Annotated in this window: 45 protein-coding genes (1 of these 45 running past the window's edge); 9 read left to right on the top strand and 36 right to left on the bottom strand. The window is 46.2% G+C overall.

Annotation, left to right across the window (positions count from 1 at the left end):
• The 9 genes from ACX0G9_RS19665 to ACX0G9_RS19625 form a co-directional block, all read right to left on the bottom strand.
• Nucleotides 1-566, bottom strand: partial view of a hypothetical protein gene (locus ACX0G9_RS19665; protein WP_459066662.1) — the 5' portion only. 61 nt of this gene lie to the left of the window's left edge; only the first 566 of its 627 coding nucleotides appear in the window; the start codon lies at nucleotides 564-566; the stop codon falls past the left edge of the window.
• 85 nt (nucleotides 567-651) lie between these two features.
• On the bottom strand, nucleotides 652-2,940 hold the full coding sequence (locus ACX0G9_RS19660; RefSeq protein ID WP_459066661.1) for a TonB-dependent receptor: 2,289 nt from the start codon (nucleotides 2,938-2,940) through the stop codon (nucleotides 652-654).
• 790 nt (nucleotides 2,941-3,730) lie between these two features.
• Nucleotides 3,731-5,308, bottom strand: coding sequence for a F0F1 ATP synthase subunit alpha (atpA, locus tag ACX0G9_RS19655; RefSeq protein ID WP_459066660.1), 1,578 nt, complete (start codon nucleotides 5,306-5,308; stop codon nucleotides 3,731-3,733).
• A 27-nt stretch (nucleotides 5,309-5,335) separates the two neighbouring features.
• Nucleotides 5,336-5,899, bottom strand: a complete 564-nt coding sequence (gene atpH / locus ACX0G9_RS19650) for an ATP synthase F1 subunit delta (protein ID WP_459066659.1) — start codon at nucleotides 5,897-5,899, stop codon at nucleotides 5,336-5,338.
• Nucleotides 5,900-5,902: 3 nt separating this feature from the next.
• Nucleotides 5,903-6,397 (bottom strand): F0F1 ATP synthase subunit B, encoded by a 495-nt coding sequence (gene atpF, locus ACX0G9_RS19645; RefSeq protein ID WP_459066658.1) that lies wholly within the window; start codon nucleotides 6,395-6,397, stop codon nucleotides 5,903-5,905.
• A 129-nt stretch (nucleotides 6,398-6,526) separates the two neighbouring features.
• Nucleotides 6,527-6,772, bottom strand: coding sequence for an ATP synthase F0 subunit C (atpE, locus tag ACX0G9_RS19640; RefSeq protein ID WP_459066657.1), 246 nt, complete (start codon nucleotides 6,770-6,772; stop codon nucleotides 6,527-6,529).
• A gap of 66 nt (nucleotides 6,773-6,838) precedes the next feature.
• On the bottom strand, nucleotides 6,839-8,023 hold the full coding sequence (atpB, locus tag ACX0G9_RS19635; RefSeq protein ID WP_459066656.1) for a F0F1 ATP synthase subunit A: 1,185 nt from the start codon (nucleotides 8,021-8,023) through the stop codon (nucleotides 6,839-6,841).
• Between the two features lie 58 nt (nucleotides 8,024-8,081).
• Nucleotides 8,082-9,911, bottom strand: coding sequence for an ABC transporter ATP-binding protein (locus ACX0G9_RS19630; RefSeq protein ID WP_459066655.1), 1,830 nt, complete (start codon nucleotides 9,909-9,911; stop codon nucleotides 8,082-8,084).
• Between the two features lie 36 nt (nucleotides 9,912-9,947).
• The gene (locus tag ACX0G9_RS19625) at nucleotides 9,948-12,191 is read right to left on the bottom strand and encodes a hypothetical protein (protein WP_459066654.1); all 2,244 of its coding nucleotides are present in this window, start codon (nucleotides 12,189-12,191) and stop codon (nucleotides 9,948-9,950) included.
• Nucleotides 12,192-12,430: 239 nt separating this feature from the next.
• Between ACX0G9_RS19625 and ACX0G9_RS19620 the strand changes: the two genes are divergently transcribed.
• From ACX0G9_RS19620 to ACX0G9_RS19610, 3 genes are read left to right on the top strand one after another with little or no spacing between them, the layout of a single operon-like run.
• Nucleotides 12,431-13,111: a response regulator gene (locus tag ACX0G9_RS19620; protein WP_459066653.1), complete on the top strand. Its 681-nt coding sequence runs from the start codon at nucleotides 12,431-12,433 to the stop codon at nucleotides 13,109-13,111.
• 45 nt (nucleotides 13,112-13,156) lie between these two features.
• Nucleotides 13,157-14,206 (top strand): sensor histidine kinase, encoded by a 1,050-nt coding sequence (locus ACX0G9_RS19615; RefSeq protein ID WP_459066652.1) that lies wholly within the window; start codon nucleotides 13,157-13,159, stop codon nucleotides 14,204-14,206.
• Nucleotides 14,207-14,249: 43 nt separating this feature from the next.
• The gene (locus tag ACX0G9_RS19610; protein ID WP_459066651.1) at nucleotides 14,250-15,098 is read left to right on the top strand and encodes a 2OG-Fe(II) oxygenase; all 849 of its coding nucleotides are present in this window, start codon (nucleotides 14,250-14,252) and stop codon (nucleotides 15,096-15,098) included.
• Nucleotides 15,099-15,120: 22 nt separating this feature from the next.
• Here ACX0G9_RS19610 and ACX0G9_RS19605 read toward each other — a convergent pair whose 3' ends face one another.
• From ACX0G9_RS19605 to ACX0G9_RS19530, 16 genes are all read right to left on the bottom strand, one after another.
• Nucleotides 15,121-16,794: an ArnT family glycosyltransferase gene (locus ACX0G9_RS19605; protein WP_459066650.1), complete on the bottom strand. Its 1,674-nt coding sequence runs from the start codon at nucleotides 16,792-16,794 to the stop codon at nucleotides 15,121-15,123.
• Between the two features lie 34 nt (nucleotides 16,795-16,828).
• Nucleotides 16,829-17,578 (bottom strand): glycosyltransferase family 2 protein, encoded by a 750-nt coding sequence (locus ACX0G9_RS19600; RefSeq protein ID WP_459066649.1) that lies wholly within the window; start codon nucleotides 17,576-17,578, stop codon nucleotides 16,829-16,831.
• Nucleotides 17,579-17,784: 206 nt separating this feature from the next.
• Nucleotides 17,785-18,426 (bottom strand): phosphatase PAP2 family protein, encoded by a 642-nt coding sequence (locus ACX0G9_RS19595; protein ID WP_459066648.1) that lies wholly within the window; start codon nucleotides 18,424-18,426, stop codon nucleotides 17,785-17,787.
• A 124-nt stretch (nucleotides 18,427-18,550) separates the two neighbouring features.
• Entirely contained in the window at nucleotides 18,551-19,681 is a 1,131-nt protein-coding gene (locus ACX0G9_RS19590; protein ID WP_459066647.1) for a TIGR03364 family FAD-dependent oxidoreductase, read from the bottom strand.
• Between the two features lie 11 nt (nucleotides 19,682-19,692).
• The gene (locus ACX0G9_RS19585) at nucleotides 19,693-21,006 is read right to left on the bottom strand and encodes a DUF5690 family protein (protein WP_459066646.1); all 1,314 of its coding nucleotides are present in this window, start codon (nucleotides 21,004-21,006) and stop codon (nucleotides 19,693-19,695) included.
• The gene (locus tag ACX0G9_RS19580; RefSeq protein ID WP_459066645.1) at nucleotides 21,003-21,716 is read right to left on the bottom strand and encodes an HAD family hydrolase; all 714 of its coding nucleotides are present in this window, start codon (nucleotides 21,714-21,716) and stop codon (nucleotides 21,003-21,005) included. Before ACX0G9_RS19580 ends, ACX0G9_RS19585 begins: the two co-directional genes overlap by 4 nt.
• 36 nt (nucleotides 21,717-21,752) lie before the next feature.
• Entirely contained in the window at nucleotides 21,753-22,328 is a 576-nt protein-coding gene (locus tag ACX0G9_RS19575; RefSeq protein WP_459066644.1) for a phosphonate degradation HD-domain oxygenase, read from the bottom strand.
• Between the two features lie 15 nt (nucleotides 22,329-22,343).
• The gene (locus tag ACX0G9_RS19570) at nucleotides 22,344-23,510 is read right to left on the bottom strand and encodes an alkaline phosphatase family protein (protein WP_459066643.1); all 1,167 of its coding nucleotides are present in this window, start codon (nucleotides 23,508-23,510) and stop codon (nucleotides 22,344-22,346) included.
• Between the two features lie 90 nt (nucleotides 23,511-23,600).
• Nucleotides 23,601-25,253: a SusD/RagB family nutrient-binding outer membrane lipoprotein gene (locus ACX0G9_RS19565; RefSeq protein ID WP_459066642.1), complete on the bottom strand. Its 1,653-nt coding sequence runs from the start codon at nucleotides 25,251-25,253 to the stop codon at nucleotides 23,601-23,603.
• A gap of 51 nt (nucleotides 25,254-25,304) precedes the next feature.
• Entirely contained in the window at nucleotides 25,305-28,706 is a 3,402-nt protein-coding gene (locus ACX0G9_RS19560; protein WP_459066641.1) for a SusC/RagA family TonB-linked outer membrane protein, read from the bottom strand.
• Nucleotides 28,707-28,994: 288 nt separating this feature from the next.
• Nucleotides 28,995-29,564: a helix-turn-helix domain-containing protein gene (locus ACX0G9_RS19555; RefSeq protein ID WP_459066640.1), complete on the bottom strand. Its 570-nt coding sequence runs from the start codon at nucleotides 29,562-29,564 to the stop codon at nucleotides 28,995-28,997.
• Nucleotides 29,565-29,614: 50 nt separating this feature from the next.
• The gene (locus ACX0G9_RS19550; RefSeq protein ID WP_459066639.1) at nucleotides 29,615-31,528 is read right to left on the bottom strand and encodes an alkaline phosphatase; all 1,914 of its coding nucleotides are present in this window, start codon (nucleotides 31,526-31,528) and stop codon (nucleotides 29,615-29,617) included.
• Nucleotides 31,529-31,667: 139 nt separating this feature from the next.
• Nucleotides 31,668-33,179, bottom strand: a complete 1,512-nt coding sequence (locus ACX0G9_RS19545) for a RagB/SusD family nutrient uptake outer membrane protein (RefSeq protein ID WP_459066638.1) — start codon at nucleotides 33,177-33,179, stop codon at nucleotides 31,668-31,670.
• Between the two features lie 19 nt (nucleotides 33,180-33,198).
• Complete coding sequence (locus ACX0G9_RS19540) at nucleotides 33,199-36,684, bottom strand: SusC/RagA family TonB-linked outer membrane protein (protein ID WP_459066637.1); 3,486 nt, start codon at nucleotides 36,682-36,684, stop codon at nucleotides 33,199-33,201.
• 24 nt (nucleotides 36,685-36,708) lie between these two features.
• The gene (locus ACX0G9_RS19535) at nucleotides 36,709-37,707 is read right to left on the bottom strand and encodes a FecR family protein (RefSeq protein ID WP_459066636.1); all 999 of its coding nucleotides are present in this window, start codon (nucleotides 37,705-37,707) and stop codon (nucleotides 36,709-36,711) included.
• An 87-nt stretch (nucleotides 37,708-37,794) separates the two neighbouring features.
• Entirely contained in the window at nucleotides 37,795-38,400 is a 606-nt protein-coding gene (locus ACX0G9_RS19530) for an RNA polymerase sigma factor (protein WP_459066635.1), read from the bottom strand.
• A 300-nt stretch (nucleotides 38,401-38,700) separates the two neighbouring features.
• Between ACX0G9_RS19530 and ACX0G9_RS19525 the strand changes: the two genes are divergently transcribed.
• Nucleotides 38,701-39,540 carry a UDP-2,3-diacylglucosamine diphosphatase gene (locus ACX0G9_RS19525; RefSeq protein WP_459066634.1) on the top strand — a complete coding sequence of 280 codons (840 nt, stop codon included), beginning with the start codon at nucleotides 38,701-38,703 and terminating at the stop codon, nucleotides 39,538-39,540.
• A gap of 30 nt (nucleotides 39,541-39,570) precedes the next feature.
• Nucleotides 39,571-40,608 carry a glycosyltransferase family protein gene (locus ACX0G9_RS19520; RefSeq protein ID WP_459066633.1) on the top strand — a complete coding sequence of 346 codons (1,038 nt, stop codon included), beginning with the start codon at nucleotides 39,571-39,573 and terminating at the stop codon, nucleotides 40,606-40,608.
• A gap of 486 nt (nucleotides 40,609-41,094) precedes the next feature.
• Here the strand turns inward: ACX0G9_RS19520 and phoU are convergent, their stop codons facing one another.
• The 6 genes from phoU to ACX0G9_RS19490 all read right to left on the bottom strand — a co-directional run bounded on the left by phoU (nucleotide 41,095) and on the right by ACX0G9_RS19490 (nucleotide 47,001).
• Entirely contained in the window at nucleotides 41,095-41,760 is a 666-nt protein-coding gene (phoU, locus tag ACX0G9_RS19515; RefSeq protein ID WP_459066632.1) for a phosphate signaling complex protein PhoU, read from the bottom strand.
• A 73-nt stretch (nucleotides 41,761-41,833) separates the two neighbouring features.
• Nucleotides 41,834-42,592 (bottom strand): phosphate ABC transporter ATP-binding protein PstB, encoded by a 759-nt coding sequence (pstB, locus tag ACX0G9_RS19510; protein WP_459066631.1) that lies wholly within the window; start codon nucleotides 42,590-42,592, stop codon nucleotides 41,834-41,836.
• Nucleotides 42,574-43,422: a phosphate ABC transporter permease PstA gene (gene pstA, locus ACX0G9_RS19505; protein ID WP_459066630.1), complete on the bottom strand. Its 849-nt coding sequence runs from the start codon at nucleotides 43,420-43,422 to the stop codon at nucleotides 42,574-42,576. Before pstA ends, pstB begins: the two co-directional genes overlap by 19 nt.
• Before the next feature lie 75 nt (nucleotides 43,423-43,497).
• Nucleotides 43,498-44,487: a phosphate ABC transporter permease subunit PstC gene (pstC, locus tag ACX0G9_RS19500; protein WP_459066629.1), complete on the bottom strand. Its 990-nt coding sequence runs from the start codon at nucleotides 44,485-44,487 to the stop codon at nucleotides 43,498-43,500.
• Nucleotides 44,488-44,522: 35 nt separating this feature from the next.
• On the bottom strand, nucleotides 44,523-45,653 hold the full coding sequence (pstS, locus tag ACX0G9_RS19495; protein WP_459066628.1) for a phosphate ABC transporter substrate-binding protein PstS: 1,131 nt from the start codon (nucleotides 45,651-45,653) through the stop codon (nucleotides 44,523-44,525).
• An 82-nt stretch (nucleotides 45,654-45,735) separates the two neighbouring features.
• Entirely contained in the window at nucleotides 45,736-47,001 is a 1,266-nt protein-coding gene (locus tag ACX0G9_RS19490; protein ID WP_459066627.1) for a hypothetical protein, read from the bottom strand.
• Nucleotides 47,002-47,434: 433 nt separating this feature from the next.
• On the opposite strand from ACX0G9_RS19490, the gene ACX0G9_RS19485 reads away from it, so the two are divergent.
• Nucleotides 47,435-48,085, top strand: coding sequence for a DUF47 domain-containing protein (locus ACX0G9_RS19485; protein WP_459066626.1), 651 nt, complete (start codon nucleotides 47,435-47,437; stop codon nucleotides 48,083-48,085).
• Nucleotides 48,086-48,135: 50 nt separating this feature from the next.
• A complete protein-coding gene (locus ACX0G9_RS19480) occupies nucleotides 48,136-49,152 on the top strand; it encodes an inorganic phosphate transporter (protein WP_459066625.1) in 1,017 nt (338 codons plus the stop codon).
• Nucleotides 49,153-49,167: 15 nt separating this feature from the next.
• Here the strand turns inward: ACX0G9_RS19480 and ACX0G9_RS19475 are convergent, their stop codons facing one another.
• The 5 genes from ACX0G9_RS19475 to ACX0G9_RS19455 all read right to left on the bottom strand — a co-directional run bounded on the left by ACX0G9_RS19475 (nucleotide 49,168) and on the right by ACX0G9_RS19455 (nucleotide 55,966).
• A complete protein-coding gene (locus ACX0G9_RS19475; protein WP_459066624.1) occupies nucleotides 49,168-50,277 on the bottom strand; it encodes an efflux RND transporter periplasmic adaptor subunit in 1,110 nt (369 codons plus the stop codon).
• 24 nt (nucleotides 50,278-50,301) lie between these two features.
• The gene (locus ACX0G9_RS19470) at nucleotides 50,302-53,541 is read right to left on the bottom strand and encodes an efflux RND transporter permease subunit (protein ID WP_459066623.1); all 3,240 of its coding nucleotides are present in this window, start codon (nucleotides 53,539-53,541) and stop codon (nucleotides 50,302-50,304) included.
• A 7-nt stretch (nucleotides 53,542-53,548) separates the two neighbouring features.
• Complete coding sequence (locus ACX0G9_RS19465; RefSeq protein WP_459066622.1) at nucleotides 53,549-55,006, bottom strand: TolC family protein; 1,458 nt, start codon at nucleotides 55,004-55,006, stop codon at nucleotides 53,549-53,551.
• Between the two features lie 89 nt (nucleotides 55,007-55,095).
• Nucleotides 55,096-55,473: a hypothetical protein gene (locus ACX0G9_RS19460; protein WP_459066621.1), complete on the bottom strand. Its 378-nt coding sequence runs from the start codon at nucleotides 55,471-55,473 to the stop codon at nucleotides 55,096-55,098.
• A gap of 190 nt (nucleotides 55,474-55,663) precedes the next feature.
• Nucleotides 55,664-55,966, bottom strand: a complete 303-nt coding sequence (locus tag ACX0G9_RS19455) for a hypothetical protein (protein WP_459066620.1) — start codon at nucleotides 55,964-55,966, stop codon at nucleotides 55,664-55,666.
• Nucleotides 55,967-56,188: 222 nt separating this feature from the next.
• On the opposite strand from ACX0G9_RS19455, the gene ACX0G9_RS19450 reads away from it, so the two are divergent.
• Nucleotides 56,189-56,689, top strand: coding sequence for a DinB family protein (locus ACX0G9_RS19450; RefSeq protein ID WP_459066619.1), 501 nt, complete (start codon nucleotides 56,189-56,191; stop codon nucleotides 56,687-56,689).
• A gap of 88 nt (nucleotides 56,690-56,777) precedes the next feature.
• Nucleotides 56,778-57,671: nitrilase family protein (locus ACX0G9_RS19445; protein ID WP_459066618.1), on the top strand; the 894-nt coding region annotated here is incomplete at its 3' end.

Here is a 57,671-nt window from a genome sequence, read left to right as displayed (position 1 = left end):
TGAGGTTGTGAGGATTTGAAAAGGGATAAAGATTTTTCAAAGGAGACTTTCGCCTTATCTTTTCCTCCGCCAAATTGAGCAGGCGTATTAAAAAGGCTCATCCCCTGCAGGTAATAAAGACGTGGATTATTGGGATCCGCTTTCAGACCACTCTGGAGAGCAGTGGAAGCATCCTTTCCATTGGTCATCCAGCGGGACTTCGGGTCAACCAGCATTTGCTGGGTGGCAGACATGTTTTCCACGGCATAGGTTTCCGCATTTTTTTCGATAGCTTCAGCTTTAGCCAGATAGGCATTGATCTTTACGGCATTGGCATCCTTATCTTTTGATTCGTGATTCCAGCCAACCCAGGTCTGGGCCAGCGCTGCATAATAGTAAGGGAGCCATTTCGTCTTTTCCGTATCTCCTATACGTTCGAAGGTGCCGGCCAGGCTTTGAAGTTCATCGATACTCTTGGCAGAATCCAGCAGCTTGATATTCTTCTGCATCATCTGGGTGTATTTGTCTGTTTGGGCTCCGGCCTCCAGGGTAACAAGGAGAATCAGTGCGAGGATCATTTTTTGCATGGTGATGGTTTTGTTAGTTATTAATTAGAAATATTTATTACTCATTTTATTGTTTCCCCAATAGGAGGTTAAAGGGTTAGGGGGTCTATAAATTATTATTGATCGCATCCTGGGACCGGTCTACTCCCCAGCTTAAGAAACAGCCGATAAAATAAAACCGGTTGGCCGGTGGAACGATCGCTTGTTTGTACTGACCGCTATAAGAATAATTGTATCCATATACCGGATTATATCCTAATACATTGCTGGCGCTGGCAAACAGAACGATAAAGGTTTTGGCTTTCGGATTTCCGACAGAAGGCACCCATTCCGCGCTAAAGTTCAGACTATGATAATCCCTTGTCGTACCCTGGTCGGCCAGGTTATATTTTTTATCGGCATTGTTCAGCATAAAGTTATAATAGGGTCTTCCTGTCGCATAGGTATAAGTCATATTGACGCCGGATTTGATCTTGGTAAAAAAACGTTTCATGACAAAGGATGCCGTATGGGTTGCCGCAAACGAGGGTTTCAGCTGACTGGTATAATTGAGATAATTACGTTTGGTATCCAGGTAAGAGTAACTGATCCAGTAATCGAAATCCTTAATGGATTTTTTATCTCTCCAGAAAAACTCTATCCCTTTTGCATAGCCGCTGCCGGAATTATCGAAATAATTATAAAAATAATTGACAGGGACAGTCTTGATCAGGTCTTCGTATTTTTTGTAATAGGCTTCCACGCGGAAGATCCTGTCCCTGGACATCTTCTGATAGTTGATAATATAATGGGTAGCCTTGGTAAATCCAACCTGGGTGGTATAAAAGAGCTGGCTATTCTCGGGTTTCTGATAGAAGATCCCATAGGCCAGGGAGATTTGGGCTTCACGGCCGGTTTTGTAAGCCAGGGAGACCCTGGGAGCCAGATCGGACTTATTGATCAGGGAGGAATGTTCAAAACGCATTCCTAATTTGGCAGCCAGTTCATTGGTCAAAAAGATATCGGACTCAACGAAGGCTGCCGTATAATGTTCGGTCAATTTTTGCACGATTCCGCTGAAAGGCACTTTAATCGATGTGTCGGCAGTATACTTTTGGGTAGTATACCCATACCAATGCTCTCCCCCGAAACGGATGGAACTTATCCCTCCCAGTTTTTTATTGAAAACAATTTTGGCTTGGGAAAGATCCTGTCTGCTATTGACCGCGAAAGTTTTGTTGTTCATCCAGAAGGCCGAGGTATCGAAGGATTTTAGTCTGTTATCGGCATCCTGGACCTGCTGGCCGAATTCATCCAGGTTGGTGCTATAGCTAAGACCCAGATCCATTCTCCAGCCATTGTTCAGATATTCTCTCCAACTCAGGTTGTTATACCAGTTATGATTGGTCAGGCCGAATGCGTTTTTCATATTCAGGCTGTCGATATCCTGCCGGCGAAGCCCCAGGTTATTATAGGCAAAAGTGGTGTAATATTTAACCATACCGCCATTTTTTGTCTTAAACCGGAAATTGGCGTCTCCGTTATGGAATGCGGGCATTTTGAAATAATCAGGGACCTGCTTGACAGCCTTGAAATACAATCCCACATTCACATAACTGTAGCTAAACCCATAGGAAGATTTTTTATTCTTCGCCAATTGCTGAGTACCCAGTCCTACCAGGATGGGGGAGATAGAGGCATCGATCTCCGATTTTTCAGGCAGATCGATGGATTCCAACAATACGACCGAAGATAAGGCCTGCCCATAAAGTGCAGAATATCCACCTGTGCTGAAAACTGTTCCTTTGAAAAGGAAGGGTGAGAAACGGCCCCGGGTAGCGATATCCGGTACACTGGTAAAATAGGGGTTATTCACCAGGGTCCCATCGATGTATTGTTTAGCCTCGTAACCGGCACCTCCGCGCACGAAAAGCCCTTCCGCCTCACCCACCTGCTGTGCACCGGGTAAGGTTTTCAAGGCTGCCGTGATATCGGCATTGGAACCGGCTGTCGTTGCCACGTCCAGGGAACTTAGAACGGCTCCTCTCCGGGCATCTCCGGCCGTAAAGGACCCTGCGGTAATGGTCACCGCCTTTAATTCATTCAATTGTTCCTTGAGAACGATATGCATGACTACAGGATCTCCCCCCAGCGTTACGGGTTGCTCCGCCGGGTTATACCCGATATTGGAGACATTCAGGGTAAAAGAGCCCTTCTCGTTGCTTTTAAACCGGAAATTCCCTAATGAATCGGAAACAGCTCCATCATAGGAGTCTTTTATAGCGATACTGGCTCCCCGGACGGGGTGGCCTTTATTATCTTTAATCGTACCGGAGATAAGGGTTTGAGCAGATAACCAGCCGCTAATCAGTAGTAGCGGTAAAGTTAAAGCATTCATCATAGCAAAAGGTCTCATTTCTCTAAATTTGACACAAACGTAAAGTAGTTTATATAATAAACCAAATTAAAAGCCAAAATTTGGATGAGCGGTCGGAGACAAAAATACAGCCCCTGGAAGCTAATTATAGGCGGAAAAACAGGAAAAAGCAGGAAATGAAGGCTAGGGAGTAATTCAAATCGATTAGCCAGTCAATCGATGCAGCCATTCAAATCGATAAGGATCAAAAATCAGCTCAGAACAAACAGTTTGAGCAAAGGGGTTTCCAAAGGGGCTTGGCCCCTTTGTCGCGACGCATAGGATTGTTTTTCCCGGGGTGACAAATTTAACTAAAGGCACCCCGGGAAAAACAAAAAGCCAGGCTTGGAAAAGCCCGGCGGTTGTTGATCGTACCCTTTAAAACTAAACTCTTATATAATTTTTTTGTGCAGGTTCAATTTTTACAAAATCTATCACATCACCAATTACGCCCGGGCATAATTTTCCTGATTCCCACTTAGCTTATAGCTACCGGATAGATATAACATATACTTCAGTCGTTAACTTCAGTATGAATATTCGATTTAAAAAAAGGATTGGAATTAAGACGAAAATGAAACGGATCGTTTTTCCGGGGATTGGAGGGTATGTCGTTCTGACAATGTAAAGATTGCCAAAATATTCTGATTGTGCAAGTGTTTGGTGCAATTTTTTTTGAGGGCAAAAGGGGCGGTTTGCGCCTCGCGTACCCCTCGCAAGCAAATGGCGCCGTACCTTTCGGTCAGCGCCATTTACAGCTATTTACACTTACTAATGTACTAATTACGGACTACTTATACTGAGGGATCAATCCGTTTGCGAGATCGACCATCTTCTTAATCCCGTCTTCCGGTAAATTTCCTTTCTTAAACTCTGCCAATACTTCGGGCAGTTTGTTTTCCAGTTCAAGGATGAAGTGCTCTTCGAACTCCTTCACTTTACGGACAGCCACCTGCCTTAATAAACCCTGTGTTCCGAGGTAGATAATAGCCACCTGTTTTTCTACGGGGTAAGGAGAGTACTGTGGTTGTTTCAGGATCTCCACGTTACGGGATCCTTTATCGATAATCAGTTTAGTGGCAGCATCCAGGTCACCACCGAACTTGGAGAACGCTTCCATTTCCCGGTAGAGGGCCTGATCGAGTTTCAGGGTACCAGCCACCTTTTTCATGGACTTGATCTGGGCGTTACCACCTACACGGCTAACGGAGATACCTACGTTAATAGCAGGACGGATACCGGCATTGAACAGGTTACCTTCCAGAAAGATCTGTCCGTCGGTGATCGAGATCACGTTGGTCGGGATATAAGCAGATACGTCACCTGCCTGTGTTTCGATGATAGGAAGAGCAGTCAGCGAACCTCCGCCTTTTACCAGGTGTTTGATGGATTCCGGCAGATCATTCATATTCCTGGCCACACCGTCATCTGCGATAACTTTCGCAGCACGTTCCAGCAAACGGCTATGCAGATAGAATACATCACCGGGATATGCTTCACGACCCGGAGGGCGGCGTAACAGCAGGGATACCTCACGGTAAGCCACAGCTTGTTTGGAAAGATCATCATAAATGATCAGGGCAGGACGTCCGGTATCACGGAAGAACTCTCCGATGGCGGCTCCGGAGAATGGAGCGTAGAACTGCAAAGGAGCAGGATCGGAAGCCGAAGCGGCAACGATCACCGTGTATTCCAGTGCGCCATTCTCGGCCAGGGTCTGCATAACACCCGCAACGGTGGACGCTTTCTGTCCGATCGCTACATAGATACAAAAAACAGGTTTTCCTGCTTTGAAAAATTCTTTCTGATTGATGATCGTATCGATCGCAATGGCCGTTTTACCAGTCTGGCGATCGCCGATGATCAATTCACGTTGTCCTCTTCCGATCGGTATCATGGCATCGATAGCCTTGATACCTGTCTGCAGAGGTTCTTTTACCGGTTCACGGAAGATAACGCCCGGTGCTTTACGCTCCAAAGGCATCTCATACAATTCACCGGTCAGGGGGCCTTTACCGTCGATCGGCTCACCCAACGTATTTACCACGCGGCCCAGCATTCCTTCTCCCACCTTGATGGAAGCGATCTTACCGGTACGGCGTACTTTGGATCCTTCTTTGATATCACCACTATCCCCCATCAATACCACCCCTACATTATCTTCTTCCAGGTTAAGTGCGATCGCCCTTACGCCATTTTCAAATTCCACCAGTTCGCCACTGCCCACGCTGCTCAGACCGTATACACGGGCGATACCATCACCCACCTGCAACACGGTGCCTACTTCTTCAAGATCAGCGGAAACATCGAAGTTGCTCAATTGCTGACGCAATATCGCTGAAATTTCATCTGGTTTGATCTCTGCCATAGTTGTACTTATTTGTTAGTTGTCAGTTTATCTAATCTTGTATATAAAGTCATTATTCTGGAACTGCTTCCTGATATTCTTCAGTTCAAAAGCAATACTGTTATCCACCAGTTGATCGCCAATCTCCAAAACAAATCCGCCGATCAGGGCTTCTTTGGTCTCGGTGATCAGTTCCAGGTTCTTCCTGTTCGTCGAACTGCGGATCTTATCCAGGATCTCGTTCTTCAATTCTTCGCTCACCGGGGAGGCCGTGCTCAGTTTCACGGTAAAAATCCCCTTCCGGTCTTTGTATTGCTGGATGAAGGCCGAAACGATCTCCGGCAGGTAGGCTTCACGGCCTTTGGTCAGTAAAAGTTTATTGAACAGGGCAGTCAGCTCGCTCACTTTTCCAGCAATAATCGCATCGAAGATCCTGCCTTTCTTATCGGCAGAGATCACGGGACTTTGTAACAGGTTGGCAAATTCCCTGTTGGCGCAAACGGTCTTCAGGAACAGCATATCGGTATAAACCGCTTCCAGCTGATCTTTTTCGACCGACAGATCGATCAGGGATTTGGCATATCTCGCCGCTAAACGGGGGTTCGGTTTCATTCTTTAGTTCAGTTTCACTTCGTTCGCTAATTGCCGGATATAATTTTCCTGTTCGGCTTTGTTCGCCAGTTCGCGGCGTAAGATCTTCTCAGACACCTCGATCACGAGATTACCTACCTGGTTCTTCACATCGATGATGGCAGCCATTTTCTGTTGTTCGATGGCAACCTGCGCATCGGAGATAATCTTGCCTGCTTCTATCTTGGCCTGAGCCTTTGCTTCGTTGATGATCTTATCCTTGGTATCCCTTGCTTCTTTCAGCAAAAGAGCCCTTTCTTCACGAGCCTTGGCCAGGAGCGCTTCGTTCTCGCTTTTCATCTGGGCCATTTCGGTTTTCAGTTTCTCAGCGGTAGCCAGGGAATCGGAAATACTGTTCTCCCTGTCTTTCAGGGATTTCAGGATCGGTTTCCAGGCCGTTTTCTTCAGGATGAAGAACAAAATGAGGAACGCGATGAGGTTCCAGAGAAATAAGCCTAAGTCGGGGGTGAGTAAATCCATACAAACTATTTTATCAGATCAATTTCGGTGTTAAAAATACTGCATCCTCGGCCCTGTGCGTCGGATGCAGTACGCTTTTTACGTGCGATGTTCCCGCTAAAACCGTTGACCGGTCTTTTGCGAATCTGCTTATTTGCTGAATACAGCAAGCAGACCTGCTACTGCGGCCAGAAGGGCAACACCCTCAACCAGCGCTGCGGCCAGGATCATGTTAGCACGAATGTCGTTCGAAGCTTCCGGCTGGCGGGCAATGGCTTCTACAGCTCCTTTACCGATCTGTCCGATACCGATACCGGCACCGATTGCGGCAAGTCCTGCGCCTATTGCACCATAACCTGGCTGAATGGCATCCAACATAATTGTCATCAACGTCATGATACTTGTTTTTATAATTAAAAAAGACTTTATTAACCTATTCTTCTGATAACCGATACCTCTTCACTATACCATTACTGCATCGTCATGACCTTCATGCCCTTCCTCATGGTGACTGCTTTCAAAAGCCTGACCGATGAATACTGCCGTGAGATTTGCAAAAATGAAGGCCTGTATAAACGCAACTAATATTTCAATCAGGTAAATAAAGATCGACAGGGCGACAAAAAAGGGAGAAGTTCCCCATCCGAGTGCCGTATTCATGGCGCCGAATATGAAGATCAGGATGATAAAACTCAGGATAATGATGTGTCCGGAGATCATATTGGCAAAAAGACGAATGATCAGGGCGAAGGGTTTGGTAAAGATACCCAGGATCTCCACGGGGATCATAATCGGCTTAACGCCCAGCGGAACCGGAGGATTGATGATATGGCCCCAGTAATGTTTGTTGGTGCTGGCCAGGATCACGATAAAGGAGATAATACCCAATACGGCGGTAAAGGCGATATTCCCGGTAACATTGGCCGTTCCTGGGATCAGGCCGATCAGGTTATTGATAAGAATAAAAAAGAAAACGGTGAGTAAAAAAGGCATGTATTTTTCATAGCGGGTGCCCAGATTGGACTTGCCTACTTCATCCCGTACAAAGATAATGACGGGTTCAACGGCATTCTGGAAACCGGAGGGAGCAGCCTTGATCCCCTGTCCTTTGGAATATTTACCGGCGATCCCGTTCATCAGCAGAACAAGCAGCAAGACGGAGATCAGCACCTGAACGGCATTACGCCCCAGGGAAAGATCATAGACTTTTATACCGGCGTCAGGCTGACCAGCCTCATTCACGGCATAAATTTTACCCAGTTTATAACGGGCATCCGATTTGTGTTCCTCTATATATTCTTCATTCAGCAAGCGGTAACCATCGTGTTCGGCATGACCATGCTCAAAAGCGGAGGACATAAAGGCAGACCAGCCTTTCGAAGGAGCATACAGAATGACGGGTAAAAAAATGGAGACGGGCTTCTTATTGAACGTAAAGAAGTGAAATTCATGGCCATCCGCAACGTGTTCCAGGATGATCTTAGCGGGATCCAATCCTTCTTTTTTCTCAGCGGCGTGATCGGATACAGGGGCTGCCTGCTCTTCTGTTTTTGCGTCTTTGTCCTGGGCAGCCGCACTCATTGAAAAAACGAGGCAACTTAGGCTGAAAGCCGCGACCAATAAAGATTTGAAGCTTCTGAATACCATACCTTCCCTAAAATTTGCCGCAAAGATAAGGGCAGGCTGGCAAAATATGAAAATTAGATTAAAAAAAAGCCTTTCTTTCGGCCGGATCCTGCTTACTGAACTGCATCTCATGCAATTTAGCATAAAAGCCGCCTTTTGCCAATAGCTGTTCATGGGTACCGGTTTCCCGGATTTCCCCTTTATCCAGTACGATGATCTGGCTGGCCTTCCGGATGGTGGACAAACGGTGGGCGATGACAATGGAGCTTCGCCCGGCGATCAGCTTATCGATCGCCTCCTGAATCAGCAGTTCTGATTCCGTATCCACGGAAGAAGTAGCCTCATCGAGGATCAGGATGGACGGATCGTATAACAAGGCCCGGATAAAAGAGAGTAATTGCCTTTGCCCCATGGACAAAGAACTACCCCTTTCCATCACATTGTAATCATAACCTCCCGGGAGACGCATGATAAAATCGTGCATCCCGATCAATTTGGCGGCCTCTATTACCTTTTCCTCCGGAATGTCCTCGTTGCGAAGGGTAATATTGTCTTTTATGGAACCGGAAAATAAAAATACGTCCTGCAGGACCACCCCAATATTCTTTCGAAGATCATCCAGCTTATAATCTTCCACCCTGACATCGTCGATCCGGATCTCCCCCTGCTGAATAGGATAGAGCCGGTTCATCAGGCTGATGACAGAGGTTTTGCCGCTGCCGGTATGACCTACGAGGGCAATCGTTTCCCCCGGATTTACCATAAAGGAAATATTCTTCAGTACATACTTGTCGTCCGTATAGGCAAAATAAACCTTATTAAATTCGATCTTTCCCCTGATCTTGTCTGGAGCATAGTTTCCCTCCGTCCGGGTCGTATCTTCATTATCCATAACCCGGAAGACCCTTTCGCTGGCGACCATTCCCATCTGTAACACGTTGAACTTATCGGCAATGACCCGCAATGGACGGAAAAGAAGATTCAGGTATAAAAAGAAAGCGACGATCTTTCCGGTAAGTTCTGCGGCTTGTTGTTCCGGAAGATGAAGGACTTGTCCCGCACCCCACCATACCAGCAACCCGGTGGATACCGCCAGTACGATCTCGACCAGGGGGAAAAAAACGGAATAGGCAAAAATGGCATTGATATTGGCGTTCCGGTGTTCCTTATTGATCTTTTTGAACTTAACCGACTCCCGGCTTTCCGCTGCAAATGTCTGGACGATCTGCATACCGGTTATATGCTCCTGTACAAAAGCATTCAGCGCCGCCACTGCATTGCGGACCCGGATAAAGGATTTGTTGACGGACTCTTTAAACAGCCAGGTCGCCAGGACCAGAAAAGGAAAAGGAGTCAGGCAGATCAGGGTAAGCCGCCAATCTGCATACAACATAAAAGCCAGGATCGAAATGATAGATAGCAGATCGGCGATAATGGGTATCAACCCGTCCGAGAAAATATCATTTATGGATTCAATATCGTTGATCGTCCGGGTAGTCAGGGTGCCAATGGGCGTCTTGTCGAATTGAGACAGATTTAGCCCCAGTATTTTCCGGTAAACAGCCACCCGAAGGTCTTTTACGACGGTCTGACCCAGCCAGGCGGTTATAAAGGAGAAATAAAAGCGGGCCACCGTCTCGATCAGCAAAAGACCTATCTGTAAAAGGGTGACCCCGATCACCAGTACTTCCATTCTTTGTTTCAGGCTGAGGTCGGACCCTGCCCCTTTGCGGATAAAATCATTGATGGTCACCTGGATCAGGAAAGGCCTTAAGGGAGACAATACGGCCAGCAGGATGGAAAGGGCCACGGAGATATACAATCGTCTTTTGTATGGAGCCGCATATTGAAATACCCTTCTCAACAAACCAAAATCGAATACCGTTTTCTTTTTTTTCTCTTCGGACATAAATGGACAGCAAAGGTATATATTCCTTTAATCCAATCACTCCTCCTCCATCGATTTCCGGTAAGCCTTGATAAAGATGGCTCCAAGATTCTTATAGGGCGGGATATAATCGTCGAATTTTTCTTTCGCCGCAGGGTCATTCCGGAAGCGGGTGCTCAATTCCTTCCACATGGGGAGCCATTCTATGTTTTTTCCGGCCAGCAGGGTATTGTTGATAGCCTGCAAAATGGGTTCATTCACCGTTTTGGTTCCTACCTGTTTGGAGGAAATGATATGGGCATCCTCATTGATCTTAAGGACTTCGCTCAGATTATTATATCCGCCGCATGACCCAAGGACGACTATACGGGCCGTAGCCGGCATTTGCCCGATCGTGGATTTTACATGATAACTATGCCCTCTGTGGATGACGATCGTCGGCTTCAGATGGCGGTCATAGAGATAATCATCCAGAGCCTTCTGTGCCTTGGCATCCGGATCATCGTCGCCCAGCAACGGCTTGTTGGCAAAAATCAGGATAGGTCTTCCTTTCGTGGATGTGATGGTCGCCCATTGCGGGTTCTCGGCGATCTTCCATTCGGATTTGGCCCCTGGTTTCGGCCGGAACAAAGCCATAAAATTCACGAAGGAATTCTGACCGTCCTTGTCCTGGTCTCCATAAAAAAAGACCTGCTGGATCACCCGGCCGCTGTCATCGGCCAATAGATTATAATCCACGGAATAAACCGGAGAAATGCCCAGTTTGGCAGACAGGTCAGTTCGGTTGGTGGTATCGGCGGACTCAAAAAGGGTTTGTAACAGGTTATAAATGATGATCCCCTTTTTATTATTGGCAGCCTGGTTCTTATCATAGTTGGCCTTGACTTCATCGAGGATAAACCTGGCCAGCACCGGATTTTTTTCAAAAATGCTGCTATAGGAATCAGCTACATCCACCGCTTCTTCCTCATTGGCATTTTCCAGATGGATGATGAACGATTTCATGACCGTCCCTGCATTCTGTTTGTTCATCGTACCCAGGAAATGATCCAGCTTGTTGTAGGCGGCAGCCATCTTGATGAATTTCCGGAAATAGTCACCATGCACCTGCATGAGCAGACTATCCCCATATGGATTGGGCATGCGCTGGAAGATCCTGTCGTATACCCCCAGGTAACTGGAAGTGTAGATCTCATCCTCGCTCAGAACGATCAGGTAATACAGCTCGGCCGACGTTAACGGATCGAGAATCTTAAAACGGACAGCGGGGATCTCCACCGTATGGAGGGCATTGATCTCCCTGACGAAGATCTCTTTCCCTTTTTTTGCCAACATTTCCGTTAAGGCATTCATTTCCAGTGGGGTATCTTTCTCCGGCGGCAGGACACGGCCGGCATAATCCAATCTTGTCCTCACCAGCAAACGGTAATAATTCAGCTCATCCCCTTTTACCTTATCGATCTCCTCGAGGGTAATGCGTTTTCGGACCAGGTTATCCAGGAAAGGAAAATACAATTGCCCGCTTTTACTGCCGGCCATCTGTGCCACGGTATGGATCAGGGAATCCTGGCTGTTTCGTATCCGCATACCCAACTCATTATTAGCAGCCGCGAAATCGTATAACTGACGGATATTATGATGACCGGCCACAACGATAAGGCTGTCGGCAAAGGGCAGATCCGGGTGCATCCGCAGATAATTCAGGATCAGGCCGGGATGCATTTCGCAATATCTGCGCGTAAGATAAAGGCGTGATGGCTTTACCCCAACATTCTCCGATGGATACAGGAAACATTCCACCAGGATTTTACCCACTTCGTAACTATTCGAGGTAACGACCGGTTCTATACTTTGGCCGGTTTTGTCCAGTTGCATTGCTTTTTCGAAGGCTGAGATCAGGGCAGGTGATGCTGAAGGGAGGATCTCTTTATTCTCATAGGCCTGAGTAAAACCCCTGAGGAGAAATTCCAGTCCCCGGAGATATTTTTTTTTATTGTTGGTATTAAGGGTAGAATCGAACTCGATCCCGCGCTGCAGGTCATCCACCTGGCGGATCAGGGCATCGGTGATCTGAAGGTTCACATTTTCGTCTTTTGCCAGCCTGATCAGGCTATCATGTTTGCCTCCACCCAGCACCAGGAGCTTTTTCTGTTCCTTATCCACATTGTCGTGCCATAACATACGGTCCTGCGCTACTTTATAGGGATAGGCAACTGGTTGAGCCGTTCCCCGCAGGAAAGCCGTCATCAAAAAGGCCGAAATAGTTACCGAAATGGCGATGGATCGTAAAAATGGATTCATATAATTGGATGTCCCGCTCGTATTTATGCAAAAATACTACCAAAAGAAGGATTAATGCTACGGATAACTATATTAGGAAGAGTAAGGCGGAAATCCAACCGAACAATCCCTAAATTTGAGGAAAATCGGCTAATCCGGACCCGAATCCGTGTTATTTCTATATTATAAAATTGTGAACTCGTCCTGGGAAACCCTCCTAACGCCATATTTCCAGTAGGTTTGCGTAAATTTTCAGGCAAATGGAATCCAAAGGCAAGAAGATACTGATCGCTGATGATGAGCCCGATATATTGGAGATCATACAATACAATCTTACTAAAGAAGGGTATGAAGTTATAACCGCCAAAGATGGAGACGAAGCCATCGGGAAGGCAAAGATCGTCCGACCTGATCTGATCATCCTGGACATCATGATGCCCAAAAAGAACGGGGTGGAAGTTTGTGAAATATTAAGAGCCCAGCCCGCCTTCAAAGAAACCCTGATCATATTCCTGACGGCCCTGAGTGACGAAGGGTCCCATGTCCGGGGACTGGAGACGGGAGCGGATGATTATGTCACCAAACCCATCAGCCCCAAGGTCCTGGTCAGCAGGGTAAATGCCTTATTTCGCCGGGTGAATAAAGAACCGGATGACAGGGTATTAAATATCGAGAATCTGACCATCGACCCTTCCAAATTTGAAGTAACGGTGGATACCAAGGATATAACCCTGGCCAAAAAAGAATTTGAATTGTTGTATCTTTTGGCTTCCCGGCCTGGCCGGGTCTTTTTACGCAATGAGATCCTGAACCAGGTATGGGGGAACGAGGTTATCGTAGGCGATCGCACGATCGATGTCCATATCCGCAAGATCCGTCAGAAACTGGGATTGGATTGTATCACTACCGTAAAAGGCGTAGGTTATAAGTTCAATCTCTGATAAAAAGCCTGATACAAGTAAAAAGCCTGATACAAGGCGCTTTCTATGCCGTCCACCAAGAACCTGACACCCAAGCAGTTATCCGCATTGACCGCCTGCCTGCTGGCCGCCCCCATTTCCGTGGGTATCTATTTCCTGACCGGCAATATGATCGTTGGTGCTGCGTCCCTGTTCCTGATCTTTTCGGGCAGTTATGGATTGATCCTGTTCACGCTGGAAAAATTCATCTACCGGAAGATCAAACTTATCTACAAACTTATCCATCAGACCAAGGCTACTAAAAAAGAAGAGGTCTATTTCAAATATATCCTGCCTCAAAAAAGTATCGATGAAGTGCGGGAAGACGTGGAAAAATGGGGTGAAAAGAGAAATGAAGAGATCGAATTGCTGAAAAAGAACGAAGCCTACCGTAAAGAATTTCTCCAAAACCTGGCCCATGAGTTCAAAACGCCCATTTTTGCCATCCAGGGATATGTGGATACTTTATTAGGAGGGGCAATGGAAGATCCTGTTATTCTGAAAAAATTCCTGGAAAATGCGGCCAAAAATGTAGACCGGCTGGTCAACCTGATGAATGACCTGGATGAGATCTCTACGCTGGAAAGAGGAGAACAACTTTTTTACAAACAGAATTTCATCATTCAGGATCTCATCCGGGAAATATTCGAATCCCTGTCCCTGAAGACCCATAATAAGAATATAAAGACCTCCATAAAAAAGGGTTGCGAATCCCCGGTTATGGTCTTTGCCGACAAGGAGAAGATCCGGATGGTTCTTATCAATCTGGTGGAGAACGCCTCCAAATACGGTAAACCGGGCGGCAGTATTGTCGCCAGTATCTATAAGATCGACGAAAAGAATGTGCTTATCGAGATCAGCGATGACGGCATCGGGATCGAAGAGGAACATTTAATGCGCATTTTCGAGCGGTTCTACCGCACGGATGCGGCCAGGAGCCGCGATAAAGGCGGAACCGGCCTGGGTCTGGCCATCTGCAAACATATCATCGAAGCTCATGGACAATCCATACATGTCCGAAGCACACCTGACGTGGGCACTACCATCGGGTTCACCCTGGAATCAAGGAGGGATTAAGTGGTTTTTCCTACCTTTGCCCCCAAACCTAAAAAATCCAAAATTGCCAACCACGACCCAAATATTTGACTATCAGACCTGGAATAACCATCTTGACGAACTCAGTAAAAAATATCGTGGTGCCAGCCCTTACCCGCATATCGTCCTGGAAAATTTCCTCAATCCTGCTGTGCTGGATAAATGTATAGCCGAATTCAATACCCTGAATGAGACAGACGGATGGATCAATTACAAGCACTATAATGAAGACAAACGGGGCCTCAACAAGCTGGACCTGCTGCCGGAGACCATTAAAGGGACCATCAATGAATTAAATTCCCCGGAATTTCTCCAATGGCTCAGCACGATCACCGGCATCCCCAATCTCCTGAAAGATGACGGGCTGGAAGGCGGAGGCATTCATCAATCCACCCGGGGGGGCTACCTGAATATTCATGCAGATTTTACGGCCCACCCCCATCAGCGCAACTGGCAACGACGGGTAAATGTGCTGGTCTATCTGAACCCGGACTGGAAAGAAGAATGGGGAGGCAAGCTGGAGCTTTGGGACAGGGAAATGAAGGCCTGTGAAGCGGCCGTATTACCCATCTACAACCGTTGCGTAATTTTTAGCACGGATGCAGATTCCTATCATGGCCATCCGCTGCCGATGACTTGTCCGGAAGGAACATTCAGGAGATCGATCGCCCTGTATTATTATACGATAGAAGACAATCCGCTTCGTAAGGCTACCTATTACCAGGCAAGACCCGGAGATGGCAACAACAAGATCCTGGTGAAGCTCGATAATACGCTGATATCCATGTATACGAGCGTTAAGCGGAAACTGGGTATCAACGACAAGGTGATCAGTAATATCCTGCGTTTCTTCTCGGGCGGAAAAAAGAAATAAATCAAAATGAAATAAAGGCTCGTTATTTCGCAGGAGTCTGCGGCACTTCCCTTTTCAGAAAAACAAAACCGTTCTTCCGGTATAATTCTTTGAGTTCGGTATATCCTTTATAATTGTCTATACGGTCAACTTTAGAGACAAAATAGGCAGGTTTGTCGATCGGGCCGGTTAGAAGCCACTGTTCATCATATGAATTCAGGTTGACAGGTTTTTCTTTATGGGAATAAAAAAGCTGGGCATAACTGCCATATCCCAACGTATTGGCATAACAATCCTCTCCCTGTCTTTCGATAAAAAAATCGACGGCAGCCCCCTGGGAATATCGTTCCACCTTCGGAACAATGATGGCCGAGGCGCCAAAAACCACCAGGGCCGTTCCCGTAAAAAAAACGACGGCGGCCTTTGTATAGGCGCGGTGTTTCAGACTGCGCAAACCAACGATTAGTGTGACTACCAGTAAAAGGCCGACTATTCCCTCCAAACCCGTCCAATGTACATCTGCCGCCATATTGCCCTGGGCAAATTTATCCTCTACATAAGGAATCAGTTTTTTAATATTCATCGCGATCAGCGGGGCCGCAAGGAGAACAACCGCGATAATCCCACCCAGAACGCCTGCTAAAATACCTGCATATTTTTTATAGGTGAGTTCTTTACGTTCCCATTTATAAAAGGTATACGCTGCTAAAAAGGTTACCGGGAACCAGGCCAGGGAAGAATAATGTATGATCCTGGACTGAACGATGGTGAATAAAATGGTCACTACCCAAAAAAGAATGAGCATCCATTTCTTAAAATCCTTATCGAACCGGCTGGTATAAGAAGACCGGAAAAAAGAAGGAATGGCAAAAAGAGAAGCAGGAAAACAACCGATGAGAATCACGATATAATGATAGCCGAAAAATCCCGCCTGATCAGCGTCATGAGTGGAGAACAGCCGGTATTGGTATTTCAGGAACTGGGTTATGAACCAGGGTCCGTTTTTCGCCGTCTCATATCCATACCAGGTAAGGGTAACCAGCGAAGCAACCACTAAAAACAAGAGCGCATGCCCCCAGCCGAAATAAAAACGAAAACGATTATAGATCAGGTAAACACCCAGGGTCAGCAGGAACACCATTAAGGCAACCTGTCCTTTCATTAAAATGGCCAGTCCCATAAAAATACCAGACCAGACCACATAGGTGAGTTGGGTCTTTTTTAATCCTTCCTTATCGAATTGATTTCTTTTCCAGTGGTATAAAATAAAATTATAAAGGGAAAGAAAGATAAAAAGATTGAACCAGGGATCGATAATTCCCGATTTGAAATACATATTCGGAAAAAGGGAGCCTCCATACGCAAGCGCCCAGAGAATACCGAATTTTCGGTCATAGATCCTGCTTCCGCAAAGAAAGACCACGATCAGGGTAACGATTCCGCAGATAGCATTGGGGAACCGGGCTGCAAATTCAGTTACACCAAACCATTTCATGGAGGTACTTTGCATCCAGAAGAACATCGGAGGTTTTTCCCAGAAAGGTTTGAAATTGATATAGACCCGGGAATAATCGTCCAGTTTGATCATTTCCCTGGAGCATTCGGCGAAGTTTATTTCATCCCAATCGAATAAATGGACCCTACCCAGGAAAGGAATAAAAATCAGGGCGGAGAGTATTGTTATCAGAAGAACGGTGGTAGTCTTATTTAAACGCATTTCCGGGTTGATTATGCCGCAAATATATAGCTTATTAATTGAGGGGCTTATACATCTTGCAGCTCATAATTCCCCATTTACAAAGCCGGTGAACGATGGAAACTTTTAATACGCCCAACCCATAAACTACGCTGCGGCTGAAATTGATACTGGATGCTTCTTCAAAATAGCGGGTAGGGCAGGTGATCTCTGCGATTTCATAACCCAGGTAAATGATCTGGGAAAGCATTTGATTATCAAAAACAAAATCTTCGGAATTGATATCGTAATTTATCTTTTCCAGCACTTCACGGGAGAAGGCCCGGTAACCGGTATGGTATTCTGCCAGTTTTTGCCGGAGCAATATATTCTCGATAAAAGTAAGGAGACGATTGAAGAAATATTTATATAAGGGCATTCCCCCATGAAGGGCTCCTTTACCCAGTGTACGGGAACCCAATACCACCTGGTAAACATTGTTGGCGATAAGCCAGGCCATGGAAGGGATGAGTTTGGGCGTATACTGGTAATCCGGATGCAGCATAATGACGATATCCGCACCGAGCTCCAGGGCTTTATTATAACAACTTTTCTGGTTGCCGCCATATCCCCTGTTCTTATCATGTTTGATGATATGGGAGATTCCTAATTCATGGGCCACCGCAACGGTTTTATCATTGCTGTTATCATCAACAAGCACTACATCATCTACAATATCAAAGGGGATCTCCCCATAGGTTTTGCGGAGGGTTAGCGCTGCATTATAGGCCGGAAGAACGATCACCAGTTTTTTACCTTCAATCATAAGACATCTTCATTAAAATATCACAAAATTCCCTCATAACGAATTTGTTGGAGGAAAATTGACGGCAAACCTACATTAAAATGGCGAAAACCCCTAACCTACCCCCCAGCCCCCTAAAGGGGGAGTGAAGCAAGTTCCTGTTATTTCTGTATCCTTCGTTCATGTCAATTAATTCTTTTAAAATCTTCAGTAATTTCACTCCCCCTTTAGGGGGCTGGGGGGATCACTCCCCCTTCAGGGGGCTGGGGGGTAAAAAACCAATGGATCAGGACAGATGATGACACGCCGATAAAGGAGCCCACCAGAACGTCTCCCAGGAAATGCTGCCCGAGATAGATCCTGGAATATCCTACTGCTACGGCACCCAGCAAATAGGCAATATTCCATTTTTTATTCTTTTCGAATAAGGCCAGTAACGTAACGAGGGCAAATATAGAAACGCTGTGGCCCGAAGGAAAGCTGCTAAAACCTACATGGGTAACCCCGTCGATGAAATAGGGGTATTGTCCCTGGTCAAAAAATTGTTTGGGGCGGGGCATGGAGAACAGATTTTTCAACACCTGGGCCACCAGCGAGGATACCAGGAAAGCTGTCATCACCTGCCAGGCCTGGGACCAACGGCGGAGGAATAATAAAATAAGAAAAATAATAATGGTGAAAATGCCATCGCCCAAATAAGTAAAATAAACGAAGAAGGTATCGAGGCGGTTATGATGATAAGGGTTAAGGTACAAAAAGGTCGCCGCCTTTCCACTGGTTAGGAGGAACACCAAACCCAGGGTGAAAAAGAACAGAAATCCGGTAAAAAAAAGACTATTGGCAACAATAATGGATCTTAGTTTATTCATATCCGCAGATGGTGCCAGCCTTCATACCGGCATTCTGCAAATTTATGCCATTACGCCATACTAACACCACACATTACCATCCATTATTACCATCCTCTCTACCATCCTTTTTCACAGTCAGGTCCTACAAACCAGCCACTAATTCTTCTGCAAGACCGAAGGACAGGGTCATACCGGCACCGCCAACCCCGTTAATGACATATACATAAGGTTCCGGCGAGAAAAAAAGATCGGCGGCCCCGTCCGTAAGCTTTGTGTAAATGCCATTCCAGCTTTCGGAAAGGGACCAGTCTTTGAATTGGGCAAATTTCCGTAGATAATCCAGGATCATTTTATTGATAAAGTCCTTATCGAAGGGGTCGTGCGTAAGGCCATATTCATGAGAATCACCAATAGTCAGTTCTCCTTTTCCGTTCTGGGAGACCATCACATGAATACCCCATTTCAGGTAGTCCGCCATTTCTGCGGCATAACGTTGTTTTAATTGGGGAAGAGAGGCAGCAGCCTTAAAACTGTTATAATGGATAAGAGACAATCCGCCGCAAAGGGCTGGTCCGACACGCCAGTCACCGGGTTGAGCTACCAGACGCATCATCTGTAATTTACATTTGGTAACGGGCTTGGCGGAAAAATGTTCCGGATAGAGCGTTTCAAAATCCGCTCCGTTACAAATAAAGATCAGATCGGCCTCATGTTCTTCTTCATTGCCAATATATACTGTCTGATCAGAAATATAAGAAACGCATTTCCCCCAATGGAACGCTACGTTTAATTTTTCCGTGAGCCAGCCGGGTACGGCTGCGATGGCTTCCCGGGGGTCGACGATCAATTCGTCGCCGCTATAAAGCCCGCCCAGCAACCCATCTGCAACGACGGCCTCAGAACGGGAAAGAACGGCTGTTTTATCCAACAATTTTACCGGCCTGCCTTCTTTTCGAAACACTTCGTATAATTCCTGCAAAACCTGCCATTCGTCCCCCTCATAGGCAAGATGGAGACTACCTGCCTGTTCATGCCAGCATTTCCCTGTTGAGGCAATTTCTTTCCATACATCCCGGCTGCGAACGGCCCTGTCATACATTTTCCCGGCAGTCTGACCGATCGGCCAGATCATCCCAAAATTCCGGATAGAGGCGCCCACGGCCCTATCAGAGCGTTCAAACAGCTTTACTGAAAACCCCCTCATTGCCAAGGCCCTTGCCGTTGCCAGGCCAACAATTCCTGCGCCTATGACGATAGCCGATCGTGATTTCATAAATTATTTTTTTAACCTTCTTTCAAAGCCGGGTCCTTCCGGTAGATCTTTGCATAGAGGACGGAGCCCCATAATACCAACAGGATCCCTCCCACCGCGGCAACATAGAACATGCCGGTAAAAAAATCGACCCAGCTGTATTTGATCTTTACGAACTCCTTTACCAGCAGTACGACTACCGTTCCCAGGTACCCGAATGCATCGGCAATATAGATTAGGAAACCAACGTTCCCCGGCACTTTATAAGCTGCGAGCATACGTTCGAAATAAAAACAATTGTAAGGAACATAACCCAGGTAGAGTCCTGCGGAAGCACTCACGATCCAGGTCACGGGGGAGATCAGGTGAAGATGAAAACCAATAGTCGATCCTGCAGCCAGCAAAAAACCGCCGATAATGATCACATTATTTAACTGAAAGGCTTTATAATTATTTTTTATCAGAAAAAATCCCCCGATCACTGCCAGGACGATCAGCGAAACGATGGTACCGGTACGGGCAAAAACATCCGCATTATTCTTAAACCCGGTTTCAGCCCATAATTCATTGGCAAAATCCTCGGTGAAGTCACGGAGGATAGTAAGCATGACATAAGCTATTACGACGGGGATCAGGGCATAACCGAATTGTTTTAAAAAGTTTTTACGTTCCTGTTTGCCCATGGGAAGGCGGATCGTCCGGCTTGCGATATCTTCCGCGTTCGGAGCCGGTGTTTGATTTAAGAGCCAGGTACTCACCAATAATGGCCCTACAAAGACTGCACCCGCGGCAAAAGGCATCCACCATTCGGTAACATGCCCATAAAGCATCAACCATTTTCCCACAGTTTTAGCGAGACCCGAAGCGAAAATAAAACTGGTTGCCAGAATAGCACCCATCAATTCGGTGACCCTTCTTCCTTCCAGGAAACCGAATACCAGGCCCCAGACCATCCCCAACGGCAGCCCGTTGATGAACATAAAAATAAAATTATAGGGAGCCGGCACAAGACCAAACAACAACAGGGATACCCAGGAGGTCAGGACCAGTTTGACAATAAACCCAGCCCTTTTATCCGGCTGCATCGAGGCGATAAAACGTATCCCGTAGAATTTGCTGAACATATAACCGAATACCTGCGAGATAACCAGGACCACCTTATAGGAAATACCAAATAGATGGATCCCTTCAAAAGAAGCAGCGGTATAGGGTTTCCTGAAACCGTACATACAGGTATAAACGACAAAAGAAGAAAGGGAAACATATAACACGAATACCCATGCCGGTGATTGCTGCAACCACGCCCGGATCGCCAGGATCCTGTTCGTTGGGTTGACCGTCATCATCCCTCATGCTTTTCGATAATGGGCAGCAATTCCCGGATATCGTCGATTATAAAATCCGGAGAATATTGTTCCAGCTGGGAACGGGTATAAGCTCCGGTGGTAACGCTGACCACAAGGGCGCACCCTGCATTCCGGCCTTCCTTTACATCCACCTCCGTATCTCCTACTTTCAGCACATTTGCGGCGGAATGAATATCAAGATCCGCTATCAATGATTCGATCATATAGGGAGCAGGTCTCCCCTGTGGTACTTCATCGCTGCAAATGACCCGGTCGATCCCTGCCTGTCCGTTATTCCAGTGAAGACGTTCCAGGATTGTATTTGTAATGGCCCGGGTGAACCCTGTGTTCAGAGCAACCTTCAGCCCTTTTGCCTTCAGTTTGGAAAAAACTTCTTCGACATGCGGCAATGGCTGCAGGTCCTTGTCGGTCTGGTAAAAAGCTACCATTTTCCCTATAAAAGCTGAATGGATCTTTTCAATCAGCTCCTGACCTGCTATGGATGCCGTATCGATCTTACCATCGGAGAACTTTTCCAGCAGGATCCGTATAGCGTCGATCTTACGAAAACCCATTACTTTTTTTACGTCCTCATTGGGTATTTCAAAACCGGATTCGCGAAAGGCCGCAATAAAAGAATCCGCCACATTTCCTTTGTCCAGCACCGTAGTGCCCGCTATATCAAAAACGATCAATTGTATGGCGCTCATTTTTCAGAAAGGTGTTTATTATATTTCGTTTTTTTATTACTTGTTCGCCTCAAGATGATGCAGCATCATTTTCCTGTAGTGCTGAAGATCGGGAAGAGGCTTGTTTTCGATCTTTGCCTGTTCGTCCCATTTACGCATGTTGATGATCAGGTCAAAAAGCGGATATTTTTCGAAGGCGGCCGCTTCTTCTTCGGTCATCGGGCCGCCCTGGTATTCGAGTGTTTTTTTGCTGGCTTCTGATAATTGGGCATAATAGGAAGGGTCTTTGATGGTGAGATATCTTTTTGCTTCCACATGCGACTCCACCAGGCGGGCAACTTTTTTTGAAAATCCTTTTTCACGCAGGAAGTCAGCCCCGATCTGTTCATGGTCCTTGATGCCGAAACCATCCATTTCATTATCACCCTTTGCCGCTTCGCTGATATGTCCGATATCATGCAGGAAGGCGGCCAGGATCACTTCTTCATCATGGCCCTGTTCTTCGGCCATTTGGGCGGCCTGAACCATATGTTCCAGCTGTGTTATCTTTTCTCCTGCATATTCCGCTCCGCCATAATTTTCATACATGTCGAAGATCTCATCTGTAATTTTAAGGGCTTGTTCCGTATTCATACTGCTGATTTTATATTAAGGCAAAACTGACCGGACCGGTTCTGCGGATCCCTGATCGGGTTTGAAATCAAAACCCAACAGGGCGGCGATGGTGGGTGCCCACTGTTTCTGATACAGCTGTGTTTTGGTGGTCACTTCCCCTGCCGGCTTTGTGTCCGGTCCGATAACCGCCATCCAGATCTCCTTTGAATCCTCCACTTTTTGGCCATGATCACGCCATTGACTTTTGATCTTATCCCCTCTTCCATGATCGCAAGTGATTATTAAGGTCGTTTTATCCTTATAACGAGGCATGGATTGCAGCTTATTCCAAAGATCGCCGATCATCCCGTCTTCCGCATGGGCGCTGTTCAGGTATTGATCATAAAGACCTGCATGGGCGAAATCATCCGTTTCATCAAACGCAATATATAACACTTTTGGTTCGTATGCATTCAGGTATTCCTTTCCGGCAAAATAAGTAAGAAAGTCCTGTCTTACGCCAATAGGCCTGGGCGCCAGAAATTGCATTTCATTAACAAGCTGCAGGCCTTTGGAAGAAAAACGAAGGGTATCCACATCGGAATTAACATAGATCCCGCTGCGCCCGGCATTCAAAATATAGGGAAAAACATCCCAGGTGCTGAATGCAGCTACTTTTCCGGCATATCCTTTTTGTTTGTTAATAAATTCCAGCACATTGGTATTTTTATTCAGCACCTTATCATTGGAATTTACGGCCGTATCCGGATAGCCGGTAAAGATCTCGTTATAACCCGGGTAAGAGAACTTGTAGGGATTGGCAACATCTACCTGGTTACCCAGGGTTCTGTTTCCATATAATTGACCATTTTTTTGTAAAATTCCCCAGAAGAATGGGAAAAGTTTTTTTCTTCTTTCCTGCGTATCATCGCTCCAGAATCGTTTTTTCAGTCCATCCTTATCCTGGGTATAGGCAGCATTATTCAAAAGAGCGGAATCCGCTCCTCCGAAAATTTCCTGCCAGCGCATTCCATCCAGGGTAAAGATCACGAGGTTCTCAGTCTTCCCGGGTGTCTTTCCCGGTATCTTCCCCGGCATCCTTTTTTGGGTCTTCTCCTGAGTAATTTGCGGCCCCTGCTGTGCAGAAACAACGGAGGATCCCATACCGGTTACCAGGAAGGAAAAGCAAAGACAGGCAATTGTTTTTTTAACAGCTCTCATATTTTAAATATTTAACCGAAATACAGGGCCGGCTCATAAGAACCGGCCCTGTCGGAAAGATCATTTCATGGGTTATTTATAATATGTATTTTATTTAACCAACCAGATATCCGTATTGATATCGTCCTTGCCACCAAACTGGCTTTGCAGGGCAGACGCATAATTGGTGCCATTGGAGGTGATCTCATTGGAAGGGTACTGGAACCTTCTGGGGATCACGCCTCCGTTCCCGGTTCCGGGACCTGCATCAAAAGCCGGTACACCGGTTCTGCGCCACTGGTAATAGGCCTGGTAGCCGGAATTACGGGCATAGGCCAGATATTTCTGCAATAAGATCTGGTTTAATCCCTGCGTATTATTGCCTTTATAGTTAATCGTATCCTGTGCAAAATAGTCTGAAAAATTAAAGGTTAGGGGATAGGTGATCTCGCCGGAAGAACCTTGGAGCGTCACTATATTGGCGCCATCTGTGATCCCGTAAAAGGCGAACTGAGCCTTCACCCCATTCATATACCACAATCCGGCATCCCCTGCAATCCAACCCCTGTTAATTGCTTCCGCAATGGCAAAACAAACTTCAGGATAACTGAGGATATAGGTAGGCTCTGCCGTAAAGCCGGAATAAAAATGATTACGGTTATACAAGGAAAGCCTTTTTTTCTGGATCTGGGCAGCCATAGTACTTAAGTCCTCTCCGGAGGGAGCACCGACATAAGATTTATAGGAAGTATCCGTAAACGTTTTGTCAAAACCTACCAGGGTGGTATCCTTTCCGGCGATGGTCGTATCCTTATCCTGTAATCCACGGGCTGGCTCGCCGAGTACCATACAACGCAGGTCATTTAACCGGCCAAGGGTGGTCTCCAGGGTCGCCGCCAGGTTCAGACGCAGCTGATTATTTCCCAAGTTATTGATATTATCGGGATAATAATTATAGGTGCTGTTATAGACATATTGCAGGTTATCCGTATTTGCCGTAAAGATGGGATATTTGGCCGGGTCGCCGATAATAGTTGCGAACTGCTGGGGAATATTCATATCCGGGTCGGAGGAGGCCTTTTTACTTAATTCGATCAATACCCGCAATTTGTAACTATTCACTACCTTCTGCCATTCGGTCAATGCACCCAGCGTAGACAATGCATTATTAAGTCTTTCTTTATAATAAAAATCACCGGAAAATTCGAAGTAACCTGGTGCTACACTTAATAGGGGTAATTGACCTGCCAGTAAGGTATTGGCAGAATCGAGCCACAGCAAGGACTGTTTGAATATATCCTTCTGGGTATCATATTTAGGCGCAATATTGGTTAATCCCTGTAACGCATCTTTCATGGGCAGATCACCTACCTTTTCGCTCATGCTCACAAAGAAAAATGCCCGGAGGAATAAGCCTAAGGCATGGTAGGGATTATTGTCGGATCCTACGATCCTTCTGGCTTCCGCTTCCATGGCTATCACGTTATTCAGGTCATTGTAATTCAACTTAGCACTCCCGGTCCAATATTCGTTCGTTCCGTAATAGGTATAATTTGAACAGATATACTGGCATTGTTTGTCCTCATTTCCACCGGGAAATACGACAATATCGTTCAGAATAGAACGGAGAATTGTGCCGGGAGGGACCTGGCCAGGCAAGGGCTGGTTCCCGTTCTTTGAATAATTTTCGAAGTTTTTTGAACATCCGGAAGCAAAAACCAGGATGGACAGGGAAAGTATGTGGAGGAATTTTAATGATTTCATTTTCTTGTTTTTAGTACTTGGCGATTTTTTTATTGACCGTCACCGATCCTCTTAGAAAACAACATTTATATTCAGCCCATAACTTCTTGTCGTCGGGGTCTGCAGTGATTGTTCCCGTTGAAACTGATTGGACTGGTTACGTCCCGGAAATTGATCCACATCTATATCATGGAAATCACTGGGAAAGAAATACAGGAGATTCCTGCCCACCAGGGAAATATCGACCTTACTGATAAATGATTTCTGAAAAAGACGCGAAGGCAACGTATAGGTTATCACCACTTCCCGGAGTTTGGCATATGTTTTTTTCACGCTCGTATGCTGTGCATCGTTATAAAAACTGCTTACGTAGTCCTGTACCCAGTTGGTTGTGGAATCATTGGGGGCAAATGTCAGGGATTTAGCATTGTTGATCACCCCGGTAACCGGATCGTATCCGATATTCTTGGCACCACCCGCTACTTGTACCCCGTCGCCGCCCAGGATTGGTCTGCCGCTGGCATCTCTTGCGCCCCGGTCATGTTTATGATCGGCATCGGAACCGAAATAACCGGCATCACCCCAATGCTGCGACTCATACAAACGGGCCTGGCCGATCACGCCTGTTACCGTATTCTCCCCACGACCGCCTTCGGTCAGTTTACGTTTCACATAATCACCAATCGTTCCGCCGAACATTCCATCGAATTGGAAAGAAAAAGTGAAGGATTTATAGGCGAACTTGTTATTGATACCCCAGGCCCAATCCGGATCGCTATGTCCAAACTTCTGTTGCTTGGGCAAATAGATCGGTAGTCCCGATTCATTATGAATGACCTTCCCGTCGGGTGTCTGCGCTTCGACGGTAGCATATAACTGGTCTACGCGATCACCGATCTGGTAGGGATAACCGGTTCCATTCGAAATCTGTTTTACTCCACCTGGGAATTTGGAGTATACCTCTTTATAAGTAGACCAGTTGACGAGTACATCCCAGCGGAAATCTTTTTGTTGAATGACATTTCCTGTCAGGGACAATTCGGCCCCGGTCCTTTTGGTAGTCAGACCATTTGTAGTGATATAATTCAAGCCGCTGGTCTCAGAAACCGGTTGATTGGAGATTTGGGGACCATCCTTATATTGAAAATAAGTGGCGCTCAAGGCCAGGCGGTTCTTCAACGTCCGGATATCAAAACCAAATTCAAAATTACTACGGGAAGAAGCCTGGACTGACTTAACCACCGAATAACCGGGAGCGGTTGCTCCTATCTGGTTATTATAACCATAGGTCGTGGAAAAAAAAGGAGTGGCCAGGTTATAGCTTGGGCCATCATAGGGCGTTAAATAGGTATTCCCATATCCTACCGGGCTGGCGGCACCGAGGGCCTGGAAAGAAGAGCCGATCAAAGCGGTCGTACCACCATCCTTTACATTGGCATAACTTCCTCTGACCTTGAGGAAAGTGATTTCCTTGGGTAAGTTGATATAATCAGAAAGGACTGTACTCAAAGACACCGAAGGGTAGAAATTGGTGTTTTTAAGGTAGGGTGGAATGGCTGAACTCTTATCCACACGACCTGTTGTCGAAATGGTAAAATATTTTTTGTAAGTGAGATCTACCGAGTACAATGCACTTAGCATTAGCAAGTTTGAATTGTAGGAATATGCCCGGGTGGGTAAAAAGGAGTTGGCAAATGAATAAAGACCCGGAACGATCAACTGATTCGTGCTGGTGTAGCTCGATCCGTATTTCATATTACGGGCAGAACCCCCGGCATTGGCACTAATCGAAAATCCGGAATTAGCTAAATTTTCCTTACTATAATTTACCAACAGATCGGTGGTATTTTCCCATAAGTCACGACGGTCTTCCCGATAGTTACCGTGGTTATGCTCGTCACCGTATGGATGAGCAGACCAGGGCAATTTTTCTGTTCTTAAAACATTGTATGTAGTCACATTGGAACGCAATAATACATTCAGATCCTTATTGATTTTATAGGTTAAGCCGAGCCAGCCATACAGATCATTCTTGTAATGACCTCTCAGCCATTCATAACTCATGAAATAGGGATTCTGATAACGTTTGTACTCCACAAAGTTAGATTGAATCCCTTCTTTACCGGGTTTCCAGTAATTTATGATTCCAGGATCCTTTACATTCCAGTCGGCTCCCGTCCAGATATCGATATCATAGATCAGGCTGTTGGGTCCATAGTTTACATCCGGAATATTGGGAGTGAACTGGCGGTTATAATTCAGATTACCTTCTATCTTGAACCTATCCGAGATCTCATAACTTTCGATCAGGTTCAGGTTTACCGTATTTAAACCGGTGTTTGGCGTGATACCATTCTGATAGGAGCTGGAAACGGACATCCGCAGATTGGAACGATCGGTCACGGATGAAAAACTAATATTATTTTTGGTGAGCAAACCCGTTTTCAGGAAGTTATTCAGGTTATTTTTTCCCCGCGAGACCCAAGGGGTAGGCTGGATATGGCTGGTATGTACAGAACCGTCTCCGAACTTATAGGAATACAATTGGGTGGGGTCATATTTACCATCATATTGCGGCAGCATCAGGCCTATATCCAGACGCGGTCCCCAAACATCATAGTCCTCATCGTTGGTTCCATCGACAGAATTTCCGTTTGCATTATAGTCACCGAATGCATAGGCCTGATAATCTCCTCCGCCATATTGATTCTGTACTTTAGGATTGGCAATGAAACCCTTATTTAATTGAACGCTGCTGTTAAATTCAACAGTGAATCCTTTTTGATTCCTCTTCCCTCTTTTGGTAGTGATCAGGATCGCGCCGTTAATACCGCGGCTTCCGTACAATGCTGCAGCAGTAGGTCCTTTCAGGACCGTATAGGTTTCGATGTCGTCCGGGCTGATATTCCAGGTATCCGAATTGATGGGAATCCCATCCACTACATAAAAGTTTAAAGGTGAACCTCTTAATAATACGGTAGGGGAAGCTAATAATTCCTGGGTGACGCCCACATTCAAACCGGCCACCTTACCAACCAGGCCATTCATCGGATTGGGCTCGCGTGCTTTTAGCAGGTCATCTCCTTTCACCTCCTGTACCGAATAACCAAGACGTTTGGTTTCTTTTTTAATACCCAGGGCGGTTACCACAACTTCATTAAGATTCCTGGAATCCGTCAGGACAGTGATTACAAGACCGGTATTTTTTGAACCTACCGGCAATTCCTGGCGCATTACGCCCACTCCTGTGATCAACAGGATATCACCTTCTTTGGCTCGTATCGTAAAACTGCCATCCGTTCCCGTGGACGTTCCTGTCTTAGAACCTTTAATGGCTACCGTAGCGCCGGCAACTGGCGACTGGTCTGCATTTGAAACAACATGGCCGCTGACCATGCCTTGTGCTAGTGTAAAAAGGGGCAGCAGGAAGAAGACTGCTAGGGCCCCCATTGCGCGGATAATGCTCTGGCTCATAATTACAGTATGTTTTTAGTTGTTGAAAGCAGGAATACAGGAATAATTATAGGGCGAAATTATCCGGGCAATGTGACGCCAACGTTAGAGTACTTTTAAGTTAATGTTAATTGTTTATAAATACTAAACTTTAGTTCAGTATTTATAAAACTGCTAAAATCATACTAATCACGTATTTAAGCAGAAAAATGAAGCATGGGAAATGGCAATGGGAAAAACGGATATTAACTGCCATGAACTAATGCATTGGTCGCCGCAGCTTAAATGCAGGGAAAGAGTGAAGGGGAATTAAAAAAAGTAAATGATCAGGATCAGGGCTTCCGTATCCCCGATGTTTTTAAGCCGGTGTTTGGCGCGTCCGTCAAAAAAGAGGGTATCTCCCTCGTGGAGTTGAAAGGTTTCTTTTTCAACCTGGTATTCCACGCTGCCTTTTAATATGTATTTGCATTCGAAGGCATCCGTTTGGATCATTTGTTTACGGCTGGCATTTTTCTTTAATTCCAGCATAACGACATCCGTTGCCTGAGAAGTTATACTCCGTGTAAGAATTCTTTTATAGGAAAATCCTTTTACCGGCTCTTTGGAAAAAAGTTTCTCCTGCCCTTTCCGGATGATAAGGATATGACCATTGGTAAGAGAATCCTGCATGTCCTCGAAAAAGGTCTTGAGATTTTCATCCAGAGAATGGATAATATTAAACAAAACAGGAAGAGAAGGAACGGTACGGTTGTTCTCGATCTGGGAGATGAGCCCTTTGCTTACACCAGCTTTCCCGGCCAATTGTTCCAGTGTAATATTTTTCTGCTGTCTTTTGGTCTTGATCTTATCGCCAAGCAATAAAATAAGTTCTTCGTTCATATAGCATCCCCTGTTTAATCGGAAACCAAGGTAGGGAAAATGCGGGTATTCTACAGCCCATATGCTTTCAGGATCTTCGAAAAGATCGCTGTATTTTCATAAACACCTCTGAACAGCCCGGACCGGGGCCCATAAGCAAAAACAGGGACCGGAATGGCGGAATGATCGTTGGTGGAAAACTGACCGCTTACATATCCCTTGGTATAATCGCCATCCAGCAAACTGAGACCGCCCGTTTCATGGTCGGCCGTAACAATAACCAGGGTTTCGCCATCCTTATCGGCAAACTCAAGCGCCCTGCGAACTACCTGGTCGAAATCCATTACCTCGGAAGCCACATAGGGCAAACTGTTTTTGTGGCCCCCATAATCGACCTGTGCCCCTTCGGTCATGATAAAAAAGCCTTCCTTATTGCGGGAAAGTATGTCTACCGTTTTGGAGAAAGCCCGTTGAAGCCAGTCGCCCCGGCCGTCTAACATAGACAATCCCGCTTGTTTTTCGATCACGATCCATTTTGTGCCTTCCCCCCCGGCCTTTACGCTGTCTATAGAAGAAACGATGCTATATTCCGGCTGCAATTCACCCAGGATCTCCGGGCTGAATGCCGATAAGGGTTTAGCCGGCCTAACCGCTTTGGACGGCCGCACTGTTTTCTTCAGGATGGCGACACCGCTCTGGTTATCGTCCCCCGAGCCCATCAGTAGCTGAACCGGGGCATTCTTCAATTCCCTGATTATCGCGATGGAACTATCCCGCTCACGCTGATGCGCATAAAAATCGGCGGGAGTAGCATCGGTAATATCCCCGCAGGTCACCAACCCGGTCCTGATCTTCTTTTTGGCGAGCAGGGCAGGAAGCAAGGTCAGGGGCGCCCCGGTATGGTCCACGCCAACGGCCCGGTTATTTGTCTTTTCTCCCGAAGAAAAGGCAGTGGAACCGGGAGCGGAATCTGTAACATAATTATCAAAAGAGCTTGTCTTGGACAAACCTATATTCTTTATTCCAAAAATATTCAGGGCGCCCCCACTGGCTGTATAACCCGTATATAATTGAGCAAGACCAGTTCCATCACCGATCAGCAGGATGACATTTTTCACCGGCCGGTCCAGGCCATCTGTCTTGTACGTAGGCTGATAGACCATCCCTGCCAGGCCCGGGTCGCCGGTAAAGGTATGAGTAGCCAGCCCTTTTAAGAAACCGCCCAATTCCTGGATATGGTCGGTATTGATGTAATCGACCTGCAGATGCATCAGCTGCGACCAGGCATTGATAAAGTCCGGCGCATCCCAGAAACGGACCGGTTTATGCAGCTGATGAGACTTGGCAATCGCCGCCACTACCTTTTCCCGTTCATCAGCCGGGATGATCCCCTTCCCGTTCCATAGGGTATATTGTTTAAGATCATCACTCAGCATGGCTATCCGGGCCAGGGCATCCGGACGGTAATCAAACGATAAGACTCCATCGAACCAGATAAACGGCGGATAGGAAGGAAAGAGAGATGGATCGGGTCTGTTCCCCGTGATCACCCATTTAACAGAAGGGTTGCCGCTAATTGCGGGATATCTTTTCAGCAGGGCGACCAGCGAATCGACGGTGAAGATAGAATCCGTCTTGATATCGATGAGCATTTGCAGGGTCCGGGAGGCATCGGTAAAAGGATGGCCATTATTTTTTTCAAGACCGGTCAGAAGCGGCTTTAGGTAAAACTCTTCCAGGGTACGTCCCGCCTTAATTTCGGAGGTATCGTGCCCGATAAGCAGCCTGCCGTTCCTCAGCCAGATATCCGCTTCGATGGAGGCAAATCCTTCATTATAGGCCATCCAGAAGGGAGTACGCTGCTCATAATCGTTATGGGAATGCGTATTGGCAATCGAATACTTTATCAGTTGGGCTGTGACCTTTTCGACCAAAACAAGATTTGTTACGAAAACAAAAAAAATAAAAACGAATAGTTTATTCATAAACATAAAAAAATTTGATCCGGCTTTTCGGTCGGCGGACACCGGACAACTGGCTGGCGGCCAAATAACAAGCCGGTTACAAATATAACCGGCTTGCAAAAATAATACGCGTTAATTAATTGTTGTTTTCTTTATTCCTCTACCAGCCCGGATTTTGTTTAATGAGGCCGCCGCTGTTATCGATCTCCACCTGGGGAACGGGCCAAACATCGTTCACATTCGGGTCGAAGTTCCTGCCAGGCCAGATCACGCTTCCGTTATACCCGTGAAGAGCAAGGGAAAAAGCCGCCTTTGCATCACCCCAACGAACCAGGTCACGGAAACGATCTGCCCATTCTCCGGCAAATTCGCAGCGACGCTGGGTCTTTAATTCATTCATATCGGCATTCGTAGTATCGCTAAGACCTGCCCTATGACGGATCGTATTGATCTCTGCATCCGCATTTTTTCCTTGCATCAGTTCGGCTTCTGCCTTTATCAGTATTATCTCCGCATAACGCAGCAAGGGAGGATTCAGTTCGGTAACGGGATGATCGCCGCTCGTTCCGATATAGGTCCCGATCGGATCGGCATAGGAAAAGGGTTCCATATATTTCCTGAACTGGTAACCGCTCAGACTGTTGGTTGAAGAATAAGCGATCTTCTCCCCAAAAAACACAAGCGAGTCTCCGGGTTTCAAAATCGTCACTTCCCTTCTTTTATCACCGCTTTCATAGGCATTATACAATTCCTGAGTTGGCGTATAATAGCCCCAGCCATTGTATTTACCCCAGCCTTTGTTTTCCAGCATAACACCAGGCAGAATGCTGCCCCATCCGTTGCCTTTAGCCGTGCTGTAGGCGCTCCAGATGTATTCCTTGCTCCAGTTACCCGCAATGGTAAATACAGAGGCAAAATCGGGCAATAAGGCATGTTTGCCACTGTTGATCACGCTATCCGCATATTTCTCTGCATTGGCCCAGTCCTTAAGATAGAGATACATTTTGGACAGATAGGCCCAGGCAGCCGTCTTATGGGGCCGGCCATAATCGGTGGCGCCGTAGGTATCGAAATAAGGGAGCAATTGCGCTGCTTCCTTAAGGTCGGCTTCGATCGTCTTGTAATTCTCACCCACATTGGCGGCCCTTGGTATTGCCAGAGCGCTTGGCTTAGCCCTGTCGACTATAGGAACTCCGGCCTTATCATTTCCGTAACTGTAAGCCAGCTGGAAATACATCAGGGCATTCAGGAAATGCGCTTCTCCCAGGATTCTGTCCTTTAATGCCTGATCCATTTTGATGGCCGGCACATTATTAATTACGTCATTGGTCCTTTTGATCACGATATAACGCATCTTCCATTGATCAACCAGGTAGGATACTCCGGAAGTGGCCAGGTTAAAGTTCTTTACGTTCTCCGCTTTCGCATTCCCGCGGCCGGTCACCATATCATCGCTGGCATTAATATACCACATAAAGCCCCGCCCGTAAAACTCTTCCCCGTCGAACTGGTCGTACATGGCATTCGCACCTTTAAGGGCGTCTGATGTTGTTTGCCAGAAATTACCGCTGACCGGTGATCCTTCGGGAGTAATGTCCAGCTTTTTGGAACAACCGTTCAAACTTACCGCGGCAATGGAAAGTACCGTTATCGTATTTAGTATCTTTTTCATAATCCTGAGAATTGCTGTTTTAGAAATTTACATTCAAGCCAACAAATAGAGATCTTGCCTGGGGATAACGGCCTTTGTCGATTCCCTGCTCATCCATACCAACTTCCGGGTCGAATCCTTTATATTTTGTAAACGTCAGGAGGTTATTAGCCGTTACATACAGACGCAGGGAGTTCAGGTGAATCTGCCTGGCAATCGTATTGGGCAGGGTGTAGCCAAGAGTAACATTTTTTATACGCAGATAGGAACCGCTTTCAATGAACCAATCCGATGTTGTGGAGAAGTTTCCATTGGGGTCGCTTAGCGAAACACGCGGAATGGAACTATTCGGATTGGAAGGAGTCCAGGCATTCAGAATTTCATTACTCATATTATAATTCTGGCCGCTCACACTGGCCTGCCAGGTAAGGTATCTCAATCCGTTGAAGAGTTTGTTACCCTGAACGCCCTGTGCGAATATATTCAGATCGAAGTTCTTGTAACTGGCATTAAAACTCAGCCCATAGGTCAGCGCCGGATAAGGATTCCCAGCCACAACCCGGTCATTGGGGGTTATCTGGCCATCGCCGCTCGCATCCACGAATTTCAGATCACCTGGTTTGGCATTGGGCTGGATCTTATTGCCATCTTTATTGGTATAATTATCCACTTCCGACTGGGTTTTGAAAAGTCCTGCGGTTTTTACGACATAATAAGAATACAGCGCATAACCCGTATGTATATACAAGGGAGCAAGGGTGCTCCGGATATTCGAACCGCTGGTATTGATATTATCGAGGCCGCCTGCCAGGGAAACCAGCTTGTTGGCTATTTTCGTCAGAGTAGCGCTGAAGCTGTATTGAAAAGCGGAATTGCCGGCACTGTTGTAGGTAAGCCCTAATTCGATCCCTTTATCCCTAGCCTCACCGCCATTCAGGAATTGCCCGTTATTAACCCCTGCCGTACTTGGCGGAGCCGGCTGAAACACCATATCCTTAGTGCGTTTGACAAAATAATCCGCCGTAAGCGTGATCCTGTTATTCAGGACGCTCATGTCCACGCCAATATTGGATTGGATGGATTTAGCCCAGGTCAGGTCCGGATTGGAGATGCCGTCCTCCGCATAACCGTAGACCTGTGTCTGAACCTGTCCCATGTATGCCGTGACAGGCGCAAGAGGAACTACCGAGGCGTTGATCGGAAGGCTGGCCAGGTTACCCAGAACACCATAACTGCCGCGGATCTTCAGGTTATTCAACCAGGAAAAATGGCTAAGAAAATCTTCCTTGCTGACCAGCCATCCGGCTGATACGGAACCGTAATTGGCAAATTGATTTTTCTGAGCTACCAGGGAAGTTCCGTCCCTTCTGCCGATCAAACTAAGCAGGTATTTTCCATTATAATCATAATTGACGCGGCCGAGATAAGAGACAAGCGCCCACGAATTTTTACCACTTTGGGAAGGGAAAATTTTATTGGCATTCTGCATATACCGGAGGGAAGATCTTTCATCGTCGAAGTCCTGCGCCATGGAATTTAAATAGGTGTCTTCCCGGCTCTGGTAGGAATAACCGCCGAGCACGTTGATATTATGGTTGCCCAATTTTTTCGTATAATTCAGGGTCTGTTCAGCAAGCAATTCCGTGAAAGCATTGTTATTCTGGGTAAGCTGGTTATAATCAAAGATCTTTCCGATCTCCAATACCCTTGAAACGAACTCTTTGTAATTGGAGTTGGATTTGGTGACGGCCAGGTTGGAACGGAAGTTCAGGTCCTTCGTCAATTTGAGTTCCAGGTATGGATTGATAAAAAAGTTGTTGGTAGGATTTCTCTGGTCCAGCCGTTTGAGATAAGCGACGGGGTTGATCACATCTCCGTATGCACCTGCATATTTCGCCGGTAATCCGGCAAAGCTTCCGTCGGAATTATAGGGCGCCACGCTGGGGGGATAAAAAAGTGCAGCCAATAAGGCTCCGGTATAAGGACTTCCGGTATTGGCGCCTGTCCCGTCCGTAAAGACATATTGCATATTCTCGCCGATCTTCAGCCAGGAGTTTAACTGAAACTCAGTATTTAACCGGTAATTATACCGTTTGGCATTTGTATTCAGTACAATTCCTTCCCCATTCCGATAACCGTAACTCAGGAAATATTTGGATTTTTCTGTTCCTCCACTGACACCGATATTGTAATCCTGTACCTTGCCTTTCCGGAAAACATCATCTATCCAGTTCGTACGGGTAATCTGTCCGTCCGGGTAGATACTGGTATTAAAGGCATCCAGTCTCGGCTGGCCGGCATTATCTGCAGCCATATTCATGACATCCGCATACTGCCTGGCATTCAGAGATTGCAGTTTCCTCCATGCGGATTGTACACCTGCCTTGGCATCCACATTAACGGTAGCGGCGCCGGACTTGCCTTTTTTGGTAGTAATGATAATCACGCCACCGGATGCCCTGGCCCCATAAATAGCGGCCGCAGCATCCTTCAATACGGAAATGGACTCTATCTCGTTAGGGTTGACCGGAAAGTTGGAATAAATGGATCCGTCGACCACATATAAAGGCCCTTCCCCGTTAATTCCACCCATCCCTCTGATATTTACACGGGGAGCAGCAGTTGGATCACCGCCTTCATTGGTGACAATCACCCCGGGTGCCTTTCCTTGTAAAGCTTCGGCAACATTATTTAATGAACGGGAAGAAAGCTTATCCAGCTTAACCTCCGAAACGGCGCCGGATATTGTTGATCTTTTTTGGCTGCCATAGGCGACCACCACTACCTTATCCAATTGCTGATCGTTGCGCTCCATGCGGATCACATTATTTCCACCAGCGGTGACCGTAATCTGCCGGGTCTGGTATCCTACCATGGTAATAAGGAGGACTGCCGATTTGTTTTCTGCCTCCAGCGTAAACCTGCCTCTGGAATCCGTAAGTGTTCCGGAAGAAGTTCCTTTTATATAGACACTTGCATTTTGTAACGGACCATTGTCGTCTAAAATCGTTCCGGATATTTTTTCCCGGACTGCGTCATAAGCAGTAAAAAAAGTTACGGGCATCTTTCCTTTGCTCAGCGTCGTAGCGGCACCGGAAACAGAAGAGGCGCCTTCTTCTTTGGCGATATCCATTTTCTTCTTAGAGGAAAAGGTGGTGGCTCCGGGAACGAGCGAAGCACCCTGGTCTTTGGAATAGATCACGATGGTATTTCCGTGGCTTTCAAAGGTAAGCTCTGTTTCTTTTAATAACTTCTGCAACAGTTCTTCAATGGTAACCTCCGTTTTTTCACGAAGCGTTATCTTATATTGTTTGACTTCCGTCACATCGTAGGCAAATTTCACTTTTGCAGTGGAAGCGATTTGTTTTAATACCTTTTCCAGTGGTTGTTTGTCCGCATCTAAACTTATGGTCTTGTGAAGCGGGTCCTGAGCTTTAGAACTGACAGCCCATGCCATCAGGCAAAGTACAAACCCTACACAGGAAAGCATACGGGTAGCCTTCCGCGTTTGCGAAGATTTTTTCATAATTGTCTTTTCTTTAAAAAATGTTTACCGAATAGTAATGGTATTTTCCTGTAACGAAAATTGCACGTGGTTTTTCTCGCCTAATAAATTCAGGATGCTAAGCATTTCCTGTAAACCGATATCGCTTTTTACATGTAGATAATATTGCCCTTCATAATATCGCCGGTATGTTCTGACGTTGATTTTATAATGATCCTGAAGCCATTGTATGACTTCTCCCAGGGAAGCATTCTCCAGGAAAAGGTCCCCGTTGATCCAGCCGTTGGCCTCGCCTGTCAGAACCGAGTCAACAACGGCCCCGTTTTGCCGGGCGGAATATTTTAATCTTTGGGATGGGAGCAAAGTGCCGAGGGTATCCTTTTGTTGGCTCACCATTACTTTTCCGGTCACCACCGAAATCTTTATTTCCTTCGCTGCACCGATCATCTTAACGGAGAAAGAAGTGCCCAGTACGGTGGTAGAAAGCGTATTGGCCTTCACGATAAAAGGGTGGGAAGCGTCTCTTTTTATATCAAAAAAGGCTTCCCCTTTCCTAAGTTCCACTGTTCGGTTTTTCTCAAAATTATCGTAATAAGCAAGCTCCGTATTATCATTCAACCATACAGTACTGCCATCTGGAAGTACCAGTTTTTCTATTTTTCCCTGAACCGCCTTTGCTATCAACTCCTTTGGCGTCCCAGTCACACGGGATAGGCCCCAGACACAACCAAGCACACTTGCGGCAATAGCGGTATATTTTATCCAGGGCATCATTTTCCATTTTCCCCGGATCTTTGTTTCCTGAACGATCTTTTCAACAAGTTGAATTTCGCGAACCTCATTCTGCCCGCCCATCGCGGCAATTACGGGCTTATGGATATTTTCCCTGGTTACCGATCTGTCCGAATCATTACGGAATGTCCATTCTTTCCCGGATAAGGCCTGTTGTTCCATCCAGTCGTGTAGCTGTTGTAATTCTTCTTCATTACATCCCTGGTCCTGATATTTTTCGAGCAATTGCCTTATCTGTTCGGGTAAATTCAAGCTGGTAATTTTAATGGATGTTCTATCGGGATTTGAAGGTCCCTCTTTTATAAGACAAAAAAAAGGAAGGGGTTAACTATTCAAACCCTAAATAAAATAAAAAAAAATAAAAATTAGGGGAAGAGTGTGCAATTTGTCCTTGTACACTGCACTTAGTTTTTTGACGGCGGTATTGAATTGATTACGGATGGTTTGTTCTGAATTCCCGGTGGCCGAAGCGATCTCCGCAATAGTTAATCCCGTGAATTGGTGGGAGATATAGACCTGTTGCATCTTTTCAGGTAATAATTTGGCCAGGGAGCGAATGGTGATTTCGATGCTTTTCTTTTCCAGGAGGTCCGCAGGGGAGGCTTGGGCCTGCTCATCCTTTATTCCTTCCATACTGGTTTGCAAACCCTCAAAGACAATACCGGACTGCCTTTTTTTGGCCAGTTGGTTGAGGATTCTGTTTCTCAGCGCGGTAAATAAATAACCGGATACCGATTGGAGTTCGGGCAATTCTGACCGTTTGTTCCAAAGATGGATAAAGAGCTCCTGAACAATCTCTTCCGCATCTTCTTTATTCTGTACTATTTTATAGCCGTGCTGGAATAAGGGTTCCCAATATTTGTCGAACAGGGAATGAAAGGAGGGATGATCCCCCGATAAGAATTTTTTCCAAAGCAGTTTCTCGAATATGGCTACATCCATCATAATCAGAATTAACGCAAAAGTACAGAGATGCGGTAATGTTTCGGTTACCGGACAAATTAATAAATTATTATGAACCGATATATGTCTGGCCCTTATTTATTTACGCAACCGTTTTCGACCGTTTTCGAATTTTTTCGTCCTTTTTCGTTCCTCATACGGATTGGTCAGACCCTTAAAGAGAATTTGACCCTGTAGCCTGCCATCAGTCGTTAATATTCTCTTTACATAAAAGAAACAAATCCTTAACTCTCGCGTAAACTAATAGTAATAAGTGATTTAGACCTTTGGAAAACCGCAAGAATGGAAAAACGATCCGTAGATGTAGTTGTCCTCTCTGACGTTCACCTCGGAACATATGGGTGCCGGGCCAAGGAGCTTGTCAATTACCTCAAAAGCATCACCCCGAACATACTTATCCTGAATGGGGATATCATCGATGGCTGGCAATTTACGAAACGTTATTTTCCTGTTTCCCATATCATGGTCCTGAAAGAGATCATCCAATGCATCACCAATGGCACAAGGGTATTCTATATCACCGGCAACCATGACGAGATGCTGAGGCGGTATTGTGATATCCAGGTAGGTGGGTTTACCCTTACCGATAAGCTGGTCCTGGAAATCGATAATAAGATGACCTGGATCTTTCATGGGGATGTTTTTGACAACACCACAAAAGGGAGCGCAAAAATATTAGCCAAACTGGGTAGCAGCGGTTATGAATTACTGATCCTCTTTAACCGGTTGGTCAATTTCATATTGAAGTTTTTTGGGCAAGAGCGGGTTTCCATTTCGAAAAGAGTAATGGCGGGCGTAAACAAGGCAGTTAGCAAGATCAACGATTTCGAATTGATCGCTGCTGAGCTGGCCATTGAAAAAAAATACGATTATGTTATTTGCGGCCATATACACCAGCCTTCGAAAAAAGTGGTTGAAACTAAAAATGGAAAAGTTACCTATCTGAATTCGGGCGATTGGGTGGAACATCTTACGGCACTGGAATATCAGCAAAATGAATGGACCATCTACGAGTATGATGAAAAGAAATTCCCGGCTACCCAAACAGTGGAAATGAAACAACCGATCAATGTGATGACGGATGAAATTAATTTTTATATCAATTCGCTCAAAGTAATATAACGGGGGGCTGCGGCCAAAAACTAAAAAGAAATGAAAATACTTTATGCCGTTCAGGCGACCGGAAATGGTCATATCAGCAGAGCCATGGAGATACTCCCTTACCTGGAGCGTTATGGTAAAGTAGATATTTTCCTCAGCGGCGCCAACAACACCCTGCAGCTGGATGCATCGGTGAAATACCGCAGCAAGGGTCTGAGCCTGTTCTATTCAAACAGCGGGAGTCTTCATTACGGCCAGACCATCCGGCAATTCGCGCCCCTTCGGATCATGCGGGAGGTAAAGGATTTACCGGTAGAAAAATATGATCTTGTTCTGAATGATTTCGAGAGCATTACCTCCCTGGCCTGTGCCTGGAAGAAAGTACCCTCGGTAAATTTCGGACACCAGGCCAGCTTTATCTCTCCCAAAACCCCGCGTCCGGAGAACAAAAATGCAATGGGGGAATGGATCCTCCGCAATTATGCCAGGGCCACACAATATATAGGATTGCATTTTAAACAATATGACGACTTTATCCTGCCCCCTGTGATCAAAAGAGAAATCCTGCAGGCCGAGCCCCAGGATAAGGGTCATATTACCGTCTATTTGTCCTCCTACAACGATGCCATTGTCAGCCAATATCTACAACCGCTGAAAGAGCATCGGTTTCATGTCTTTTCCAAAGAAGTCAGGGAGCCGGTCCAGCAGGGCAATATCCGTTTTATTCCTGTCAGCAAGAACGCCTTTAACAAAAGCCTGATCAATTGCAGGGCGATCATTACAGGAGCCGGTTTCGAAACGCCCGCCGAAGCATTATATCTGGGTAAAAAACTCCTGGTGATCCCGATACGCGGCCAGTATGAGCAATTCTGCAATGCCGCCGCCCTTAAGAAAATGGGAGTTCCCGTACTGGACAAATTAGATGCCGGTTTCGGGCAGGTATTTCTGCAATGGATGGAACAAAAGAAAAAGATCACGCTTTCCCTGGATCATTCAACCGAATCCATCGTAAGCTACCTTATGCACAACTGTTCCGGCCGCAAAAAGAACAGCCTGGATCTCCTCTATCCCGAAATGGTCTTTAATTAATAATCATTTACAAGTATAATTCCTCCAAGAATATAAATCCTTCCAGATTATAATTTCCTCGAAGATTATTATTCCTCCAATACACTAAATTTTTCACAAGGGGGATTCCCAAGGGGCCCTGTCCCTTGGGCGCGACGCATCTGATTTTTTTGCCCATGGGGTTATTTTTCTCCGAAAAACCCCATGGGCAAAAAAAAGAGCCACCATCATGGAAATGAAGTGGCTTCTGCATGAGAAATTCAACTCTACATATATAACCATCGATTAACAGGTGGCTAACCAATGAACAAATATAACGGGGTAGTATTACCCTGAGTTTACTGAATAGTTATGCTAATATTAATGTAAGGTTACCTCTGTAGTTGCAGCCGGTCTTCCCGAACGGCGAAAATATGGGCAGCAAAAAGCCCGCCGGGGCGGGCCATGCCAGTTTGTTTTTAGCGGATGTTCATTTAAACGGAGCTCACGAACCGGATTTCTCCCGGTTTAGGAATGTTTGTTCTTGTGTTTAAGGACTTTAGCCTCGAGATAAAAAATGATCTCTTCGGCAATATTCTTCGACTGGTCTCCCACTCTTTCCAATCTGCGGATGATGGACAGGATATACAATCCCTGGTCCAGATCTTCCGGATGATCCTTCAGATAGGATTCGATGGTTCGGTTGGCGTTCATGTTTATATTATCCAGGAACTCATCCTTTTTGAATACTCCCCGTGCCAGGATAGTATCTTCTTTTTCAAAGGCCGTCTGGGTATCCTCCAGGATAACGATAGCCTCTTCGTACATCTCCAGGATACGGGATGATTTCAGCAAGCCGTCGGGGAAAGGGGAGCCTGCACTGATAATATATTTCGCAATTCCATCTGCAATATCCCCGATCCTTTCCAGATTGGAATTGATCTTCAGTACCGCCAGCAGGAAACGGAGGTCGATAGCAACGGGGCAATACAGGGCAAAGATATTTTCACAATCACGGTCGATCTTTAATTCGCTGCCGTTGACTCTTTTCTCTTTTTGAACGACTGCTCTTGCCAGGTCTTTGTCAAAACTCAGGAAGGCCGCCCTGGCATTGCTCAACTGGGAATGCACGAGCGCCCACATATTAGAGACCTCTACCTTCAGGAGTTGTAATTCTGCTTCAATTTGTGCCATAACTATAAAAATATGTATTATTTGTTCTTATTCATAACCGGTCAGATCCGGGAAATATCCTGGTTACCTGCGGTTAGCTGAAACGTCCGGTAATATAATTCTGTGTACGGTTATCTTTGGGGTTGGTGAACATCGTCTTGGTTTCATCGTATTCCACCAGTTCCCCCATATAGAAAAAGGCAGTACGGTCACTGACCCTTGCGGCCTGCTGCATATTATGTGTCACGATAATAAGCGTATAATTGGTCTTCAGCTCATGGAATAACTCTTCGACCGTGGAAGTGGAGATGGGATCCAGGGCAGAAGTCGGTTCATCGAACAACAGGACTTCAGGCTCCATAGCAACTGCCCGGGCGATACAGAGACGCTGCTGCTGTCCGCCGGAAAGGAAGGACCCTTTTTTATTAAGCGAGTCCTTTACCTCATTCCACAGAGCAACCCGGGTAAGAGAATGCTCTACGATCCTGTCCCTTTCAGCCTTGGCCAGTTTAACGCCATTCAGTTTATAACCTGCAATGACATTATCATAGATGCTCAGGTTGGGAAAAGGGTTAGGCCGTTGAAACACCATTCCGATCTTCAGTCGAACAAAGATGGGGTGCATTTCATATACATCTTCGTTATTGATTTTCATTTCTCCTTTGGAGGTAGCGCCGGGAATCAGTTCATGCATACGGTTGATGCAACGCAGATAGGTGGTCTTTCCGCAACCGGAAGGGCCCATTACCGCAACCACCTGATTCCTTGGAATATCGATGTTTACATTCTTAACGACATGATTGCTCCCAAAATAAGCGTTAAAATCCCTGCTTTTTATAATTGTACTTTCCATTTTCTTGTTATCAGCTTTGTAAAAATATTGAGCAATAAGACCCAGGCCAGCAAAATCAGGGATGCGCCCCAGGCAAGGTCATGCCAGTCATTGTATGGACTGGTAGCATAATTGAAGATCAGCAAAGGCAGACTCTGCATCGGTTTGGTAATATTCGCGGAAAGATAAGGATTCCCGAACGCCGTAAATAAAAGTGGAGCTGTTTCCCCGGTTATACGTGCTATGGAAAGCATGACGCCGGACATGATCCCGCTAATCCCGCAAGGAACGATCACCTTGAAAATCACCCGGTGAAATGGCATACCCAGGGCAAAAGCGGCTTCTTTAAGGGAGTCTGGCAATAACTTGAGAGTCTCTTCCGTAGACCTTACCACAATGGGCAACATCATAATGGCCAGCGCTACACTACCGGACAAGGCGGAAAATCCGCCGAGTGGCTTGACCAGCCAAAAATAGGCGATAATCCCAATAACGATAGAAGGTACACCCTGCAGAATATCCACCGAAAGACGGGCCCAGTAAGCCAGCCTGCTTTTTTTATTCTCGCTCAGATAAATGCCGCATAAAATCCCAATGGGAATCGCTATGGCAGCTGCTACCACAATAATGATCACACTTCCAAGCAGGGCATTGGCAATCCCGCCGCCCGATTCTCCCACGGGTTTGGGCACATTGACGATAAAATGCCAGTTGATCTTGGTAATACCGGCCTTGATGATAAAAGTTAGTATCGCTAACAAAGGGATTACACAGGCAAAAGCGAAAAGGATAGTGAGTACCTGAAACCCCCTGCTTTTACCGATCCTGTATTTTACACTACCTATATTCATGCGGAAATGTTTTTTTCATGCCTCTGTTTCAATCTATTCACAGGTCTTTTATTTATTGGAAGGGCACAAGATTTACTATTCATTCGTAAACCGGTCAATGATCTTTTTACCGATGACATTTATCACTACGGTAACCAGGAAAAGGACCAGGCCAAGTTCGATAAGAGCAGACAGATATACGGCCTTATCTGCTTCCGTGAACTCATTCGCGATTACGCTGGCCATTGTATTGCCGGGAGCAAAAATATTTTTCGGAATGATACTGGTATTCCCGATCACCATCGTCACGGCCATAGTTTCTCCAAGGGCCCTTCCCAGGGACAGCAGAATACCGGCAAAAAGGCCTGACTTCGTATAGGGAATAACTACATTACGGATCACTTCCCAACGGGTAGCACCTAACCCATAAGCGGCTTCTTTCAACGGAGACGGAACCATTTGGATCATGGACCTGCCGAGGGAAGCGGCGTAAGGTATGATCATTACTGCCAGGATCAGAGAGGAACTGAAGATCCCCACGCCGACCGGTTCAACGCCGATCTTTGTTTCAAAGCTCCTGACGATCGGAACCAGTACGGCTAATCCCCAGAAACCATAAATTACGGAAGGCACCGCAGCGATCAGCTCCACGATATTTTTCAACAGATTGGGCAACCATCCTTTCGGATAATACTCGCCCAGGAAAATGGCGATGGCCATCGAAAAAGGAATGGAAATGATCAGGGCAAGGAATGAACTCAGCAGCGTTCCCAACAGGAACGGCCAGGCGCCATAAACATCCTGTACGGGATCCCAGACCTTGCCCCACAGGTATTTCGGACCCAACGCTTTGATGGAAGGCAGGGATTGCAGGATCAGCGTCAGTAAAATGCCCAGCACCAGGATCACCATGAACAGACCCATAATCACCAGGGTTCGTTTGAACACATTTTCCGTACGGATCTGGCGAAAGGATCGCCTTACTTTTGTTTTTGCTTTCACTGTTTCCGGTGATTTTAAAGAATTAGGAACCCGCAGGGAAAGATCCCTGCGGGTAATTAATTCATTCTCAACAGATGTATCCATAACTAATTATTCATCCGTAAATAATATCTTTTTATTTATTGAAGGATCGGCTTGCCATCAAAAGTCGCCGATTTCAAAATAGCGTCTCCGACGGCTACTGCTGCGGGAGAAAGAGGCGCGTAATTAAGGGCGCCGCTGAATTGTTGGCCATCATGGATTGTCCAGGATAGCAACTTCAATAACTTGGTTGCCCTGTCCAAAGAACGGTCATTGTATTTTTGTTCTTTGTAGATCAGCACCCAGGAAAACCCGGAGATGGGGTAACCATCTGCTGCATCTGTATTGGTCAGTGATACTTTAGAATCAGGAGGGATCTGGATATTGGCGGCAGCTGTTACACTGGCAATGCTGGGGGTAATAAAATTCCCAGCTTTATTCTGCACTTTTGCATAAGCCATATTGTTCTGAACGGCATAAGCCAGTTCAATATATCCGATTGCCCCTGGTGTTTGTTTGACCAGACCGGCAACACCTTCATTCCCTTTTCCACCTAATCCTACGGGCCAGTTCACGGAAGAACCTTTTCCTACTTTGGTACTCCATTCTTCGCTAACCTTCGAAAGATATGTAGTGAAAATATTGGAAGTACCGCTGCCATCCGAACGATGAGAGATTACGATGGAGGTAGCAGGCAATTTTGCCGTTTTGTTGATGGCCGCGATCTTAGGATCGTTCCATTTGGTAATTTTTCCCAGGAAAATATCCGCCAGTACTTCAGGAGATAAAAGGAGGGTATCCTTTACTTCGGGCAGGTTATAACTTAAGACAACCGCACCGGCTGTAACCGGAATGTGAAGAGCTGGTCCAGATAAAGCTGAATCCTGTTTGCCGTTCATCGGAGCATCGGAAGCTCCGAAATCAACGGTTTTGTTCGTCAATTGGGAAATGCCTGCGCCGGAACCTACGGATTGGTAATTTACTTTGAGACCGTTCAATTTGTTGTACTCGGAAAAAACTTTCGAAAACAAAGGGTTATCGAACGAGCTGCCTGCTCCGATGAGCGCATTATCGTCACTGTTGCCTTTTGCCGTACTGTCCGATCCGGTGGCGCTGCCGCTGCCGCCGCCGCAGGATACCAGGCTCACGCCAAGGGTAGCTAAAAAAAAGCCTGCGGTTAAAGAATTCCTGATGGAAAAATTCCTGAAGGTGAACAAAGTTGATTTCATTTTTTTTACTTTACTTAAGGTAGTTAAGAATTCTACTTTTATTTGTCGGTTTTCCCTGTCTGGCAGGGGGGGTGAAAACTATTTATTTTCCAAACGTGAAAAAGAAAGTCATCCGATAGACCAGGTCATAATCGCTTTTCAGACTTCCGCTGGTATTATCCAGTTTGCTCTTATAATTATTATACCAGATATTAGGCATAAAGTGAACATTTTTGGCTGGGGTGAAGTCCAGACCCGCGGTTATGAATTGTTCCTTGGTGGTAGATTCATTATAATTGGCCAGGTTACCGGTATACTTCGTATAGATGGCATTATTTATTTTGCTATTCGGGTCCGTCATATCGTAACGGGCAAAGAATCTCAGTTTACCGGTGATTACATTGCCATGTACGTAAAGGGAAAGGCCTTTTGCCGCCTCGGAAAGTGTATCGACGCCGGTCGCCTTTGTGGCGAACAGATCGTTCTTCAGATTGTTGATATACCCTTCGGCGCCAATCGTCAGGGCCGGGGTATTATAGGCTATATACCCTTTCAGCATCTGACGGGAATGATGCCAGGCGTTACTTGCGGCCGTAGCTCCGGAAGCCGGAGTATAAGACTGCCAGTTCAAACGCTGATAATCCGCATACAAATCGAAAATCAGTTTTTTGTCAAAGAACATGGCATAAACATCGCCATAAAACCATTTATAACTGGATCCTTCCGGTTTGTCCCCGGTACCGTTACCTACCATGATGTTATACCCATAATTTCCTTTCGCATCAAATTTACCCTGCAGTTCGGCGCCAAGGTCATAAGAAGGCGTACGGCGGATATCGGATATGGTTCTCTCGATGGATCGGTAGGACCAGACCTTTTCCGCTATCAGGGGGAAGGCAGGAGTGGCCACCTGTCCAACGATGAGATCGGTCCCTTTCCAGATATTTTTCCAACGGATATTGGCCAGTTTGATATAAAAAGTCAATTTATTATTCTGCAGTAAATCTCCGTTCTGGGCAGGATTGCTGGGAGGATTGAGCGCAGGGAAATTATCTTCGGCTGCCAGCAATAATTCCGCTGAAAACCGGGAGGTTATATTATAATCATACCCCAGATAAATACGGCGGAACTGGAAGGCGTTCCTGCTAGTTGGAATACCTGAGTATTGATTATTATTTCCCCTCTTCAGCGAATCACTATGGCTCTTGTAAAAAAGATCCCCGAACATATAGCCCCATATCCTTCCGGAGTTAGCGGCTCCGGCTTTAAATGCGGAATCGGAGTTTAACAGGTATTGAGCTTTTAAAGAACTGGTTAACATAAATAAAATACCGGCAAACAAAAGTTGTAGTTTGATTCTCCTTTTCATAAATAAATCCCAGGTTGTTTCCAAAGCCTACAGGTTAAACCTGATAGGCTCGGTGGTTAAAAAATGTAGTCTTGAATTAATTAACTGGTCTTGAATAATTGGTCTTGAATAATTCTCTGGTGCAAAACAAATCCTAACCAATGACCGGAATGTTACCGGAATATTACCTTAATGTTAACAGTTTCAAAAAATGAACCATGTGATGACCCCATTCAAATATAACTAAATGATTATCAACAGTTTTAAAAAAAGGAAGTTTTTTAATGTAACAAGTTAGCCTTATGAATTTTTAGGGTCAATTCCTTCCAAGTACCTGGTGTTAAGAAATTATTATCAAATGGCTTTATGGTTTACCCACTCACATTAGCTCTACATTTGCCCTGACTTTTAAGGCTTTGATGCTGATTTTCGTGGTACTTATATTACTTTATCTATGAGGGGTTTTAATTCGATCGTTCAACTATTCATGCCCAAGGACAGGGTTTTTTATTCTCTTTTCGAAGAGGTGGCTGACAGTGTGGCCAAAATGGGCTCCTTATTAAAAGAGGTCGTATCGGAGCCTGATTATGACAAGCGGGCAGCGCTGATCCTGAAGGTAGAGACGCAGGAACATATCAATGACGATTTTACCCACCGGATCTTTACGGAATTAGGCAGGAATTTTATTACTCCTTTCGACCGGGAGGATATCCATTATCTGGCCACTGCATTGGATGACATCTGCGATTATATTTATGCCGCCGCAAAAAAAATCAATTTTTATAAGGTCAACCCCAATGATCCCGGAATCCAGAAAATGGCGGAATTGATCGAACAGGCGGCCTGGCATACCAGGCTGGCGGTAAAGGAACTACGGAATATGCGGGACATGCGTAAGATCACCGATGCCCTGGTTCGGGTGAATAGTATTGAAAACCAGGCCGACGATATCTTTGACATGAGCATCGAACGTCTTTTCGAAACGGAACCGGATGCCAAAGAGGTAATAAAGAGACGGGACATCTACCAGGTTATGGAGATCGTCACCGACAAGTGCGAAGACGCCACCAATGTGATCGAATCCATTATTATTAAATATGCTTAAAAAATCGGGATGATCCCTTGCCGGCTAAACATCCCGTATCCTGTTAGTTCATGACTCTTCTACTTCTTATTATCGTGCTGGCCCTGATCTTTGATTATATAAATGGATTCCACGACGCGGCCATATCCATTGCCACTGTCGTATCCACAAAAGTACTTACCCCCTTTCAGGCCGTATTATGGGCAGCCTTCTTCAATTTTGCGGCTTTTTTCATTTTTAAATATTTTATCGGAGAATTCCGGATCGGTAATACCATTGCGAATTTCGTGACCCGCGACTTTATTACACTTCCCGTCATCCTTGCCGGACTGATAGGAGCCATCCTGTGGAACCTGCTGACCTGGTGGTTTGGCATTCCATCCAGTTCTTCCCATGCACTCCTGGGCGGATTCGTAGGCGGGGCGCTGGCACACGCTGGGGGATTGGCGGATCACGGAAAAACGGTGATCAATTACGTATTGGTTGTCCCTACCTTTCTTTTTATTTTCCTCGCGCCGCTGATCGGGATGATTGTGGCCTTTTTTATAACGGTCCTCATCGTTAACCTATTTCAAAGATCCAATCCGTACCGGGCAGAGAAATGGTTCCGTCGCCTGCAATTACTTTCTTCCGCCCTGCTAAGTCTGGGGCATGGCGGCAATGATGCACAAAAGGTATTGGGCATCATTGCCGCTGCTATGGTGGCTAACGGCGATCTGGATTCCATTCAACATCTTCCTGCCTGGGTACCGATAGCCTGCTTTACCTCAATTGCCCTGGGAACGCTAAGCGGCGGATGGCGAATTGTTAAAACAATGGGTACCCGTATTACCAAGGTTAGTCCATTGGAAGGTGTTTGCGCAGAGACAGCAGGGGCCATTACCCTCTTCCTTACGCAGACATTAGGCATACCGGTAAGCACGACCCATACCATTACTGGTGCGATCGTGGGAGTCGGCGCCACCAAAAGATTATCCGCAGTCCGGTGGGGAGTGACCATCAATCTGGTATGGGCCTGGATCCTGACCATTCCCGTCAGTGCTATCCTTGCTGCGCTTGTCTACTGGATCAGCCGGTTTTTTATTTAGTGTACGTTTCTTTGGCTACTGAATCTTTGTTCCTTCTTTTATTCCATCATTGGCATTGACGATCACCCTATCATGCAATTGCAGCTCTCCGAAAACCTCCATCGAATCATGCCTGGAGTTCCCTTCCTTAATATCCACCCAATACGCCTTGTTATCTTTCACCGTGATCACATATTTTTTTTCGGTCGAAGTAACGATCGCCGATTGAGGCACGATCAGTGAATTCGTGTTGCGTTTGACAGGCAGCACTACTTCCGCATACATACCGGGTTTCAGGAGATTCTGGCTATTGTTCACATCCACTTCTATAACCTCCGAACGGTATTTCATATTTAAGGAGCCCGCAGAACGGCTGATAGCTCCTTCGAAGATCTTACCCGGGAGGATACTTACCCGGAACGTAACGACAGTGTGACCGGATAACTGGTTACTGTATAATTCCGGCACATCGATGACCAATCTCAATTTATTCTGCTGTTCCAGCACCAGCATAGGTTTGTCTTCCGATTTTTGAGCAGGTCCAACAAGGGCCCCCGGATGTACATTACGTTCCGTGATCACACCATTAAAAGGTGCTATTACGTTGAGATAATCCTTTGTTGCCTCCAATGCTTTATAATTGGCTATCTCTCCCTGAGTGGAGGCGCTGTCCGCGAGCATTTTGGCCCTTGCCATTTCAAGGTCATGGGCCGAGACAGTTCCCGGCATTTTATTGGCTACCAGTAACCGGTCGTAATTATCCTTGCTGGCCAGGAACAAAGCATAAACCTGCAGGTATTTGGATTTGGCGGAAAAATATTGCTGTTCGATTTCCGGTGCCTCCAGCCTTACCAGTAACTGCCCTTTTTTAACGAGCGACCCCCGGTCTACAGGTATATCTTTTATAAATCCATTCACCTTAGGATAAACATCGACCCGTTCGAAAGGTTTTAACACAGCAGGAAGCGAAGCCGTAGAACCAAGCTGCCCCTGCGTTACCTCTCCGAGTATATATTGAGCTTTTAGGGGAGTGGCCGGTTCCCTGTCTGAAGGATCTTTATCCGATGGCTTTTTTTCTTCCTGGTTACAAGCCAGGAAAATGCACATCACTATAGCTGGAAGAATATATTTTATTAAGGCGTTCATATATTTAATTTTTGAGTATTATTTTTATTGTTCAGTAGGGAAACCGGGTTCCGAATCATCCCCGGGCATCAGGGATGGTGATGAAAATCCTGTTTTACCCTGGATAAGGGAATATACCTGGGGAAGGATCAGCAGAGCGGATAGCGTGGAGAACACCAGGCCGCCAATTACCGCGCGGCCGAGCGGCGCCGTCTGATCGCCGGCTTCTCCCATCCCGCTGGCCATGGGGATCATACCTGCTATCATGGCAAGACTTGTCATCAGGATCGGGCGCAACCGGATGGAAGCGCTGACAACGGCTGCGCGGGTAGCGTCCCTGTATTCCAAACGCAATTTTTCCGCATTGGTAACGATCAGAATGGCATTGGCCACAGAAACACCGGTAGACATGATCATCCCCATATAAGACTGGAGATTCAGCGTAGAGCCCGTGAGCAGCAGGGCGATCAGGGACCCGAGGATCACAGCAGGAACGGTTGTCAGCACGGCCAGGGATACCTTAAACGATTGGTAATTGGCTGCCAGCAACAGAAAGATCACCACAATGGCGATCAGCAGGCCGTTCTGCAATCCACTAAGGGTCTCTACCAGCAGGCTGGAAGTCCCTTTTATTTCGGCAACCAGCCCCCGGGGAGGGTCACCGATACTTTTAATGGCTTTTTGCACGGAGGAGGTGGCGGATCCCAGGTCCATCTTAAAGATGTTGGCACTAACGGTTACGTACCTTCTGGGCCCGGCCCGGTCATATTCACCGGGAACGCTGTCAATGGAAAAAATCGCCACATCTTCCAACACGGGTCTTGCCTGTCCTTCGACCAGGGGTATTTCCTTAAGATCTCCGACTTCATGCATGATATATTCCGGGATCTGTACCTGCACCTGGTAGGTATAAGAAGTCCTGTCGTCCAGCCAAAGATTTTTCTGGGTATACCGGCTGGATGAAGTAGCCGCAGTAACCGACCGCGCGACCTCGGATAAATTCATACCCATCTGGGCCGCCTTGAACCGGTCGACATTTATATTGATCACCGGGAATTTTAAAGGCTGTGCGATTTGCACATCCCTGAGGAAAGGGATCCTGGTAAGTGCTTCGGTCAATTTACCCGCATAATCCCCGATCTGTTTCATATCCCGGCCTGACACCCGCACTTCAATTGGAGTCGATGCTCCCTGGCTCATGATCTTCTCCGTAAGATCGATCGGCTCGAACGAAAGTTTCATTTCCGGAAGCCGTTGGGCAATCTTTTTCCGGACCTTGTCTTTCAGGTCGTCAATATCCACTTTGTATTTTTCATCCAGGTTCACCTGCAGGATACCTTCATGGGTGCCGCTGTTGAAAACATAGAGATTACTGGATCCGAAATTGGTGGGTACCGGTCCTACGAAGGCGGAGCTAATGGACACATGCCCGTCCACGATAGTATCGATAATAGCCAGCACCTGATGCAGTTTATTTTCCGTCACCTCCAGGCGGGTCCCGTCAGGCTCTTTGATGCGAAGCTGGAACTGACCCGTATTCACTTTTGGCATCAGGTCTTTTCCGATATAATAAAAGGCAAAACCAGCCGCTCCGAATACAACCAGAAAATAGAACAGGACCGTAATCCGACGGCTGCGCATCATCGACTCTATCCTTTTGGAGTAAGCCATTTTGAATCGCTCGAACCGGTCATTTTTTTCAGGAACCGTCTTTTCGTTCCGGAAATGCAAATCGACCTCATCTACTTCCGCTTCATTTAAGGCGAGACCGGCATGCGCGTGTTTATGGCCGTGTCTGTACATGAATTTCTCTGCCTTCAACATCCAGTTGGCCAGGACAGGCACCAGGGCCTGCGCCAGGAAATAGGAGGCGATCATGGCAAAACCTATCGATAAGGACAAAGGAAGGAACATCGCCTTTGGCACCCCTGTCATAATAATAGCTGGAGCGAACACGGCCAGGATACATAGTAAGATCAACAAGAGCGGAAAAGAGATCTCTTCACAGGCATCATAGATAGCCTGGCGTTTGGGCTTCCCCATTTCCAGATGCTGATGGATATTCTCGATCGTAACAGTAGCCTGGTCGACCAGGACGCCGATGGCCAGGGCCAGGCCGCTGAGCGTCATAATATTAATGGTCTGGCCTGCCAGTTTCAGACACATAACGGCGCTCAATACGGAAACGGGTATAGTGATGATCACGATCAGGCTGCTTCGCAGATCCTGAAGGAACAGAAGCACCATCAGGCCAGTCAGAATAGCCCCCAGAATACCCTCGGTTATCAGGCTTTTTACGGCATTGATGACGAAGATGGATTGATCGAATTCGTAAGAGACTTTTACATCTTCCGGAAGAAGAGTTTGTATCTCGGGCAATTTTGCCTTTAAGCCTTTCACTACATCCCAGGTCGAGGCGTCTGAGGTCTTTACCACCGGTATATACACGGATCGCCTCCCGTTCACCAGGGCGTAATCAACAGTAATATCTGCAGCGTCCGCTACTTTTCCGATATCATGCACAAAGATGGTGGTGTTACCGCTGGTTACCACAGGAATATCCGAAAATGCCTCCACTTTTTGTTCCAGCGAATTAAGTGTGGTGATATACATGGTATTGTTGATCCGGATATTTCCTGAAGGGCTGATGGAATTATTTCTGGCTATCGCAGCCACCACCTGATCGGGTGATAAATTATAACTCCTGACTTTGTCGGGATCGATATTGATGATCACGGAACGGGCATTGGAGCCGAACGGTGGCGGCGCTGATAATCCCGGAACGGTTGCGAACATCGGTCGCACCCGCGTAAGCGCCAGATCATAAATATTTTTCAGCGAGCGGGTTGGGCTGCTGAACACCAATTCCCCAACCGGCAGGGAAGAGGCATCGAAGCGAACTACCTGTGGGGGTAAAGCGCCCGGCGGGAAAAAGGCGGATGCCCGGTTCACCTGCAGGGCAACCTGCGCCGAGGCTTCCGCCATATCCGTCGTTTCGTAAAAAGTAAGTTTGATTATACTGATCCCCTGAATGTTCTTGCTTTCGATATTCTTAATTCCATTTACATAAAGGAATTGATCCTGCATCCTGGTGGCAAAAAATCCTTCCATTTGTTGCGGTGACATCCCGCCATAGGGTTCAATCACATAAATGGTAGGCAGGTTCAGCTTTGGAAAGATATCGATAGGTATGGTAAAAATGGCCAATACCGAGAACAGCAATACCCCGAGGGTGATCACTATAATAGCGATCGGCTTTTTTAAACCCGCTGACACTAATGACATAGAAGAATTATTTTAAAGTAGATAAAAGTTGATAGATCTCATTGGCTGCGTAAGCTTTTTGAACAATAGCCCTCCACACCCCGTCTTTGGTATTAATGAGATCCGTCTGCGCCCGGTTAAGCACATAAAAGGCATTCGTGAGATCCATTATATTCGCCAGCCCGGCATTGTATTGGGCCTGGGTCTGTTTATAGGCATTCATGGCTGCATTTAATTGCACCGGAATCTCGTAGAATTTATTGAGTGCGGTATTGAGGTTCACGGAAGCCTGAAGCGCGGCATTGGAGAGCACCTGCTTTTGTTCTTCATACTGATGCAGGGCCGACTCGGTCTGGAACCGCTGCACGTTCAGCCTGTCCTTTTCTCTTCGGAGATTAAAGAGATCATAGGTGATACCAAATCCGGCGAGGTAGTTATAACGGGTATAACCCAGACCGGATGAAAGATCCTTATCGATACTGCCATTCACATTAATGCTGGACCCCTTCATCCAATAGGCGCCCAGTACATATAGTTTGGGGAGATAGGCCTTACGGATGGATTGCTCCTGCGCCTGACCGTTCTCATAGATCGAATGGTAATAATTCAGGAAGGGATGGCTGGAAAAGGAGGTATCGTTAAAAACATAAGTAGACGGAAGCCGGCTTGTGGATCCCAAAGAACCAAATAACAAACTGTCATTGCGGAGATCCGGTTCTATGGCTACCGTATCCAATCCCGTCAACAGGGCTAATTGTACTTTAGATTGCCGGAAAAGATTGGAAACATCCAGGTAATCGAGTTTGGCCCTGGAGTAAGCTGCATCTGCCAGGCTACTGTCTACTCCCGGACGGAGACCGCTGACTACATAATTTTTAATCGCTCTCCGGATGGTATCGGCGCGTTGTAAGTTTTCCAACTGGACCTGCTCAAGGAAATAATTCTTTATAAGATCGAAATAAGACTGTAATACGATAGAGGAAAGATAAAATTGTTCCTTTTGCAGAACCATGCTGTCCACCTTCACCCGGGAACCTGCTTCCCGGATTTCTGCTTTATATCCTCCAAAATTGCTGACCTGCCATTGAAGATAAGCCACTCCTATATTGCCGGAAGAGACCGTCCCGCTATTTTCCGGACGGGCACTTACCCCGGAAAGAGAGGGAACCATCCCTCCTGAAAAGTAAGCGCTTCCCAAATTGTTGCTCGTACCGGCATCGACCTGCTCGAACAGGTTCAGAGAGGGTAAACGACGGTCTTTTGTTTCCGTCACTCCGGCTTTGGCCGACAACAGCTTTGCCCGGAGGGAATGAATTGATGGATAGTTCCCTAAAGTCAGGTCAATAGCACTATTCAGGGTAAGTGGTATATTCCGCGTAAGGAGATTATTTCCGTTTTGTGAAAATGCATTCAAGGTGCTGCCCATACAAATACAGACAGGTAAAAGATAGCTGATAAAAAAACTCAGCGGTTTCTTTCGTTCCATAATAAATATTGATTGAATAACTAATCAGGCCAGCGTTTATCTATAGAAGAAAAAAACGGGGCCAATTCGAAAAATGATGGGGGATATGATTAGCTAATCGAAGGAGGCCCACGGAGAAAGGAACATCCCGTGACCTGTTGATGACTTCCGTCGGGGAGGAATAACGAATAATTCAGGTCACAATAGATAAAACCCGGTTGAATAGCAAGCAGTTTGACTACGATCGCCTCGCTGATCAAGGTTTTCCTATGCCGTTTTTCATCATGTCCGGTATGGCTCGAGGATGTCCCGGAAACTAGATAAGGAAGAGGATGGAAGGCCTTATTTTGCGGTTGTCTGATCTGGTCATAATGGTGATCCTGAAAGACAGCCTGCTGGTTGCCCTGTTGCAGAAAAGCCTGCGATACATAAGACGTATGTCCCGAAAGAATAGTCAGGTATCCGGCCAGGCAAACCAGCAAATACATAAAAAAAAATTGTTTTCTACGCCTCATCGAAAAGCTAAGGTATAAAAAATTAACCTTACGGGCCTGATGTAGTCTTAAATTTTCACAAGGGTATGTTAACGGGCAGTTAACCGGTCAGAAAGGAGACCGTCCCTGAAACAAGCAGGGATGCTGTTACAGGGACGGGAGCGTATACCGGAACCGGGGTAAACTATTTTACTTCGGACTTTTCCTGGATCTTTTTTGCGGATTTTTTTGGAGCTTTTCCGGCAGTCTTTTTCTTGCCACGGGTTTCCTTTGTTTTTTGTTCCTTCAGCTTTTTGCCGGCCTTTTCCAGATCGCGGCTGATCAGTTTGCTGACCATTTTAACATGAGTGGCCAACTTTTTCTCTCCCAGGTTCTGCTTGTATGCTGATAATGCACCTGTTAATGCTTCTGCGATCTCCTGGCGCACCTGCTTTTTAGGGGTTAGTTTTTTTGTGGAGATTGGAGTTGCTGTCTCTTTTTGATTCATACGAAAAGTGTTTTTATTATTAATGCGAAGCGACAAAATTAATATTAAAATAATGTACGCAATGTTAAGTTTTAACAGAAGTAGTTTATTTACCTGTTCAAATCGCTGAAATACAAAGAAGTAGAAATTTTGATCTGCAGGATATCCTACTGACATAAGGGTGTCACAACCCGGATGTTACTTTGATCCGGAAACAAAAACATTCATCAAAAACCATCTTTTATGTTAATAATATCCATGTTGCTGGAAGAATTGGAAAAAGAAGCTCAGACTACACGTAAAATGCTCGAACGGGTCCCAACGGAATATTTTGACTGGCAGCCCCATAAAAAAAGTATGTCCGTAGTCAGGCTGGCCACACATATTGCCGAATTGCCTGGCTGGGTAACGATGGCCGTGACAACCGATGAACTGGATTTTGCCAATAAACCTTATGAAAGATATCCTGTTAATAACAACCAGGAATTAATGAACTATTTTGAAAAATCCCTTGCCGATGGAAGAGCCAATTTAGCCAAAACGAACGAGGATATCCTTCTGCAAAATTGGACCATGCGCAATGGCGATCAGATTTACGAAGTCGCAACCAAAATAGAGATCATACGCATGTCTTTTTGCCAGATCGTGCATCATCGTGCACAGTTAGGTGTTTTCCTACGCTTGCTTGACATTCCGATCCCCGGCAGTTACGGGCCCAGTGCAGACGAAATGGAAGCCGCGTAAATTAACAGGGTTTTACAGAAGCGCCTTGCTGCAATTTTAAAAAAAACAGTTTACTTGCACTAATCTTTTAAAACACGTTAGTGCAATCATGGAAAATATAAAAATCGCCACCGCACAATTCGAGCATCGGAGCGGAGATAAAACATACAATCTCAGCATCATTAAAGATCTTTCTGCAAAAGCTGCTGCCCAGGGGGCACAGGCCATTGCTTTTCATGAATGCAGTATTACCGGTTATACCTTTGCAAGGAAACTTTCCAGGGAACAAATGCTGGACCTCGCCGAAATTTTGCCGGAAGGCCCAAGTATCCGTAAGCTGACAGAGCTGGCACAGGAATATAACATTACCATTTTAGCCGGCCTGTTCGAGAAAGACAAAGAAGACAATCTCTATAAAGCATATGTATGCGTTGATAAGAACGGGATGGTCGCCAAATTCAGGAAGATCCATCCCTTTATCAATCCGCATCTTCTTCCCGGAGATCAATATGTCATCTTTGACCTTCATGGATGGAAATGCAGCATCCTCATCTGTTATGACAACAACATTATTGAAAATGTAAGGGCGACAACTTTATTAGGGGCAGAGATCCTTTTTATGCCGCATGTTACGATGTGCACCCCTTCTACACGGCCAGGCGCAGGTTTCGTGGATCCAAAGCTGTGGGCAAACAGGGAAGCAGACCCTACCTCTCTTCGTCAGGAATTTGACGGACTGAAGGGGCGGAGCTGGTTGATGAAATGGCTGCCTGCCAGAGCCTATGACAATGCCATTTATGCCGTTTTTTCCAATCCTGTCGGGATGGACGATGATCAGTTAAAAAACGGAGGTTCGATGATCCTCGATCCGTTCGGCGATATATTGGCAGAATGCAGGCATTTTGAAAATCAGTTCGTGATCGCAACCCTTACTCCGGATAAACTGGAAAAGGCAGGGGGCTACCGTTATAAAAAAGCCAGAAAACCTGAGCTATACAGAGAT

The sequence above is a fragment of the Flavitalea flava genome (genome assembly GCF_054461575.1).
This window is presented reverse-complemented; position numbering and strand designations above follow the sequence as displayed.

Excerpts from the sequence above, each read along its gene's own strand:
- ACX0G9_RS19660 (WP_459066661.1), bottom strand. The coding sequence starts at position 2,940 with ATGAGACCTTTTGCTATGATGAATGCTTTAACTTTACCGCTACTACTG.
- atpA (WP_459066660.1), bottom strand. The coding sequence starts at position 5,308 with ATGGCAGAGATCAAACCAGATGAAATTTCAGCGATATTGCGTCAGCAA.
- atpH (WP_459066659.1), bottom strand. The coding sequence starts at position 5,899 with ATGAAACCGAACCCCCGTTTAGCGGCGAGATATGCCAAATCCCTGATC.
- atpF (WP_459066658.1), bottom strand. The coding sequence starts at position 6,397 with ATGGATTTACTCACCCCCGACTTAGGCTTATTTCTCTGGAACCTCATC.
- atpE (WP_459066657.1), bottom strand. The coding sequence starts at position 6,772 with ATGACGTTGATGACAATTATGTTGGATGCCATTCAGCCAGGTTATGGT.
- atpB (WP_459066656.1), bottom strand. The coding sequence starts at position 8,023 with ATGGTATTCAGAAGCTTCAAATCTTTATTGGTCGCGGCTTTCAGCCTA.
- ACX0G9_RS19630 (WP_459066655.1), bottom strand. The coding sequence starts at position 9,911 with ATGTCCGAAGAGAAAAAAAAGAAAACGGTATTCGATTTTGGTTTGTTG.
- ACX0G9_RS19625 (WP_459066654.1), bottom strand. The coding sequence starts at position 12,191 with ATGAATCCATTTTTACGATCCATCGCCATTTCGGTAACTATTTCGGCC.
- ACX0G9_RS19620 (WP_459066653.1), top strand. The coding sequence starts at position 12,431 with ATGGAATCCAAAGGCAAGAAGATACTGATCGCTGATGATGAGCCCGAT.
- ACX0G9_RS19615 (WP_459066652.1), top strand. The coding sequence starts at position 13,157 with ATGCCGTCCACCAAGAACCTGACACCCAAGCAGTTATCCGCATTGACC.
- ACX0G9_RS19605 (WP_459066650.1), bottom strand. The coding sequence starts at position 16,794 with ATGCGTTTAAATAAGACTACCACCGTTCTTCTGATAACAATACTCTCC.
- ACX0G9_RS19600 (WP_459066649.1), bottom strand. The coding sequence starts at position 17,578 with ATGATTGAAGGTAAAAAACTGGTGATCGTTCTTCCGGCCTATAATGCA.
- ACX0G9_RS19595 (WP_459066648.1), bottom strand. The coding sequence starts at position 18,426 with ATGAATAAACTAAGATCCATTATTGTTGCCAATAGTCTTTTTTTTACC.
- ACX0G9_RS19590 (WP_459066647.1), bottom strand. The coding sequence starts at position 19,681 with ATGAAATCACGATCGGCTATCGTCATAGGCGCAGGAATTGTTGGCCTG.
- ACX0G9_RS19585 (WP_459066646.1), bottom strand. The coding sequence starts at position 21,006 with ATGATGACGGTCAACCCAACGAACAGGATCCTGGCGATCCGGGCGTGG.
- ACX0G9_RS19580 (WP_459066645.1), bottom strand. The coding sequence starts at position 21,716 with ATGAGCGCCATACAATTGATCGTTTTTGATATAGCGGGCACTACGGTG.
- ACX0G9_RS19575 (WP_459066644.1), bottom strand. The coding sequence starts at position 22,328 with ATGAATACGGAACAAGCCCTTAAAATTACAGATGAGATCTTCGACATG.
- ACX0G9_RS19570 (WP_459066643.1), bottom strand. The coding sequence starts at position 23,510 with ATGAGAGCTGTTAAAAAAACAATTGCCTGTCTTTGCTTTTCCTTCCTG.
- ACX0G9_RS19565 (WP_459066642.1), bottom strand. The coding sequence starts at position 25,253 with ATGAAATCATTAAAATTCCTCCACATACTTTCCCTGTCCATCCTGGTT.
- ACX0G9_RS19560 (WP_459066641.1), bottom strand. The coding sequence starts at position 28,706 with ATGAGCCAGAGCATTATCCGCGCAATGGGGGCCCTAGCAGTCTTCTTC.
- ACX0G9_RS19555 (WP_459066640.1), bottom strand. The coding sequence starts at position 29,564 with ATGAACGAAGAACTTATTTTATTGCTTGGCGATAAGATCAAGACCAAA.
- ACX0G9_RS19550 (WP_459066639.1), bottom strand. The coding sequence starts at position 31,528 with ATGAATAAACTATTCGTTTTTATTTTTTTTGTTTTCGTAACAAATCTT.
- ACX0G9_RS19545 (WP_459066638.1), bottom strand. The coding sequence starts at position 33,179 with ATGAAAAAGATACTAAATACGATAACGGTACTTTCCATTGCCGCGGTA.
- ACX0G9_RS19540 (WP_459066637.1), bottom strand. The coding sequence starts at position 36,684 with ATGAAAAAATCTTCGCAAACGCGGAAGGCTACCCGTATGCTTTCCTGT.
- ACX0G9_RS19530 (WP_459066635.1), bottom strand. The coding sequence starts at position 38,400 with ATGATGGATGTAGCCATATTCGAGAAACTGCTTTGGAAAAAATTCTTA.
- ACX0G9_RS19525 (WP_459066634.1), top strand. The coding sequence starts at position 38,701 with ATGGAAAAACGATCCGTAGATGTAGTTGTCCTCTCTGACGTTCACCTC.
- ACX0G9_RS19520 (WP_459066633.1), top strand. The coding sequence starts at position 39,571 with ATGAAAATACTTTATGCCGTTCAGGCGACCGGAAATGGTCATATCAGC.
- phoU (WP_459066632.1), bottom strand. The coding sequence starts at position 41,760 with ATGGCACAAATTGAAGCAGAATTACAACTCCTGAAGGTAGAGGTCTCT.
- pstB (WP_459066631.1), bottom strand. The coding sequence starts at position 42,592 with ATGGAAAGTACAATTATAAAAAGCAGGGATTTTAACGCTTATTTTGGG.
- pstA (WP_459066630.1), bottom strand. The coding sequence starts at position 43,422 with ATGAATATAGGTAGTGTAAAATACAGGATCGGTAAAAGCAGGGGGTTT.
- pstC (WP_459066629.1), bottom strand. The coding sequence starts at position 44,487 with ATGGATACATCTGTTGAGAATGAATTAATTACCCGCAGGGATCTTTCC.
- pstS (WP_459066628.1), bottom strand. The coding sequence starts at position 45,653 with ATGAAATCAACTTTGTTCACCTTCAGGAATTTTTCCATCAGGAATTCT.
- ACX0G9_RS19490 (WP_459066627.1), bottom strand. The coding sequence starts at position 47,001 with ATGAAAAGGAGAATCAAACTACAACTTTTGTTTGCCGGTATTTTATTT.
- ACX0G9_RS19485 (WP_459066626.1), top strand. The coding sequence starts at position 47,435 with ATGAGGGGTTTTAATTCGATCGTTCAACTATTCATGCCCAAGGACAGG.
- ACX0G9_RS19480 (WP_459066625.1), top strand. The coding sequence starts at position 48,136 with ATGACTCTTCTACTTCTTATTATCGTGCTGGCCCTGATCTTTGATTAT.
- ACX0G9_RS19475 (WP_459066624.1), bottom strand. The coding sequence starts at position 50,277 with ATGAACGCCTTAATAAAATATATTCTTCCAGCTATAGTGATGTGCATT.
- ACX0G9_RS19470 (WP_459066623.1), bottom strand. The coding sequence starts at position 53,541 with ATGTCATTAGTGTCAGCGGGTTTAAAAAAGCCGATCGCTATTATAGTG.
- ACX0G9_RS19465 (WP_459066622.1), bottom strand. The coding sequence starts at position 55,006 with ATGGAACGAAAGAAACCGCTGAGTTTTTTTATCAGCTATCTTTTACCT.
- ACX0G9_RS19460 (WP_459066621.1), bottom strand. The coding sequence starts at position 55,473 with ATGTATTTGCTGGTTTGCCTGGCCGGATACCTGACTATTCTTTCGGGA.
- ACX0G9_RS19455 (WP_459066620.1), bottom strand. The coding sequence starts at position 55,966 with ATGAATCAAAAAGAGACAGCAACTCCAATCTCCACAAAAAAACTAACC.
- ACX0G9_RS19450 (WP_459066619.1), top strand. The coding sequence starts at position 56,189 with ATGTTAATAATATCCATGTTGCTGGAAGAATTGGAAAAAGAAGCTCAG.